General features: G+C 69.3%; 42 protein-coding genes. 27 read left to right on the forward strand and 15 right to left on the reverse strand.

Annotated elements, in window-relative coordinates; all coding sequences use genetic code 11:
- Nucleotides 1-183 precede the first annotated feature (183 nt).
- Complete coding sequence (locus TSO5_RS03605) at nt 184-1,557, forward strand: aspartate aminotransferase family protein (RefSeq protein ID WP_109150291.1); 1,374 nt, start codon at nt 184-186, stop codon at nt 1,555-1,557.
- Between the two features lie 183 nt (nt 1,558-1,740).
- On the forward strand, nt 1,741-3,240 hold the full coding sequence (locus TSO5_RS03610; protein ID WP_109150292.1) for a CoA-acylating methylmalonate-semialdehyde dehydrogenase: 1,500 nt from the start codon (nt 1,741-1,743) through the stop codon (nt 3,238-3,240).
- Between the two features lie 66 nt (nt 3,241-3,306).
- Here TSO5_RS03610 and TSO5_RS03615 read toward each other — a convergent pair whose 3' ends face one another.
- From TSO5_RS03615 to TSO5_RS32585, 11 genes are all read right to left on the reverse strand, one after another.
- Nucleotides 3,307-5,448 (reverse strand): ATP-binding protein, encoded by a 2,142-nt coding sequence (locus TSO5_RS03615; protein WP_109150293.1) that lies wholly within the window; start codon nt 5,446-5,448, stop codon nt 3,307-3,309.
- A complete protein-coding gene (locus tag TSO5_RS03620; RefSeq protein ID WP_109150294.1) occupies nt 5,445-6,944 on the reverse strand; it encodes an ATPase domain-containing protein in 1,500 nt (499 codons plus the stop codon). Before TSO5_RS03620 ends, TSO5_RS03615 begins: the two co-directional genes overlap by 4 nt.
- Nucleotides 6,928-7,278: a hypothetical protein gene (locus TSO5_RS32580; protein WP_158282348.1), complete on the reverse strand. Its 351-nt coding sequence runs from the start codon at nt 7,276-7,278 to the stop codon at nt 6,928-6,930. Before TSO5_RS32580 ends, TSO5_RS03620 begins: the two co-directional genes overlap by 17 nt.
- Before the next feature lie 177 nt (nt 7,279-7,455).
- On the reverse strand, nt 7,456-8,238 hold the full coding sequence (locus tag TSO5_RS03625; RefSeq protein WP_109150295.1) for a TlyA family RNA methyltransferase: 783 nt from the start codon (nt 8,236-8,238) through the stop codon (nt 7,456-7,458).
- 92 nt (nt 8,239-8,330) lie between these two features.
- Nucleotides 8,331-9,356 carry a sensor histidine kinase gene (locus TSO5_RS03630; protein WP_247870574.1) on the reverse strand — a complete coding sequence of 342 codons (1,026 nt, stop codon included), beginning with the start codon at nt 9,354-9,356 and terminating at the stop codon, nt 8,331-8,333.
- A 198-nt stretch (nt 9,357-9,554) separates the two neighbouring features.
- Complete coding sequence (dxs, locus tag TSO5_RS03635; protein WP_109150297.1) at nt 9,555-11,468, reverse strand: 1-deoxy-D-xylulose-5-phosphate synthase; 1,914 nt, start codon at nt 11,466-11,468, stop codon at nt 9,555-9,557.
- A 24-nt stretch (nt 11,469-11,492) separates the two neighbouring features.
- Nucleotides 11,493-12,395 (reverse strand): polyprenyl synthetase family protein, encoded by a 903-nt coding sequence (locus TSO5_RS03640; protein WP_199230796.1) that lies wholly within the window; start codon nt 12,393-12,395, stop codon nt 11,493-11,495.
- 1 nt (nt 12,396) lies between these two features.
- Nucleotides 12,397-12,690, reverse strand: coding sequence for an exodeoxyribonuclease VII small subunit (locus TSO5_RS03645; protein ID WP_247870575.1), 294 nt, complete (start codon nt 12,688-12,690; stop codon nt 12,397-12,399).
- A 175-nt stretch (nt 12,691-12,865) separates the two neighbouring features.
- On the reverse strand, nt 12,866-13,795 hold the full coding sequence (locus TSO5_RS03650) for a histone deacetylase family protein (protein ID WP_109150298.1): 930 nt from the start codon (nt 13,793-13,795) through the stop codon (nt 12,866-12,868).
- A 186-nt stretch (nt 13,796-13,981) separates the two neighbouring features.
- The gene (locus TSO5_RS03655) at nt 13,982-14,209 is read right to left on the reverse strand and encodes a sulfurtransferase TusA family protein (RefSeq protein WP_109150299.1); all 228 of its coding nucleotides are present in this window, start codon (nt 14,207-14,209) and stop codon (nt 13,982-13,984) included.
- Nucleotides 14,210-14,276: 67 nt separating this feature from the next.
- On the reverse strand, nt 14,277-14,414 hold the full coding sequence (locus tag TSO5_RS32585) for a hypothetical protein (protein ID WP_158282349.1): 138 nt from the start codon (nt 14,412-14,414) through the stop codon (nt 14,277-14,279).
- 145 nt (nt 14,415-14,559) lie between these two features.
- Between TSO5_RS32585 and TSO5_RS03660 the strand changes: the two genes are divergently transcribed.
- Nucleotides 14,560-14,937 (forward strand): metalloregulator ArsR/SmtB family transcription factor, encoded by a 378-nt coding sequence (locus TSO5_RS03660; RefSeq protein ID WP_109150300.1) that lies wholly within the window; start codon nt 14,560-14,562, stop codon nt 14,935-14,937.
- A gap of 16 nt (nt 14,938-14,953) precedes the next feature.
- Here the strand turns inward: TSO5_RS03660 and TSO5_RS03665 are convergent, their stop codons facing one another.
- Nucleotides 14,954-15,352 carry a DUF423 domain-containing protein gene (locus TSO5_RS03665; protein WP_247870576.1) on the reverse strand — a complete coding sequence of 133 codons (399 nt, stop codon included), beginning with the start codon at nt 15,350-15,352 and terminating at the stop codon, nt 14,954-14,956.
- A gap of 104 nt (nt 15,353-15,456) precedes the next feature.
- Here TSO5_RS03665 and TSO5_RS03670 point away from each other — a divergent pair, with 104 nt between their 5' ends.
- The gene (locus tag TSO5_RS03670; RefSeq protein ID WP_109150302.1) at nt 15,457-16,209 is read left to right on the forward strand and encodes a glycosyltransferase family 2 protein; all 753 of its coding nucleotides are present in this window, start codon (nt 15,457-15,459) and stop codon (nt 16,207-16,209) included.
- Here TSO5_RS03670 and TSO5_RS03675 read toward each other — a convergent pair.
- Entirely contained in the window at nt 16,200-16,427 is a 228-nt protein-coding gene (locus TSO5_RS03675; protein WP_109150303.1) for a hypothetical protein, read from the reverse strand. The two genes, TSO5_RS03670 and TSO5_RS03675, sit on opposite strands and share 10 nt — an antisense overlap.
- A gap of 278 nt (nt 16,428-16,705) precedes the next feature.
- Between TSO5_RS03675 and TSO5_RS03680 the strand changes: the two genes are divergently transcribed.
- From TSO5_RS03680 to TSO5_RS03720, 9 genes are all read left to right on the forward strand, one after another.
- Nucleotides 16,706-18,328, forward strand: a complete 1,623-nt coding sequence (locus TSO5_RS03680; RefSeq protein ID WP_109150304.1) for an EAL domain-containing protein — start codon at nt 16,706-16,708, stop codon at nt 18,326-18,328.
- 130 nt (nt 18,329-18,458) lie between these two features.
- Entirely contained in the window at nt 18,459-18,815 is a 357-nt protein-coding gene (locus tag TSO5_RS03685; RefSeq protein WP_146203679.1) for a hypothetical protein, read from the forward strand.
- Between the two features lie 172 nt (nt 18,816-18,987).
- Nucleotides 18,988-19,440: a hypothetical protein gene (locus tag TSO5_RS03690; RefSeq protein ID WP_109150306.1), complete on the forward strand. Its 453-nt coding sequence runs from the start codon at nt 18,988-18,990 to the stop codon at nt 19,438-19,440.
- A 118-nt stretch (nt 19,441-19,558) separates the two neighbouring features.
- Complete coding sequence (locus TSO5_RS03695) at nt 19,559-20,746, forward strand: phosphoserine transaminase (RefSeq protein ID WP_109150307.1); 1,188 nt, start codon at nt 19,559-19,561, stop codon at nt 20,744-20,746.
- Between the two features lie 484 nt (nt 20,747-21,230).
- On the forward strand, nt 21,231-22,175 hold the full coding sequence (locus tag TSO5_RS03700) for an SDR family NAD(P)-dependent oxidoreductase (RefSeq protein ID WP_109150308.1): 945 nt from the start codon (nt 21,231-21,233) through the stop codon (nt 22,173-22,175).
- A gap of 57 nt (nt 22,176-22,232) precedes the next feature.
- Nucleotides 22,233-23,006, forward strand: coding sequence for an HNH endonuclease family protein (locus TSO5_RS03705; protein WP_109150309.1), 774 nt, complete (start codon nt 22,233-22,235; stop codon nt 23,004-23,006).
- Nucleotides 23,007-23,101: 95 nt separating this feature from the next.
- Nucleotides 23,102-24,502, forward strand: coding sequence for an amidase (locus TSO5_RS03710; protein ID WP_109150310.1), 1,401 nt, complete (start codon nt 23,102-23,104; stop codon nt 24,500-24,502).
- 73 nt (nt 24,503-24,575) lie between these two features.
- The gene (locus TSO5_RS03715; RefSeq protein ID WP_109150325.1) at nt 24,576-25,547 is read left to right on the forward strand and encodes an EamA family transporter; all 972 of its coding nucleotides are present in this window, start codon (nt 24,576-24,578) and stop codon (nt 25,545-25,547) included.
- Nucleotides 25,548-25,625: 78 nt separating this feature from the next.
- A complete protein-coding gene (locus TSO5_RS03720; protein WP_109150311.1) occupies nt 25,626-27,404 on the forward strand; it encodes an ABC transporter ATP-binding protein/permease in 1,779 nt (592 codons plus the stop codon).
- Between the two features lies 1 nt (nt 27,405).
- Here TSO5_RS03720 and gcvA read toward each other — a convergent pair whose 3' ends face one another.
- Entirely contained in the window at nt 27,406-28,311 is a 906-nt protein-coding gene (gcvA, locus tag TSO5_RS03725) for a transcriptional regulator GcvA (protein ID WP_109150312.1), read from the reverse strand.
- 113 nt (nt 28,312-28,424) lie between these two features.
- Here gcvA and TSO5_RS03730 point away from each other — a divergent pair, with 113 nt between their 5' ends.
- From TSO5_RS03730 to TSO5_RS03795, 14 genes are all read left to right on the forward strand, one after another.
- Entirely contained in the window at nt 28,425-30,083 is a 1,659-nt protein-coding gene (locus TSO5_RS03730; RefSeq protein WP_109150326.1) for a thiamine pyrophosphate-binding protein, read from the forward strand.
- Nucleotides 30,084-30,181: 98 nt separating this feature from the next.
- Nucleotides 30,182-31,678, forward strand: a complete 1,497-nt coding sequence (locus TSO5_RS03735) for an aldehyde dehydrogenase family protein (RefSeq protein ID WP_109150313.1) — start codon at nt 30,182-30,184, stop codon at nt 31,676-31,678.
- 98 nt (nt 31,679-31,776) lie between these two features.
- Nucleotides 31,777-33,033, forward strand: coding sequence for a hypothetical protein (locus tag TSO5_RS03740; protein ID WP_247870577.1), 1,257 nt, complete (start codon nt 31,777-31,779; stop codon nt 33,031-33,033).
- Nucleotides 33,034-33,128: 95 nt separating this feature from the next.
- Nucleotides 33,129-33,968 (forward strand): MotA/TolQ/ExbB proton channel family protein, encoded by an 840-nt coding sequence (locus TSO5_RS03745; protein ID WP_109150315.1) that lies wholly within the window; start codon nt 33,129-33,131, stop codon nt 33,966-33,968.
- Nucleotides 33,955-34,836 carry a flagellar motor protein MotB gene (locus tag TSO5_RS03750; protein WP_109150316.1) on the forward strand — a complete coding sequence of 294 codons (882 nt, stop codon included), beginning with the start codon at nt 33,955-33,957 and terminating at the stop codon, nt 34,834-34,836. Before TSO5_RS03745 ends, TSO5_RS03750 begins: the two co-directional genes overlap by 14 nt.
- A 266-nt stretch (nt 34,837-35,102) precedes the next feature.
- The gene (gene atpD / locus TSO5_RS03755) at nt 35,103-36,581 is read left to right on the forward strand and encodes a F0F1 ATP synthase subunit beta (RefSeq protein ID WP_109150327.1); all 1,479 of its coding nucleotides are present in this window, start codon (nt 35,103-35,105) and stop codon (nt 36,579-36,581) included.
- Nucleotides 36,578-37,048, forward strand: coding sequence for a F0F1 ATP synthase subunit epsilon (locus tag TSO5_RS03760; RefSeq protein WP_109075489.1), 471 nt, complete (start codon nt 36,578-36,580; stop codon nt 37,046-37,048). Before atpD ends, TSO5_RS03760 begins: the two co-directional genes overlap by 4 nt.
- Nucleotides 37,045-37,323 (forward strand): AtpZ/AtpI family protein, encoded by a 279-nt coding sequence (locus tag TSO5_RS03765; RefSeq protein ID WP_109150317.1) that lies wholly within the window; start codon nt 37,045-37,047, stop codon nt 37,321-37,323. The genes TSO5_RS03760 and TSO5_RS03765 overlap by 4 nt, the downstream gene beginning before the upstream one ends.
- 1 nt (nt 37,324) lies before the next feature.
- Nucleotides 37,325-37,615, forward strand: a complete 291-nt coding sequence (locus tag TSO5_RS03770) for an ATP synthase subunit I (RefSeq protein WP_109150318.1) — start codon at nt 37,325-37,327, stop codon at nt 37,613-37,615.
- The gene (locus TSO5_RS03775; protein WP_109150319.1) at nt 37,612-38,286 is read left to right on the forward strand and encodes a F0F1 ATP synthase subunit A; all 675 of its coding nucleotides are present in this window, start codon (nt 37,612-37,614) and stop codon (nt 38,284-38,286) included. The genes TSO5_RS03770 and TSO5_RS03775 overlap by 4 nt, the downstream gene beginning before the upstream one ends.
- A 5-nt stretch (nt 38,287-38,291) precedes the next feature.
- Nucleotides 38,292-38,531: a F0F1 ATP synthase subunit C gene (locus TSO5_RS03780; protein WP_012977203.1), complete on the forward strand. Its 240-nt coding sequence runs from the start codon at nt 38,292-38,294 to the stop codon at nt 38,529-38,531.
- Nucleotides 38,532-38,554: 23 nt separating this feature from the next.
- Nucleotides 38,555-39,328, forward strand: coding sequence for a hypothetical protein (locus tag TSO5_RS03785; RefSeq protein WP_109150320.1), 774 nt, complete (start codon nt 38,555-38,557; stop codon nt 39,326-39,328).
- Nucleotides 39,291-40,820, forward strand: a complete 1,530-nt coding sequence (locus TSO5_RS03790; protein ID WP_109150321.1) for a F0F1 ATP synthase subunit alpha — start codon at nt 39,291-39,293, stop codon at nt 40,818-40,820. Before TSO5_RS03785 ends, TSO5_RS03790 begins: the two co-directional genes overlap by 38 nt.
- Nucleotides 40,817-41,656 carry a FoF1 ATP synthase subunit gamma gene (locus TSO5_RS03795; protein WP_109150322.1) on the forward strand — a complete coding sequence of 280 codons (840 nt, stop codon included), beginning with the start codon at nt 40,817-40,819 and terminating at the stop codon, nt 41,654-41,656. The genes TSO5_RS03790 and TSO5_RS03795 overlap by 4 nt, the downstream gene beginning before the upstream one ends.
- Here the strand turns inward: TSO5_RS03795 and xdhC are convergent.
- The gene (xdhC, locus tag TSO5_RS03800; RefSeq protein ID WP_109150323.1) at nt 41,607-42,464 is read right to left on the reverse strand and encodes a xanthine dehydrogenase accessory protein XdhC; all 858 of its coding nucleotides are present in this window, start codon (nt 42,462-42,464) and stop codon (nt 41,607-41,609) included. The genes TSO5_RS03795 and xdhC overlap by 50 nt on opposite strands.
- Between the last annotated feature and the right edge of the window lie 129 nt (nt 42,465-42,593).

Below are 42,593 nucleotides of genomic sequence, written 5' to 3' on the forward strand. Positions count from 1 at the left end.
GGGTCGGGTGGGGGGGCGGGCGGGGGACCGGGTGGGCTTGCTCATGCTGGAACCGTGAGGGATGTGGGCATGATAGGTAAGCGGACGGTTATGTGAAGTTCTTATAGTTTGGATTTAATCACAACCAGGAACCGCGCACACTCTCCGGCGACAGCGCCCCTAACGGATGCGGGAGAACAGCGGATGGCACCCCTGGACAGCGATCAAACCCAGTCCCTCGGCCAGTCTTTCGACAAGGCCGCCGGACTGACGCGCGAGGAACTTGACGCCCATTGGATGCCGTTCAGCGGCAACCGCCAGTTCAAGAACAACCCCCGCATGATCGTGAAGGCGGAGGGGACCTGGTACTGGGATGCCGAAGGCCGCAAGATTTACGACAGCCTGTCCGGCCTGTGGTGCAGCGGCGCCGGCCACTGCCGCCGCGAGATCTCCGAGGCGGTCGCCCGCCAGATCGCCGAACTGGATTACAGCCCCGCCTTCCAGCACGGCCATCCGGCCGCCTTCAAGCTGGCGCACAAGCTGGCGTCGATGACCCCGGCCGGCCTCGACCATGTCTTCTTCGTCGGTTCCGGCTCCGAAGCGGCCGACACCTCGCTGAAGATGGCGCGGGCCTATTGGCGGATGAAGGGCCAGCCGACCAAGACCAAGCTGATCGGCCGGTCCAAGGGCTATCACGGCGTCAATTTCGGCGGCACCAGCCTGGGCGGCATCGGCGGCAACCGCAAGCTGTTCGGCACCGGCGTCGACGCCGACCATCTGCCCCACACCCTGCTGCCGCAGAACCTGTTCGTGAAGGGCATGCCGGAGGAAGGCGCCTTCCTGGCCGACGCGCTGGAGGAACTGGTGGCGCTGCACGACGCCTCCAACATCGCCGCCGTGATCGTCGAGCCGCTGGCCGGCTCGGCCGGGGTGCTGCCGCCGCCGAAGGGCTACCTGCAGCGGCTGCGCGAAATCTGCGACAAGCATTCCATCCTGCTGATTTTCGACGAGGTCATCACCGGCTTCGGCCGCATGGGCGCCCCCTTCGGCGCCGACGCCTTCGGCGTGGTCCCGGACATCATGAACGTCGCCAAGGGCCTGACCAACGGCGCCGTTCCGATGGGGGCTGTCGTGGCGAAGCACGACATCTACCAGGCCTTCATGGACAATGGCGGGCCGGAATACATGGTGGAGTTCCCGCACGGCTACACCTATTCCGCCCATCCGGTCGCCTGCGCCGCCGGTCTGGCCGCGCTCGACATCTTCGAGCGGGAGAAGCTGTGGGAAAAGGCCGCAGCGCTGGCGCCGCATTTCGAGAACCTGATCCATGGGCTGAAGGGGCTGAAGAACGTCGCCGACATCCGCAACTACGGCCTGACGGGCGCCGTCACCATCGCCCCGCTTCCGGGCGAGCCGGCCCGCCGGCCCTACGAGATCGGCGAGAAGTGCTGGAAAGCCGGCTATTACGTCCGCTTCGGCGGCGACACGCTCCAGTTCGGCCCGCATTTCTACAGCGAACCGGCCGACCTCGACCGCCTGTTCGACGTCGTCGCCGACGCCATCCAGGCAACGGCGTAAGGCCGACACGGGCAAAGCCCCCTCCCTCCCACGGCTCCGCCGCGGGCCCCTCCCTCCCCCGCTTCGCGGGAGAGGGGAAGATTTGCGATATGGCGGCAGTCCCCTCCACCGCTGAAAGCGGGGGACGGTTAGGGAGGGGGCATCCGCAGCACGCAGCGCCAAAACTCTCCATAGGATTCCACCATGACCACCGTTGCCCACCTGATCGGCGGCAAGACTGACGCGCCCGCCGGCACCCGCACCGCCGACATCGTCAATCCCGCCACCGGTGACGTGGCAGGACAGGTCGCCTTGGCATCCCGTGCCACGGTGGAAGAGGCCATCGCCGCCGCCGAGGCCGCCTTCCCGGCCTGGCGTGCCACGCCGCCGGCCAAGCGCGCCCGCGTCATGTACCGCTTCAAGCAGCTGCTGGAAGACAACGCCGAGCGCATCTGCGCCCTCATCACGGCGGAGCACGGCAAGGTCCTGGACGACGCCTTCGGCGAGCTGACCCGCGGCATCGAGAATGTCGAATATGCCTGCGGCGTACCCGAACTGCTGAAGGGCGAGTTCTCCAAGAATGTCGGGCCGGCCATCGACAGCTGGTCGGAATTCCAGCCGCTGGGCGTCGTCGCCGGCATCACGCCGTTCAATTTCCCGGCGATGGTCCCGCTGTGGATGTACCCGATCGCCATCGCCTGCGGGAACACCTTCGTCCTGAAGCCGTCGGAGCGCGACCCCAGCTCCGCCCTCTACATCGCCCAGCTGGCGCTGGAGGCGGGCCTGCCGCCGGGCGTGCTGAACGTCGTCAACGGCGACAAGGAGGCGGTGGACACGCTGCTGACCGACCCGCGGGTGCAGGGCGTCAGCTTCGTCGGCTCCACCCCGATCGCCGAGTATGTCTATTCGACCGCCAGCGCCCATGGAAAGCGGGTGCAGGCACTGGGCGGGGCCAAGAACCACGCCATCGTCATGCCCGACGCCGATCTGGACAACGCCGTCAACGCGCTGATGGGCGCAGCCTATGGCTCCTGCGGCGAGCGCTGCATGGCGATCTCCGTCGTCGTCGCGGTTGGCGACGAGGTGGCCGACCGGCTGAAGGACAAGCTGTCAGTGGCGCTGCGCGACCTGAAGGTCGGCGCCGGCACCTCGGCCGGCTGCGAGATGGGGCCGCTGGTCACCCGGGCGCATTTCGAGAAGGTGAAGGCCTATGTCGACCAGGGCGTCGCAGAGGGCGCGGAGCTGGTGGTGGACGGCCGCGGGCTGGTGGTGCCGGGGCACGAGAACGGCAATTTCCTGGGCGGTTGCTTGTTCGACCGCGTCACCCCGGAGATGACCATCTACCGGGAGGAGATCTTCGGCCCGGTGCTGTGCCTCGTCCGGGTGAAGTCGATGCAGGAGGGCATGGACCTGATCGACGCCCACGAATACGGCAATGGCACCTGCCTGTTCACCCGCGACGGCGAGGCCGCCCGCTATTTCGGCGACATGATCAAGGTCGGCATGGTCGGCATCAACGTGCCGCTGCCGGTCCCGGTCGCCTACCACAGCTTCGGCGGTTGGAAGCGGTCGCTGTTCGGCGATCTGTCGGCCTATGGTCCGGACGGCGTGCGCTTCTACACCCGCCGCAAGACCATCACCCAACGCTGGCCGACCGGCGGGATCCGCGAAGGCGCCCAGTTCGCCTTCCCCTCCATGAAGTAAAAATCGCCCTCCGTCGAGACGCCGGTGCCGAGGAAGGCACCGGCGTCGGCGTGTTTTTGTGTGTCCCTAACGGTGAGTTCCGGTTTGCGGCTCCAGGTGGAGATCGTCACCCGGCTTGGCATGTGCCGAAGTCCTTGCCGTCTCGGCCAACAGCTTGGCTGTCGCCACGGCGAGTTGGTGCTGCGTGTATGGCTTGGCAAGCCGCGGCAGATCGGCGACGACGCCCTCCGGCAGGTCGGCATATCCCGTCGCCAGCAGCACCGGCAGGTCCGGAGCCATGGTACGGGCCGCCTGGGCAAGCTCGACGCCGGTCATGCCGGGCATCGCATAGTCCGTCAGCAGCAGGTCGACCGCCTGCCCGCTGCGCAGAAGCTCCAGTGCCTCGACACCCGATCCCGCTTCAAGGACCGTGTGTCCGAGGTCGGCCAGCATATCGACGGTGCTCATGGCGATCAGCGCGTCATCGTCGACCACCAGAACCACGGCGGGAGACACGTCGGCCGCCGGGGCCGGCGGCAACTCGGCCGCCTGGGCCGGTGTCGTCGCCTTCGGCAGCCACAGCTCAACGAGGGCCCCCTGGCCCGGTACGCTCGACAGCCGGAAGGCACCGCCGGACTGCACCGCCAAGCCGTGGACCATCGACAACCCCAGCCCGGTGCCTTTGCCGATGCCCTTGGTCGAGAAGAACGGCTCGATCGCCCGAGCAAGCGTTCCCTCATCCATCCCTGTGCCGGTGTCCCGCACGCTCACATACGGGTAGGACCCGGGCGGCAGTCCAGACGCGACGGGGACCGGCGCCTCGTCCACCGTCACGGTGAGCGTGCCGCCGTCGGGCATGGCATCGCGGGCATTCACGGCGAGATTCAGGATCGCCAGCTCGAGCTGGTTGGGATCGATCAGCGCCGGCGCCGTCGCAGGACGGGCGTCGATGCGGGTGACGACGCGCGGGCCGACCGAACGCTCCAGCAGTGTTTTCATGCCGTCCAGCAACCCGGCAAGGTCCACCGCCTGCGGCTGCAGATCCTGGCGTCGGGCGAAAGCCAGAAGCCTTTGGGTCAGTATCGCTCCGCGTTGGGCTCCCTGCATGGCGCCGTCGAAAAGGCGCTCCGTCGTCGGGTCGGCGGGAAGGCGTTTGCGCAGAAGCTCCAGATTGCCGAGAACCGCCATCAGCAGATTGTTGAAGTCGTGCGCGACACCGCCGGTAAGCTGGCCGAGGGTCTCCAGCTTCTGCGTCTGGCGCAGTTGCTCTTCGGCGCGTTCGCGGTCGCGGATCTCGTCGCGCAGTTGGTCGAGCGTCGCCGCCAATTCCCGGGTGCGTTCCTGCACCTTGGATTCCAGCGTCTCGGTCAGGCGTTGAAGCGCCTCCTGCGCCGTCTTCTGGTCGGTGATGTCGACAATGACGGCGAGCGCTCCGGCTGCCTTGCCGGTGGAATCCCGCACAGGCAAGCCACTGACACGGGTCCAGACCGGCTGACCGCCGGCGGGACGATGGATGAACTCGATGCCGGTGACGGTCTCGCCGCGCAGCGCACGCGCTCCGGGATAGCAATCGCCTGACAGACGGTGGCCATTCGCGTCGTAGGCGATCCAACTCTCCTCACCTCCCGGCTCCCGGGAGGGAATGACACTGTTCGGAAGAAAGCTCCGGAAGGCCGGGTTGGACAATATGGTCCGGCCGTTCCGGTCCATCAGGTTCACCCCCACCGGCAGGTGCTCCACCAGTGTTTCGAAGCGTGCCCGTTCGTCGGCGAGATCCGCCAGCAGACGCTCGCGCTCTACCAGCCTCGCCCTCGCCTCATACTGCCTGCGCCGGCCGCGCAGGCAGGTCCGTACGACGCTGATCAGGGTGGTCGGGTGGAAGGGGCGCTCCACGAAGGTGACGTTGCCGAGCAGTTCGGTCAGGCGCGCGGCCTCCGGCGTGCGCTCGGCGCCGTCGCCCCGCAGGGTGAGCAGAATGGCGGGAAGGTCCGACCATGGCGGCTGCGCGGCGATCCAGGCGACAAGCCCCTGGAGATCGGCGGTGCGAACCGCCTCCTCCGCCAGGATGAGCAATCCGGCCCCCTCCTCCAGCGCCGTGCAAAGCGCCGGCAGGTCGGGGCAGGCGTGCGCGGCGATCCCGACTTCGCCCAGCAAGGCGGACGCGACGGTGGCATCCCGACCATGCGGCGCCAGGATCAGCGCGCGCTCCGTGGTGACAGCCTCGCTCAAGCCGGATCGTCCTTAAGCAGAGGTCCGCCCTGGCCGATATAGACCGGCACGCCGCGCAGCACCCCCTGGAACGCGTCCAGCGGCGGCCCCATGCTGATGCCCCTCTCGGTGACCCGGTACTCGCGGATGGTGTCCTCATGCGGACCGGCGCGCTTCTTGATCACCGAGATCGCCCGGCGGACGCGGCCCAGCGCCTCGAAATAGCGCAGGAGTACGACGGTATCGGCCAGATAGGTGACGTCGACCGGCGCCTGCATGTCACCGATCAGGCCATGCTGCGCGATGGTGAGGAAGGTCGTCACACCCTGACGGTTCAGGTACAGCAGCAATTCGTGAAGATGCAGAACCAGAAGCTGTTCTTCCGGCATGGCCGCCTGATAACCGTTGAGGCTGTCGATCACCACGGTGCGGATCTGGTGGTCGTCGACGCAGGCACGGACCCGGTGGGTGAACTCGCCGGGCGCCAGTTCCGCCGCATCCACCTGCTCGATGACCAGGCTGCCGCGATCCCGCAAGGCTTCAAGATCGAAGCCCATCTCCCTGGTTCGGGCGAACAGCAGGCCAAGCTCCTCATCGAAGACGAACAACGCGGCCCGCTCTCCCCGTGCGACGGCGGCCACCGTGAACTGAAGCGCCAGCAGCGACTTTCCGGTCCCGGCCGGTCCGATGATCAGGGCGCTCGACCCGCGCTCCATGCCGCCGCCCAGCAGCGTGTCGAGTTCGGCGATGCCGCTGGCCAGCCGTTCTCCGGCGAAGCCGGTCCGATGTTCGGCAGCGACCAGCCGGGGGAACACCTGGAAACCGCCAGTGGTGATCGTACAGTCGTGGTAGCCGCCGCGATATGCCTGCCCACGGTACTTGAGCACACGCAAGCGCCGCCGCTCCGCGCCATAGGCCGGCGTCAGCATCTCCAGGCGGATCACGCCGTGCGCGATGCTGTGGACCGTCTTGTCCATGGTGTCGGTGGTCAGGTCGTCGAGCAGCAGCACGGTGGCGCCGTGCCGGGCGAAATAATGCTTGAGGGCGAGGATCTGGCGCCGGTATCGCAATGAACTCTGGGCCAGCAGCCGGATCTCCGACAGGCTGTCGAGGACGATCCGCATCGGTTTGCTCCGCCCGATCGCCTCGAACATCAGCTTGGTCGTCTCGCCGAGTTCGAGGTCGGACGAATAGAGCAGACTCTGCTGGTGCGCCTCGTCGAGCAGGCTCTCCGGCGGAACCAGTTCGAACACCGTGATCTCGTCGCCAAGCGTCCAGCCATGCGCGGCTGCGGCGTTGCGCAGTTCGCCCTCGGTCTCCGACAGGGTGATGTAGAGTCCGGATTCACCGGCCGCCGCGCCGTCCAGCAGGAACTGCAGGGCAATCGTGGTCTTGCCGGTGCCGGGGCTGCCCTCGAGCAGGAAGACACGATCGCGGGCGAGGCCGCCGGCGAGGATGTCGTCAAGACCGGCAACGCCGGTTCGCGCCTTGTGCAGCTGTTCAGAGGATGCGGCCATGGCGGGCTGGGATATCCGTTGATGGGGTGTCGGGCAACGCATGCGCCGGAGCGCAGTGCGGAATGTCTGAAACAACACGCCGCGCATGCGGAAAGTCATGCACCGTCTGAAAATCCGGCTGGAAATGAGCGGGTAATCCGCAGAGGCGGGGTAGCCGGGCGGCCGTCCCGGGCGTGACGGCGGCGGTGCCTGCAAGCACGCGGCTGGGAGTCCGGCGCGCAATCGCCAAATCCTGAACCGCCAAGTTCTGAACCGCCAAGTTCTGAAGCGCCAAGTCCTGGCCAGCCCCGGCCGCCATCAGCCAAAACTCGGGCAACAGGCGGTTGCGACGCACGGCTCCGGGGTGAGGTGGAGGATCAATGGACGAAGATAATTCTGCACGCAGCGATCCTGACCGTTAAACGCGGTCGTCCAAATCTAATGCGTTGAGTGACAGGGCGCAGCCTGGGCTATCCTCATCGACCCTTCGGCGTAGAACAATCGATCGGGCACAGCCTTCGCCCGAACCCGGTCAACCCGGACGGTCGAGGCCGCCATCGACCGCAGAATCCGGAGACAGATCCTTGACCGCGCCGATCAGGAACTCCTTGTTCCCTTCCGGTCCGGTGATCGGGCTTTCGGTGATGTCCAGCACACGCCAGCCCGGCAGGGCATCCAGCCACGCGCGGATGCGGTCGCAGACTTCCCTATGCAGTTCCGGCTCGCGCACCACGCCACCCTTGCCGACGCGGCCCTTGCCGACCTCGAACTGCGGCTTGATGAGAGCGACCAGCCGCCCGCCCGGCACCACGAGAGCCAGCGCCGCCGGCAGCACGATCTCCAGGCCGATGAAGCTGGCGTCGCACACCACGAGGTCGACCGGATCCGGAATCTCGGCAGTAGTCAGATGGCGGGCGTTGGTCTTCTCCAGAACCACCACGCGGGGGTCGGTGCGCAACTTCCACGCCAGTTGGCCATGGCCGACATCGACGGCATAGACCTTGGCGGCACCGCGGGTCAGCAGCACGTCGGTGAAGCCGCCGGTGGAGGCGCCGACATCGACCGCGGTCAGGCCGGTCGGGTCGATGGCGAAGACGTCGAGCCCCTTCACCAACTTCAGCCCGCCGCGCGACACCCAGGGATGGTCCTGCCCCTTGACCGCCAGCGGGGCCTCCGCCGCGATCAGGTCGCCGGCCTTGTCGATGCGCTTCGTCTCGGAATAGACCAGCCCGGCCAGGATCAGCGCCTGCGCTCTAGCACGGCTTTCCGCCAGCCCGCGCTCCACCAGCGCCACGTCAACCCTCACCCGTGCCATGCCGTCGCCCTTCGCTCGCTCGTGACGGCGCATTCCTGACGCGGAACCGCCGCAAGGGCAAGCCCCGGTTCCAGGCGGCGGCCGGCCAGACGTCAGGCCGGCGGAAAATCCACCGACACGCGGGTGCCATAGGGGCTGCTATCGGCTGTCAGCCGGCCGCGCAGTTGACCGACGAAGGCGCGCACCACCTTCAGCCCCAGCGTCGACGCACGGGCGACGTCCAGGCCCTGTGGCAGGCCAATACCTCGGTCGACAACTTCCAGATGGATGCGGCCACCGTCGCCACGGCCGAGCCGCACGTCGATATCGCCGGGCACTCCGGCGGGAAAGGCGTGGCGTGCCGCGTTGCCGACCAGTTCGCTGACGATCAGGCTGAAGGGAATGACCGATTCCATCGGCATCTCGGTCGTTTCGGCCGTAACCTTGACGCGGTGGGCACCGGGCAGCGTCGCCTCAAGTTCCTGGCACAGTTCGCGCAGATGGACCGCCATGTCGACGGTGCCGGCCCGCAGGGCGCCGTGGGTGCGCTGGTGGGCCTGGGTGACGATGCCGACCCGTCCGCCGGCGCTCTGCAGGGCGCGGCGGACCTCGGGGTCCTTGCTCGACAGGGTCTGCAGGGTCAGCAGGCTGGAGACCAGTTGCAGGGTGTTCTTCAGCCGGTGGCTGACGTCGCGCAGCCGCCAGTCATGTTCGGCCGCCGATTCCGGCGTCTCCTCGGCGGTGACGATCAGGGCGCGGACCACGCTATTGACCCCCAGCATCGGGGTGACCCGCACATCCCAGAACCGCTCGCCATCGGCGGCGCGGTCACTGGCGGCCCGGTTGCGCTGCGGCTGGCCGGTTCGCCGTGCCTCGATCAGCATGGACAGCGACAGGGCCGGAAAACGCTCCGTCAGGTTGGTTCCCGCGACCGCGCCCAGCGCCCGGAAGGCGGCGTTGGCGAAGGCGCAACGGTCGCCCTCCCCCTCCACCAGGGCGGTGGGTGTCGGCGTCTGATCCAGCAGGCTGCGCAACAGCGCCGGATCGTCGATGCCGACGCCCGCAACATCGGTGCCGGCCGCCCGATCCGCCCCCGGATCGGCGCCGAACTCCGCGTTGCGGTATGCCGTGACCGCCATGATGTGCGCCATCGCCCCTGACCTCGTAGCCATCCGCTGCCGCAGGCTCTTCCCCCATTTCCTGGGGGCTACCATTTCAGCCTGGGAAGTGTAAGGCGTCGCTCGCGCTCCACACCAGTCCAACAACCCGAAAGGCCGCTAGACAAATGGCATTACGCCATTTGGATGCCCCCGTCGAATGGGTGGAGGAAGGAGTGGTCAGGCCCGCGCCGCAGCGCTCTCGATCCCCAGCGCCTGCAGCGCGGTGCCGACGATTTGCTGGGCGGTCAGGCCGGCAGTCTCATACTGCTTGGCCGGCGAGTCGTGGTCGAGATAGAGGTCCGGCAGGACCATCGGCCGGATCTTCAGTCCGCCGTCAAGCAGCCCGGCCGTCGCCAGGAATTGCAGCACGAAGCTGCCGAACCCGCCGACCGATCCCTCCTCAATGGTGATCAGTACCTCGTGCTCCAGCGCGAGCCGGCGGACCAGATCCTCGTCCAGCGGCTTGGCGAAGCGGGCGTCGGCCAGGGTGGTCGACAGGCCGCGCGCCGCCAGCTCCGCCGCGGCACGCCGGGCCTCGCCCAGGCGGGTGCCGTAGCTGAGGATGGCGATCTTGGTGCCTTCCTGCAGGATGCGGCCCTTGCCGATCGGCAGCAGGCTGCCGCGTTCCGGCAGTTCCAGCCCCACGCCTTCGCCGCGCGGGTAGCGCAGGGCCGAGGCACGGTCGTCGATGGCGGCCTGCGTCGCCACCATGTGCATCAGCTCCAGCTCGTCCGCCGCCGCCATCAGGACGATGTCGGGCAGGCAGCCGAGATAGGCGGTGTCGAAGGATCCGGCATGGGTCGCCCCGTCCGCACCCACCAGCCCGGCGCGGTCCAGCGCGAAGCGCACCGGCAGATGCTGCAGCACCACGTCATGGATGACCTGATCGTAGGCGCGTTGCAGGAAGGTCGAATAGATGGCGCAGAAGGGCTTGAACCCCTCGGTCGCCATGCCGGCGGCGAAGGTCACCGCATGCTGTTCGGCGATGCCGACGTCGAAGCAGCGGTCGGGGAAGCGCTCCCCGAACAGGTCCAGCCCGGTGCCCGACGGCATGGCGGCGGTGATGCCGACGATGGTCGGGTCGGCCGCCGCCTCGGCGATCAGGCTCTGGGCGAAGACGCGGGTGTAGGTCGGGGCGTTGGACTTCGGCTTGGACTGGGCGCCGGTCACCACGTCGAACTTGGCGACGGCGTGCAGCTTGTCGGCCGACTCCTCCGCCGGGCCATAGCCCTTGCCCTTCTTGGTGACGACGTGGATCAGCACCGGCTTGTCGTCGTCGGCATCGCGGACGTTCTGCAGCACCGGCAGCAGGTGGTCCAGGTTGTGACCGTCGATCGGGCCGATGTAGTAGAAGCCCAGCTCCTCGAACAGGGTGCCGCCGGTGACCATGCCGCGGGCATATTCCTCCGCCCGGCGGGCGGCGTTGCGCAGCGGACGCGGCAACTGGTCGGCGATCTCCTTCGCCAGATGGCGCAGCGACAGGTACGGCTTGGACGAGATCAGCCGCGACAGATAGGCGCTCATCGCACCCACCGGCGGGGCGATGGACATGTCATTGTCGTTGAGGATGACGATCAGCCGCGACTTGGTGGAAGCCGCATTGTTCATCGCCTCGTACGCCATGCCGGCGCTCATGGCGCCGTCGCCGATCACGGCGATGACATTGCGCCGCTCGCCCTTCATCTTGCTGGCGACCGCCATGCCGAGACCGGCGGAGATGGAGGTGGAGCTGTGGCCGGCGCCGAAGGGGTCGTACTCGCTCTCCGACCGCTTGGTGAAGCCGCTCAAGCCCCCGCCCATGCGCAGCGTGCGGATGCGGTCGCGCCGTCCGGTCAGGATTTTGTGCGGATAGCACTGGTGCCCGACGTCCCAGATCAGCCGGTCATAGGGCGTGTCGAAGACGTAATGCAGCGCCACCGTCAGCTCGACCACCCCCAGCCCGGCGCCGAGATGGCCGCCGGTCACCGAGACGGCGTCCACCGTCTCGGTGCGCAACTCGTCTGCGAACTGGCGGAGCTGTTCGGGCTTGAGGGCCCGCAGCTTGGCTGGCGTCGGACAATGGTCGAGCAGCGGGGTCTTGGTGGCGGTCACGTCGTGATGGTCCTCAAGCTCTGGTCAGGCGCGGCGCGCGACGACGAAGTCGGCGACGGCCTTCAACATATCGGCACGCCCATCGAAAATGTCCAAGTGCTGCGATGCCTGATGGGACAGCATTTCCGCCTGGGCGCGGGCACGGTCGCGGCCGAGGATCGACACGAAGGTCGCCTTCCCGGCCTGGGCGTCGCGGCCGACGGTCTTTCCGGTCTCTTCCGCCGTGCCTTCCACGTCCAGCAGGTCGTCGACGATCTGGAAAGCCAGCCCCAGGTCGTGGGCATAGGCGCGCAGCGCCGTGCGCTGCGGCGGGTTGGCCTTGCCCAGAATGCCGCCGGCCTCGCAGGAGAAGGCGATCATCTCGCCGGTCTTCATGCGCTGCAGCCGGGTGGTGGTGCCGAGATCGAAGCTCTCATGCTCCGCGATCAGGTCCAGCATCTGGCCGCCGACCATGCCGTGGCCGCCGGCCGCCTTGGCCAGCGCCGACACCAGTTGGCAGCGGATGTTGGGATCCTCATGAGTCGCCGGGTCCGCCAGCACCTCGAACGCCAGCGTCAGCAGACCGTCGCCGGCCAGGATGGCGGTCGCCTCGTCGAACTGGCGGTGGCAGGTCGGTCGGCCGCGGCGCAGCTCGCCGTCGTCCATCGCCGGCAGGTCGTCATGGACCAGCGAATAGCTGTGGACCATCTCCACCGCGGCGGCGGCCCGGATGGCGCAGTCGGGGTTGACGCCGAACAGCGCCGCCGACTGCATCACCAGGAAGGGGCGCAGCCGCTTGCCGCCGTTCAGGCAGCCATAGCGCATGGCGTCGAACACCCGCGCTTCCGCCAGATCGGTGGTCGGCAGCAGGGCGCCGATCTTCATCTCGACGGCCTGCGCGATCTCCGCCATGGCGGACTTCAATTCGGTCTGGGAAATGGTCTGCACGTCAGTCGATCCGGGCGGGTTCGGTGCCGAGGGAGCCGTCGGCGCTCACGGTGATGCGGTCGATCTTGGCCTGCGCCTCGCGCAGCTTCATCTCGCAATGGCGCTTCAGCGCCGTGCCGCGTTCGTAGGAGGAGATGGCGTCGTCGAGCTTGCCGCGGCCTTCCTCAAGCTGGCGGACGATCCGCTCCAGTTCGGCGAGCGCATCCTCGAAACTGAGGGCGGCGATGTCGGGCGGAATGGGAACGCCAGGATTCGGAATGGAAGCGGCGGAAGGGGGCATGTCGGACTGAACCATCGATGGAACCTCAAGCCCGCGAAGGTATGCCCCGCCCTCGTCCGGCGCAAGGCCCGAGGCACTCCCGTCCCCCGCCCCTTGCGGACTATGTGCCGCCACTGTGCGGCCTATGCGTTCGGGCAGCCCCTCCCCCTTTCGGGAGAAGGGGATTGCCGTCGCGCGGGGAAGGTTTTGGTCAGCAGTACATCAGTTCGCGCACATGGGCCGCACTTGCCGACGCCAATGCCCGAAGGTTGTAGCCGCCTTCCAGCACCGAGACGATCCTTGCGCCGCAATGGGTGCGGGCCAGTTCGCCCAGCTTGCGGGTGGCCCAGACGAAATCATCGTCGATCAGGTGCAGGCCGGCCAGCGGATCGCGCGAATGGGCATCGAACCCGGCGGAGATGATCAGCAGGTCCGGCTTGAAATGGTCGATGGCCGGCAGGATCACATGCGTCATCGCGTGCCGGAACTCCGGCGACCCGGCCATGGCCGGCAGCGGCGCGTTGACGCAGTTGCCGTACTCCCCCTTTTCCCCCGCATCGCCGGTGCCGGGATAGAGCGGCGACTGGTGGGTAGAGCAATAGAGCATGTCGGAATCGAACTGCAGGATGTCCTGCGTGCCGTTGCCGTGATGAACGTCGAAATCCATCACCGCCACCCGCTGCAGCCCATGGGCGGCGCGGGCGTGGAAGGCGCCGACGGCGGCGTTGTTGAACAGGCAGAAGCCCATGGCCTTCTCCCGCTCCGCATGGTGGCCGGGCGGGCGGACGGCGCAGAAGGCGTTGCGGGATTGGCCGGTCGCCACCGCGTCGATCGCGGCGCAGACCGCGCCGGCCGCACGCAGCGCCGCCTCCCCCGATCCGGGGGAGACGACCGTGTCGGCATCGACGCCCGCATGCTCCACGTCGGGGATCAGCGACAGCACGCGGTCGATGTGCGACTGCGGATGCGCCCGCAGAAGCTGTTCAACCGTGGCGCGCGGCGCCTCCTGCCGTTCCAGCATGTGGAACTCCTCCGTCTCCAGCGCGGCGAGCACGGCGCGCAGGCGGTCGGAGCATTCGGGATGACCGAGACCCGTGTCGTGCTCCAGGCACGCCGGGTGGGTGAACAGGGTGGTGAACATCGATTTTTCGGTCGTTATCGTTGGTTTTCGGGCGGCGATTGCAGCGTTTCCAAAAACCATTCTTCCCGGATCGCTAATGAAAGTACAGGCTGAATCCAGGACGATTCGTCACAGCCCACTTTCGGGAACCAGGGCAATCCGTGCCCCCCTGCGATCGGGGTATAACCGGTGCGGAGGATCGCTGGTTCAGGCCACCCGTTCGATGACGAAGCGCAGGATGCCGTCCTCTTCGGTGACGGACAGCAGGCGGTTGCCGGTCGCTTCGCAGAACGCCGGAAAATCCTTGCGGGCGCCGGGGTCGGTCGCCTCCACCGTCAAAGTGTCGCCGACGGCGATGGCCTTGATGGCCTTTCGCGCGCGCAGAACGGGCAGCGGGCACTGCAAGCCCTTGGTATTCAAAGGATGGTCGGTCATGGCGGAATGCTACCCGACCGGCCGGCCGCTGTCACGACGGATGCTGTGGTCCGGCCGTCGCCTGCCATTACAAATGATTATTGTTAACAACCGAAAGCTGATATATCTGTAGCAGCTCTGTTTCGCGGTGCGAGAAAAACGGCGCTCCGCCGATGATGGCGACGCTCAAGCCGCCGCATGCGCCAAGCAGCGGCGCGGTCGCCATGCCGGATTCCCACAGGTGGACAATAGCCACCCGATACGAATATACTACGATACGAGCATTTTTCTTTGCCGGGTCGTACAACGACGGCCTGCGCACAATACGACACGTAAAAACGAATCGGAACGGACAGGGCGACGGTAGAGCGATGAAGATCGAGGATTTGCAGGCCAACGCCCGCCGGGCAAGTGCGCTGTTGAAGGCAATGTGCAACGAGCGGAGGCTGCTCATCCTGTGCCATCTGAGCCAGGGCGAGCGGTCGGTGGGCGAGTTGGAGGATCTGGTCGGGCTCAGCCAGTCGGCGCTGTCCCAACATCTGGCCCGGCTGCGCAACGACAATCTGGTCCGCACGCGGCGCAGCGCCCAGAATATCTACTATTCGCTGAATGGGCACGAGGCGCAGACGATCATGACGACGCTGCACGGCCTCTACTGCACGCCCGCGGCGGAGGACGCCGACAGCGACGGCCGTAGCGGCGACTCGGTCGCCGAGCAGTCCGACCTGCGGGCCGCTACGGCCGGCTGATTGACGGGCGCAAACCTCAGCCGCGCGCCCGCAGAGCCGCGACCGCCAGCGCCAGCCAGCCCAGCATGAAGCTCCATCCGCCGGCCGGCGCCGTCATCGGCACCGGCAGCGGTCCGACGGTGCCCAGCGCGTAGAGCGTGCCGCAGAACAGCAGAATCCCGGCGACGAACAGCCATCCCGCGAGCCGCAGGGCCAGCCCGCCCATCCCGCCGTTCCCGATCCGGCCGCCAAGCGCCACCAGCAGCACCAGCGCCAGCGCATGCGCCATCTGATACTGCCCGGCGATGCGGAACCATTCCTGCGCCTGCGGCTGGGCGGCCAGCGCGTGACTGGCATAGGCCCCGGTGCCGACCGCCATGGCGGCGTTCAGCGCGGCGAAGACGATCCAGATCCGGTCGATCACTCCCACGGGCACTTTTCCCTTCCTTCGCGCCACCGCCGGCCCGTGTTTAGAGCCCGGGGCAGTGTTATGCTGACGCCTGTCTACACGCAGCCCGCCCGTGCGAGCAAGAAACGACCATGACGCCCACGCCCCCCACTTCCCTGGTCAGCATCGTTACCCCCACCTGGCAGCGCGAGGAGTTCCTGCCGCGCCTTCATGCCTGTATCCGGGCACAAACCCATGGCGAGATCGAGTGGCTGGTGTTCGACGACAGCCCGCGCCCATCGGCCTACCTGAAGGCGCTGGCCAATCCGCGGCTGAAATATTTCTATTCGCCCCGCCGCTACGCCATCGGCGAGAAGCGCAACATCCTGGCCGAACATGCCAAGGGATCAGTGATCGTCCACATGGACGACGACGACTTCTATGCGCCGACCTATGTGGAGCGGATGCTGGACTGGCTCGACCGGGGACATGATCTGGTGAAGCTGTCCGGCTGGTTCCTCTACAGCGTGCCGCATCGGCGCTTCGGCTATTGGGACACGGCCCGCGGCGGCTCGCACCACCGCTGGGGCCGGCAGGCCTGCAGCTATGTCGAGGCGCCGGACACCCCGCCCTCTCCCGACAATCTCGACGGTTACGGCTTTTCCTACGCCTACCGGCGTGCGGTGTGGGAGGCGGTGCGCTTCCCGGCGGTGAACGCCTGCGAGGACGCGCCCTTCGTCAAGGCCGCGCGCGAACGCTTCCGCGTCGGCGCCTTCCCGGACACGGAGGGGCTGTGCCTGCACACGCTGCACGCCCGCAGCACCAGCCTGTGCCTGCCGCAGTACGAGTTGCCGCCGCTGCTGATGGATCGACTGTTCGGTCCGGAAGCGGCCGCCTACACCTGAACGTCGAGGAACATGCCGCGGCGATAGTTGCGCGGCAGCGTCAGCACGCCATTGACCACCAGGGCGGCCAGCTCACGCAGGCTCGGAACCCGTTGCCGTCCCTGCTGGACGACGCCTTCGGCACGTGCCCGTGCGCCGCTCGCGGCAACACGACCGCCACCGGAGTCGGGGCGGATCAACTCGTTCGAACGGTCGCCGGTGCGTCTGGTCTCTACCATGGAGGCTGTTTACCATAAATGCCGCACAGGGGGAAGAGGCGCCGACTGTGACAATAACCGTTTGAACCCAAGAGGATAGCGCCAGCAGCCACCTGCCGGCTGCTGCATGCCGTCCGGGCCGCGGATATTTGACCTAACGTAATTTCGATAGTGGTAGGATTTCCTTTACGTTTAGAATGCGAACCTTCGGTAGACATAATATTTCGCCGGGTGCGCAGGGTCACGCCGTTCCACCCCACCGAGATTCCCGCCCCAACCGCGAGCCTTGCCGAGGCATCATGACATCGGACGTCGCACGCTTCCTTGGCTTCGCATTTGCCAATGCGGATGTGCTGATCGAGGTGGACGCCCGCGGAATCATCGGCTTCGCCGCCGGCGCCCTGCAGCATGTCCTGGGCATCACCGATGCCGACCTGATCGGCCAGCCGGTCGACCGGATGCTGGCGGCCGGCGACCGCGGGCTGGTGCGGCGCCTGCTGCGCACCGCCGGGTCCAATCGGCGGCTGGAGCCGCGGACGGTCGCCCTGGCCGGCGGGGCACAGGCCACCCTGTCCGGCTATCGGCTCGGCCGCTCGCCCAACGTGCAGCTGACGCTGACCCGGTCGGAAAGCAAAGGAGCCGACGCGCCGGCCCGCGACGCGGAGACCGGGCTGCTCGACCCCGAGGCCTTCCAGGCGCAGCTGGGCGAGCGCTTCGGCGTCGATGTCGGCCAGTCGCCGCCGAAGCTGACCCTCATCAAGATCGCCGACTTCGGCGAGGTCAAATCGCGGCTGGGCCCGGAACTGACGCTACGCCTGCTGGGAGAGGTCGGGGCGCTGCTGCGCGTCCACGCCGCCGACGACACGCTGGCGACCCGGCTGGGAGAAGACCGTTTCGGTCTCGTCCACGGCAGCGACCTGTCGGCCGGCGCGCTCGCCGACGAAATCGCCGTGACTGGCGCCGGCCTGTCGCCGGACGGCCAGCCTCTGGCTTCGGAAAATCTGACGCTCGACATGTCCGCACCCGGCCTCAGCCGCGAGGATGCCGGACGCGTGCTGATGTTCACGGTGAAGAGCTTCGCCGAGGAGACGGCAAAATTCGACATCTCCACCATGCATGACGCGGTGAAGCTGCTGGTCGACCAGACGGTGACGCGGGTGACCAGCCTGCGCACCACCCTGACCGACGACCGGCTGAAGCTGCAGTTCCAGCCCATCGTCTCGCTCGCCACCCGCGGCCTGCACCATTACGAGGCGCTGGCCCGCTTCCCCAACGGTGCCCCCGGCCCGACCATCGCCTTCGCCGAGCAGATCGGCATGGTCCATGACGTCGATTTGCTGGTCTGCGAAAAGGCGCTGGAAACGCTGAGCGCCGATCCCTCGCTGCAGATCGCCGTGAACATGTCGGCGGCCTCGCTGGGCAGCGACATTTTCGTGGTCGCCTTCCAGCGGTTGGTCGCCCGCGACCCGGCTTTGCGCTCCCGCCTGCTGGTGGAGGTGACCGAATCGACCGGCCTGACCGACCTGCCGCGCGCCGCCCGCGTGCTGGAGGAGTTGCGCCGCGCCGGCCACCGCATCTGCCTGGACGATTTCGGCGCCGGAGCGGCGTCCTTCCCCTACATCCAGGCCCTGCCGGTCGATTTCGTGAAGATCGACGGCAGCTATGTCCGCCGGCTGGGCGGCAGCCCGCGCGACGACGCCATCCTGCGCGCCATGGTCGGGCTGTGCCGGGAGATCCGCGTGCAGGTGATCGCCGAGATGGTGGAGACGCCGGACCAGGCGGCGCAGCTCAACGCCTGGGGATTCGAGCTGGCCCAGGGCTATCATTTCGGCAGACCGGCAGACCGCCCGGCCTACAAGCCGGCCAGCCTGTTCGCCTCGCCGGCGGCCGCCCGTCCCGGCCTGTCGGACGGCTGGGCCTGAGGCCATCACAAATCTATGACCGACGCCATACGACCAAATCTTTTCCTTCCGAGTGGAATGAAAGCCTGAGCGGCGACGTTCATCGGCTCATGAGGGGACAAGATACCCCCGACACCAGGAGGACGCCGGAATGACTGGCCGCTTTGGTTTTGGATTGAAAGCCGTGGTTCTGGGCGCTCTGGTCGCCGGATCGATGCTGGGCGCCACCGTCGGCCCCGCCGCCGCCCACGATGACTGGCGCGGACGGGGGGGCGACCATGGCCGCGAATGGTACGGCCCCGGCCGCGGCGGACCGGACTGGCGCTGGGAGCGCCCCCATCACCGCCATTGGCGCGAGCGCGGCGCCTATTACGCCCCGCCGCCCGTCGTCTACGCCCCGCCCCCGGTCGTTTACGCGCCGCAGCCGCGGGTGATCTATGCCCCGCCGCCCGTCGTCTACGCGCCGCCGGTGGTCCCCGGCTTCGGCCTCAGCGTCAACATTCGTTGACGCACCTGGCGCTGACGCTTCCGGCGCTGACGCAACGGCCCACCCGGCGAAAAGGACGGCTTCCGGCAGAGCGCTCCCCGCATTATGGTGCGCCCCGTTCGGTAAAGCCGCCCCCGCCGGGGCGCAGCAGCCAGGGAGACGGGCTTTGCGGGTTCTTAGTGTGTGCGCCGCGATGGTGGGCAGCCTTTCCATCGCCTTCGGGATCGCCGGCACGGTTGCCGGTTCCGCCGATGCGGCCGAGCCCCGCCTGATGGCGGCGTTGGGCAACACCGTGCTGACGATGACCGACATCGGACCGAAGCACACCCAGGTGTCGGTGAACGACAAGCCCGTGTTCGAGGACAAGGAGAGCGACATGCTGTCCTTCGTCGGCGCCTATTCCCTGAAGGACCGCTGGATCGCCCTGTTCCAGGCCGACACCGGCGCCAAGGACTGCCCCACCCGCTTCCGCATCCTGGAGGTCGGCGGGCCGCAGCCGCTGGTCTCCTATCCCTTCGGGTCCTGCAGCGACGCCGCCCAGGTCACCATCGACAACGATGTCCTGACCATCTCGATGCCGCAGCCCGGCGGCGGGGGCGAGGCCGCCTGGACCTATCGCAACGGCAAGATCGGCCGCACCAAGTGAGCAATCGGCACGGCAGGGTTCCGCGTCCTGCGCCGTGTCCCTAGATTGACGGCGGCAGGCGCAGCTTTTAAGGTCCGGACCTCCGCACATTCCCGTTCCGGGACAGGAAGTTCGCTCCATGACTGCCAGCAGCGCCAGCCGGCCCAGCCGCCGGCCCAACACTCCGCTCTTCTCCTCGGGTCCCTGCGCGAAGCGTCCGGGCTGGTCGCTCGACGCGCTGGACGGCGCGCTGCTCGGCCGCTCCCACCGCTCCAAGCCGGGCAAGGCCAAGCTGAAGGAGGTCATCGACCTCACCCGCGCGGTGCTGGGCATCCCCGGCGACTACCGCATCGGCATCGTCCCCGCCTCCGACACCGGCGCGGTGGAGATGGCGCTGTGGTCGATGCTGGGTGCCCGCGGCGTCGACATGCTGGCCTGGGAAAGCTTCGGCAAGGAATGGGTGACGGATGTCGCCAAGCAGCTGAAGCTGCCGGACGTCCGCAACCTGATCGCCCCCTATGGCGAGCTGCCGGACCTGTCGGCGGTCGATTTCAGCCGCGACGTCGTCTTCACCTGGAACGGCACCACCGCCGGCGTGCGGGTGGCCGACGGCGACTGGATCGCCGACGACCGCGAAGGGCTGACCATCTGCGACGCCACCTCGGCGGCTTTCGCCATGGCACTGCCCTGGCACAAGATCGACGTCGCCACTTGGTCCTGGCAGAAGGTGCTGGGCGGCGAGGCGGCGCACGGCATGCTGGTGCTGAGCCCGCGCGCCGTCGAACGGCTGGAGAGCTTCCAGCCCGACCGGCCGCTGCCGAAGATCTTCCGCCTGACCAAGAACGGCAAGCTGATCGAAGGCATCTTCGAAGGCGACACCATCAACACGCCGTCGATGCTCTGCGTCGAGGACGCCATCGACGGCCTGCGCTGGGCCCTGTCGCTGGGCGGCCTGACCCAGCTGATCCGCCGGTCGGAGCAGAACCTGCGCATCGTCGCCGAATGGGAGGAGACCAGTTCTTGGGCCGGCTTCCTCGCCAAGGATCCGGCGAACCGCTCCTGCACCTCGATCTGCCTGCGCTTCACCGACCCCGACGTGACCGCTTTGACGGAGGAGGCGCAGGCCGCCTTCGCCAAGAAGCTGTCGGCCCTGCTGGAGAAGGAGGAGGCCGCCTTCGACGCCGGTTCCTACCGCGACGCGCCTCCCGGCCTGCGCCTGTGGGGTGGGGCCACGGTGGAGAACGAAGACATGGAGGCGGTGCTGCCCTGGCTCGACTGGGCATTCGCCACCGTGAAGGCGGAGGTTCTCGGTCCCAAGCAGGGCTGAGGTCGAACAAGCGCGAGCCGGGCCTTAATCCACAGCCCTGCTCCACCCTCTTCAAAAAGCCCCACCGTGGCACGACCGCCACGGTGGGGCTTTTTGCATGGGCTGCTCTTGTGCTTTGCAGCAAAGGTTCGGGCCAAGAAACCGTTCGTACACCGCAGCATTTCTGCACCAGTGTGACCGGCCCGACGCGTGTTCCAACCTCGCGAGCTTGACCATGGTTATCCACAGAACCGTGGACAAGGTGGTGGATAAGCCTGTTGAACCATCGGTCCTGCCTGTCCCGAAACCGTCATGGAGGAAACGGGACCGATTCGCCCCTGCGGTCGCCGGACGGGCGGGGGCGGTTCCCCGGTTGAGGCGCCGCCCTATCCCGAAGATGGTCTGGCAGACTGTTGGTTGTGTCCCGACTCTTGGAAGGGATTTCCGGCGGCCCCGCTGCGGTGCGGCAACGCCGGTGCAACGACGGAAGGGCTCGGGAACGACCATGGCGCACTACCTCATCACCGGCGGCTGCGGTTTCATCGGCTCGCATCTGGCCGACCGGCTGCTCGCCGACGGGCACCGGGTGACGATTCTCGACAACATGTCGAGCGGCCGGCTGGAGAACAAGCCAAGCGCCGCGAAGTTGGTGGTGGGCGACGTCGCCGATCCGGACGCGGTGCGCGAGGCGATGGCCGGCGATTCCGGCGACGGCGTGGACGGCGTCTTCCACCTCGCCGCCGTCGCATCGGTGCAGAAATCGCGGGAGCTGTGGGCGGAGACCCACCGCACCAACCTGCTGGGCACAGTCACCGTGTTCGAGGCGGCGCGCGACGCCAAGCGCGGCAGCCCGATCCCGGTGGTCTACGCCTCCTCTGCAGCCGTCTATGGCGACAACACCAACACCCCGCTGAAGGAGGACGAGCTGCCGCGCCCGCTGTCGGCCTATGGCGTCGACAAGCTGGGCTGCGAGATGCACGCCCGCGTTGCCTGGGCGATCCAGGGGGTGCCAACGGTCGGCTTCCGCTTCTTCAACGTCTATGGCCCGCGGCAGGACCCGATGTCGCCCTATTCTGGCGTGATCTCCATCTTCGCCCGCCGGGTCGCCCGCGGCGAGGACGTGGAGATCCACGGCGACGGCCAGCAGGTCCGCGACTTCGTCTTCGTCGGCGACGTGGTGCGCATCCTGGCGCTGACGATGGAGCGGCGATTTGCCGGATCGCAGGTCTACAACCTCTGCACCGGCCGCGCGACCTCGCTGGTGATGCTGCTGGAGGTGCTGCAGGAGCTGTGCAACAGCAAGGTCCGCCGCCGCCACACCGAACCGCGGGCCGGCGACATCCGCGTGTCGATCGGCGACCCGTCACTGATGCGCTCCACCTTCGACACCATGTGCCAGGTCGGTTTGCTCCAGGGCCTGAGCGCCACCCTGACCGGCCGTATGCCTTGAGGGCGGTGCCATAGGCGGGTATGAGGGAGAGGGTGCAGTCGTCAAGGTGAATGAAGCATGGCCCGCCGCCGTTCCCTGCCCCTGCGGGCGCTGTTCGTCATCCTGGCGGTCCTCGCCGTCGTCGCGGTGGCCGAGCGGGTCCACATCATCCCGCCCGGCACGCTCGACCGCCTGCTGGGGCAGGAGACCCACCGCCCCCGCCAGCCGCGCAAGCAGGAGCAGGCCGAACCACCGCCGTCGGTCGTCGCCCAACCCACCGACAAGATCGACTATGCCGATGTCGCTCGGCAGCTCGACGGCATCCGGGTGGAGCCGGAGAAACGACGCGGCTACCAGCGCGAGGACTGGCCGCACTGGCTGGCGCTGGAGGGCGGTTGCCTAAATGCGCGCGAGAAGGTGCTGATCCGCGACTCCCGCCGCCCGGCGACGCTCGACGCCAAGGGCTGCGGCGTGAAGTCCGGCGACTGGCTCGATCCCTACACCGGCGAACGCTACACCGACCCGCAGATGGTCGATATCGACCACCGCGTTCCGCTGGAGGAGGCCTATGCCAGCGGCGGCTACGACTGGAGCCGGGAGAAGCGCGCCGCCTACGCCAACGACACCAGCGACCCGCTGACCCTGCTGGTCTCCAGCCGCGAGGCCAACCGCGCCAAGGGTTCCAAGGGGCCGGAGGACTGGCTGCCGCCGAAGCGCGACGGCATCTGCCTTTATGTCGCCGACTGGATTCTGGTGAAGGCGCGCTGGAACCTCAGCATGGACGAGCGTGAGCGGGTGACGGTCGGCAACATCCTGAACGACTGCCGCGCCTCGGCCGGGCAGCAGCGCTGACGCAGCCCTGCCCTGCCCGGTACTTTGTTGGGCGCACCACCGGTTTCGCGCTACCGTCCGCCCCAAAATCAGATGGCCGGAAATGGGAGGGATGCGTGAACCAGGAACCCAACGCCCTGTGGCGGGAAAGCGCCGCCACCCTGGCCGAACGGCTGGCGAAGCGGGAGCTGTCGGCGCGCGAAGCGGTCGAGGTGCATCTGGCGCGGATCGCCGCGGCCGAACCGGCGCTGTCCGCCTTCATCACCGTCGCCGCCGACACGGCGCTGGCCCGCGCCGACGCGCTGGACGCCCAACCGGCGCCTGTCGGGCCGCTGCACGGGCTGCCGGTGGCGGTGAAGGATCTGACCGACACCGCCGGTATCCGCACCACCTACGGCTCGGCGCTCTATGCCGACCATGTGCCGGCCAGCAGCGACATCGCGGTGGCGCGGATCGAGGCGGCGGGCGGCATCGTCATCGGCAAGACCAACACGCCGGAATTCGGCTTCGGCGCCATCTGCCGGAACCGCCTGTATGGCCCGACCCGCAACCCGGCCGATCCCGTCCTGACCTCCGGCGGGTCGAGCGGCGGGTCGGCGGCGGCGGTCGCAGTCGGCATGGCGCCGCTGGCGCACGGCACCGACTATGGCGGGTCGGTGCGGATCCCGGCCAGCTTCTGCGGGATCGCCTCCATCCGGCCGACGCCGGGGCTGATTCCGGCACCCGGCCGCGCGCTGGGCTGGGACACGCTGGCGACCCATGGCGTGCTGGCGCGCGACACCGCGGACTGCGCGCTGCTGCTGTCGGCGATGGCCGGCAGCGACCTGCGCGACCCGACCTCCCTGTTCGGCGACCGCGACGACGGATCGGAGACGCGACTGGGCGCCACCGCCGATTTCGGCTTCGCCACCGTCTCCCAGGCGGTGCGGGAATGCTTCGCCGAAGCGGTGGAGCGGCTGGAGCGGGCCGCCGGGCCGGTGGCGCGCCGGCATCCCGACTGCAGCGACGCCATGGCGACCTTCCGCACGCTACGCGCCGCCCAGACCCGGCACGCCTTCGGCCCGATGCTGGCCAAGCATGGCGAGGCGCTGACCGACACCATCCGCTGGAACATCGAGGCCGGCGCCGGCATCACCGCCGACTCCTATCTGGAGGCGCAGGCCGCCCGCACGGCGCTCTACCGCCGCTTCGTCGCCCTGTTCGAGGAGATCGACGTGCTGGCCGCCCCGGCCTGCGGCGTGCTGCCCTGGCCGAACGAGGACGGCGAGGTGACGGTGATCGACGGCCGGCCGGTGGAGACCATCCTCGACTATATCGGCGTCACCGCCGTCGTGACGCTGATCGGCTTCCCGGTTCTGACCCTGCCGGTTGGCGGTTCGGATGGGGGGGACGGCCTGCCCTTCGGCATTCAGCTGATCGCCCGGCCGGGCGAGGAACGGCGCCTGATCCGCCTGGGCCGCATGCTGGAGCGGGAGGCCGGGTTCACCCACCGCTGGGCCGCCGGGTGGGCACCCTGACCGGCATCGGGTGACAAGAGGCCGCGCCCAACCTCCATTGCGGCCGGCCACCCCGTAGGCTATGCACCCGCGCATGAGCGCCGACGCCTTTTCCGATTCCGCCCTTCCCACTCCCACCTTGCCCCGGTCGCCCGCCGCCCCGCCTGTCGCGGAGGTCCGGCGCGCCACCGGCATCGGGGCCATCGCCATCCTGCTGTGGTCGACGGCGGCGCTGCTGACCTCAATGTCCAGCGCCATTCCGCCGCTGCAGCTGGTGGCTGTCGCCTTCGGGCTGGCCTTCCTGACCGGCAGCACCGTCGCCGCGTTGCGCGGGCGCAGCGTCATCGGCGCATTGCGCCAGCCCCTGCCTGTCTGGCTGGTCGGTGTCGGCGGGCTGTTCGGCTATCACGCCTGCCTGTTCCTGGCCTTCCATCTGGCGCCGACGGCCGCCGTGGAAGTCAACCTCCTGAACTATCTCTGGCCGCTCTGCATCGTCCTGTTCTCCGCACTGTTGCCGGGGGAGTGGCTGAAGGCCGCCCATGTGGCGGGGGCGCTGTGCGGGCTGGCCGGGACGGCGCTGATCGTGTCGGGTCGCGGCGGCGGGCTGCACCTGGACGCCGGCAGCCTGGGGGGCAATCTGCCCGCCTATGGCGCGGCGCTGGCGGCGGCACTGATCTGGGGCGCCTATTCCGTGCTGTCGCGCTGTTTCGGCTCCGTCCCGACCGAGGCGGTGAGCGGCTTCTGCCTCGTCACCGCCCTGCTCGGCCTGACCGGGCACCTGCTGTTCGAGGAGGCGACCGTCTGGCCGCAGGAGGCGCTGGGCTGGCTGGTCCTGCTGGCTCTCGGCCTCGGACCGGACGGGCTGGCATTCTTCGCCTGGGACCACGGCATGAAGCGTGGCGACATCCGGGCGCTGGGCGTGCTGTCCTACGCCGTACCGCCCGCCTCCACCCTGCTGCTGATCCTGTTCGGGCGGGCTAGCGGCGGCTGGAGCGTCTGGGCCGCCTGTGGGCTGATCGCCGGCGGCGCCCTGATGGCCAGTTGGGACATGATCCGGGGCAAGTGACAGCGAATTCATGCCTCCGGCGCGGCAAAGGGTGGTAATCGGCAGATCATGTGCTGACCGCTTGCGAGTGCCCGACCGATGCCCGCGCGTGCATACACCCCGCCCGCTCCCACCGGACGCCTGTCCGCCGCCCGCCATTTCCTGTCCGACGTCTGGCGCCTGACCAAGCCCTATTGGTCGTCGGAGGAGAAATGGGCGGCGCGCGGCCTGCTGGCAGCGATCGTCGTCCTCAATCTGGCGGCGGTGTTCATGGAGGTCTGGTTCACCCAGATCAACGCCGACATCTTCAACGCGCTGCAGGAGAAGGACCAGAGCGGCTTCATTCATGCCCTGCTGGTGTTCGGCGGGCTGGCGCTGGTCTTCATCGCGGTGGCCGTCTATCGCCTTTATCTGAACCAGATGCTGCAGATCCGTTGGCGGCGCTGGCTGACCGAACGCTATCTCGGCGATTGGCTGGAGAATCAGACCTATTACCGACTGCAATTCGCCAACACCGGCACCGACAACCCCGACCAGCGCATCGCCGAGGATCTGCGCAGCTTCGTCCAGCTGACGCTGAGCCTGTCACTGGGCTTCCTCACCAATCTGATCTCGCTGGTCTCCTTCCTCGCCATCCTGTGGAGCCTGTCCGGGTCGGTCACCATCCCGTGGCTGGGCATCGACCTTCCCGGCTACATGGTCTGGGTGGCGCTGGTCTATGCCGTCGCCGGCACCTGGATCACCCACCGGATCGGCAAGCCGCTGGCCCGGCTCAGCTTCGACCAGCAGCGTTACGAGGCCGACTTCCGCTTCGCCCTGGTCCGCCTGCGCGAGAATGCCGAGAGCGTCGCCCTGCAACAGGGCGAGGCGCAGGAGGCGCGCGGCTTCGGCGACCGCTTCGCCCGCGTCGTCGCCAACTGGTGGTCGCTGATGCGCACGCAGAAGCGGCTGGTCTGGTTCACCTCCGCCTATGGCCAGATCGCCGTCATCTTCCCGCTGCTGGTCGCCGCCCCGCGCTATTTCAGCGGCGCCCTGCCGTTGGGCTCGCTGATGCAGACCTCCCAGGCCTTCGGGCAGGTGCAAGGCGCGCTGTCCTGGTTCATCGACGCTTACGTGAACCTCGCCGACTGGCACGCCACCACCAGCCGTCTGACCGGCTTCCACCATGCGGTACAGGCGGTGCGCGCCGCCGGCCGCGACCATGCGGGGGTGGAGCGCGCGGCGGCCACGGACGGCGCCCTGACGCTTGACGGGCTGGCCCTGACCCTGCCCACCAGCGGAACGCCGCTGGTCCGCGCCGACCTGACGGTGCAGCCGGGCGACACCCTGCTGATCACCGGCCCTTCCGGGTCGGGCAAGAGCACCATCCTGCGCGCCATCGCCGGCATCTGGCCCTTCGGCCGCGGCCGCATCGCCCTGCCTGCCGGCGGCACGGCCACCGTCAACGGCAGCATGATCCTGCCGCAGAAGCCCTATCTGCCCATCGGCACCCTGCGCGCCACCGTCACCTATCCCGCCCCTCCCGACGCCTTCGAGGCGGAGGCGGTGCGCGAGGTGCTGGACGCCGTCGGCATGGCCGGCTTCGCCGATCGGCTGGACGAGGAGGACCACTGGACGCAGCGTCTGTCCGGCGGCGAACAGCAGCGCATCGCCATCGCCCGCGCCCTGCTGCACAAGCCCGACTGGCTCTATCTGGACGAGGCCACCTCCGCCTGCGATCCGGAGACGGAGGAGCGGCTTTACGGCCTGCTGCGTGCACGCCTTCCCGGCACCACCCTGGTCAGCGTCGGCCACCGCCCCAGCCTCGCCGCCTTCCACGACCGCCGGCTGACGGTGCGGCGCGACGGCGACGGGATCGGGGAGCTGGCAGCGGTGTGAACTACGCGGGGGACTGCTCCCCCCGCGCCTCCGCCAGCAGCCACTGCCGGAAGGCGGCGAAGGGCGGGTGGTTGGCCTTGCCGCGGGGGTGGACGAGGTAATAGGCCCGCGCGCTTCGATGCGGCCGGTCGATGGCCGGGACCAGGGTGCCGTCGTCCAGCTCGGCGCGGACCAGCAGGGTCGGCAGCAGGGCGACGCCCAGCCCCGCCTCCGCCGCCTGGGCGGTGGTGGCGAATTGCTCGAACACCATGCCGGCACCGGGGCGCGGCGGCAGCCCCTGGGCCGACAGCCACTCGTTCCAGGCGTCGGCGCGCGTGCTGGTGTGCAGCAGCGGCAAGGACAGCAGGTCGGCAGGCTCCGCCACCGGATGCGCCTTGAGGAAGGCGGGCGAGCAGACCGGCAGCACCTCCTCGTCCAGCATATGGTCGCAGACGGCGTCGGGCCAGTCGCCGAAGCCGTAATGGATGGCGGCGTCCAGGTCATGCAGCCGGAAATCGAAGGGCGCCAGCTTGGTGGTGAAGTGGATCGTCACCTGCGGGTGCGCCGCCTGGAAGGCCGGCAGCCGCGGCACCAGCCAGCGCGTGCCGAAGGTCGGCAGGATGGCAAGGTTCAGCACGCCACCCTTGGGCGCGGCGATGGTCCGCACGGTGGCCGCCGCGATCTGGCGCAGGGCGTCGCGGATCGGATCGGCATAGAGCGCCCCGGTCGGGGTCAGCGTCACCCGCTGGCCCTTGCGGGTGAACAGCGGGGTGCCGATCTGGTCCTCCAACGCCTTGATCTGCCGGCTGACCGCGCCTTGCGTCAGCGACAGCTCGGCCGCTGCGGCGGTGAAGCTGCCGGTGCGGGCCGCCGCCTCGAAGGCGGTCAGCATGCTCATCGAGGGGAGGAGGCGGCGCTGCAGATCCATGCCCCTTCATTACCAAAGCTCATGACCTGTGGAAAGAAAGTCGTTTGCGCCCTGGCGCACGGCACGGCACGCTCGCTATCCTGGAGATCCTGAACAGGCGGGGCGGCATCGCGATGAAGACCGGTGGTCAGTTGGTCGTCGAAGCGCTGGAGGCGCAAGGCGTGCGGCGGGTGTTCGGCGTGCCGGGCGAGAGCTATCTCGCCGTGCTGGACGCCCTGCACGACAGCCCGATCGAGATGGTCGTCGCCCGCCACGAAGGCGGTGCCGCGATGATGGCGGAGGCGCAGGCCAAGCTGACCGGCCGCCCCGGCGTCTGCCTCGTCACCCGCGGTCCCGGCGCCACCAACGCCGCGTCGGGCATCCATGTCGCGCAGCAGGACGAAACCCCGCTTGTCGTGCTGGTCGGCCAGATCGAGCGCGGCATGCGCGGCCGCGACGCCTTCCAGGAAGTGGATTACGGCAAGCTGTTCGGCGGCATGTGCAAATGGGTCGCCGAGATCGACAGCGCCGACCGCGTGCCGGAGATGATCTCCCGCGCCTTCCACACCGCGATGGCCGGCCGCCCCGGCCCGGTGGTGCTGGCCCTGCCGGAAGACACGCTGACCGAGACCGCGGACGTCGCCATCGCCCCGCGGGCGGAACCGGTGGAGTGCGCCCCCACGCCGGCGCAACTGGCGTCCTTCGGCGCGCTGCTGGCCAAGGCGGAACGGCCGCTTCTGGTGGTCGGCGGCTCCCGCTGGACGGCGGAGTCGGTCGCGGCGCTGCAGGGCTTTGCCGAGAAGCTGTCGCTGCCGGTGGCGGTGACCTTCCGCCGCCAGATGCTGTTCGACCATTGCCACCCGCTCTATGCCGGCGACATCGGGCTGGGCATCAACCCGAAGCTGACGGCTCTGGTCAGGGACAGCGACTTGCTGATCCTGCTGGGCGACCGCTTCTCCGAAGTGCCGTCGCAGAGCTACGACCTGCTCGGCATTCCCGATCCGGGGAAGGCCATCGTGCACATCCACCCCGGTGCCGAAGAGATCGGCCGCGTCTATCGCCCCTCGCTGGGCATGGTCGCCACGCCGGCCGCCTTCCTCGACGCGGTGGCGGAACTGAGCCTGAGCGCGAAACCGGACTGGAAGGCCCGCGCAGAGGCCGCGCACGCCGCCTATGAGGCCTGGAGCACCCCACCCGACTCCATCCCCGGCGACGTGCAGATGGGCCGCATCATGGCCTGGCTGGAAGACCGGCTGGAGCATGACGCAATCTTCACCAACGGCGCCGGCAACTACGCCACCTGGATTCACCGTTTCCACCGCTTCCGCCGCTTCGGCACCCAGGCGGCACCGGTGTGCGGATCCATGGGCTACGGCCTGCCGGCCGCCATCGCCGCCAAGCTGCAGCACCGCACCCGCGACGTGCTGTGCTTCGCCGGCGACGGCTGCTTCCAGATGACCGGGCTGGAGTTCGGCACCGCCGTTCAGGAAGGGGCCGCCGTGATCGTGCTGGTCGTCGACAACGGCATGTACGGCACCATCCGCATGCATCAGGAGCGCGAGTATCCCGGCCGTGTGTCCGGCACCCGGCTGCAGAATCCCGACTTCGCCGCCTTCGCCCGCGCCTATGGCGGCCATGGCGAGACGGTGGAGACCACCGACAAGTTCGCCCCGGCCTTCGAGCGTGCCCGCGCGTCGGGCCTGCCGGCGATCATCCACATCAAGCTCGACCCCGAAGCCCTGACCCCGACCCGGACGCTCTCCGAGATCCGCGCGGCGGGGAAGGGGAAGTGATTTAGCCCTTCGACCCGTTAGTCCCCTCTCCCCCCGGGGAGAGGGAGGATCCCGGATCCTCAGTAACGCCTCGCTTTTTGACCCAAGGAGCCACCCCGGTGCAGCACAGCGACATCCTCTCCCGTTTCGGCCTGACCTCCAGCGAAGCCGGTCTCACCGCCCGGTCGCCGGTGGACGGCGCCACGCTCGCCACGGTGGCGGAGACCGCGCCGTCGCAGGTGTCGGACATCGTCGCCAACGCCGCCCGCGCCTTCGAGGCGTGGCGTTCCGTGCCGGCCCCGCGCCGCGGCGAGCTGGTCCGCCTGCTGGGCGAGGAGCTGCGCGCCGCCAAGGAGGATCTCGGCCGTCTGGTTTCGCTGGAAGCCGGCAAGATCTACCAGGAAGGCCTGGGCGAAGTGCAGGAGATGATCGACATCTGCGACTTCGCCGTCGGCCTGTCGCGCCAGCTCTACGGCCTGACCATCGCCTCTGAGCGCCCGGGCCACACCATGCGCGAGACCTGGCACCCGGCCGGCCCTTGCCTCGTCATCTCCGCCTTCAACTTCCCGGTGGCGGTGTGGTCGTGGAACGCGGCGCTGGCGCTGGTCTGCGGCGACCCGGTCGTCTGGAAGCCGTCGGAGAAGACCCCGCTGACCGCCGCCGCCTGTCAGGTGATCTTCGACCGCGCCGTCGCCCGCTTCGGCGACGCGCCGGCCAACCTGTCCCAGGTCGTCCAGGGCGGCCGTGAGATCGGCGAGGCGCTGGTCGCCCACCCCGGCTTCCCCATCGTCTCGGCAACCGGCTCCACCCGCATGGGCCGCGAGGTCGCAAAGGTGGTGGCGGAACGCTTCGGCCGCTCGATCCTGGAGCTGGGCGGCAACAACGCCATGATCGTGGCGCCGTCGGCCGACCTCGACATGGCTCTGCGCGCCATCCTGTTCTCCGCCGTCGGCACCTGCGGCCAGCGCTGCACCACGCTGCGCCGGCTGATCGTCCACCGCTCGGTCAAGGACCAGCTGCTGCCACGCCTGAAGGCGGCCTATGGCTCGGTTTCGATCGGCAGCCCGCTGGAGACCGGCGTGCTGATGGGTCCGCTGGTGGACGCCGACGCCTTCAAGGCGATGCAGCGTGCCCTGGACTCCGCGAAGGCCGAGGGCGGCACGGTGACCGGTGGCGAGCGCACGCTGACCGACCGCTTCCCCAACGCCTATTACGTCACCCCGGCCATCGTCGAGATGCCGGCCCAGACCGAGGTGGTGCGTCACGAGACCTTCGCGCCGATCCTCTACGTCATGACCTACGACACGCTGGAGGAGGCCATCGCGCTGCAGAACGCGGTGCCGCAGGGCCTGTCGTCCTGCATCTTCTCCACCGACATCCGTGAGACGGAGCGCTTCCTGTCGGCCGCCGGGTCCGACTGCGGCATCGCCAACGTCAACATCGGCCCCAGCGGTGCGGAGATCGGCGGCGCCTTCGGCGGCGAGAAGGAGACCGGCGGCGGCCGCGAGTCCGGGTCGGATTCGTGGAAGGCCTACATGCGCCGCCAGACCGCGACGGTGAACTACTCCTCCGCGCTGCCGCTCGCCCAGGGCATCAAGTTCGAGATCATGGGCTGATCGACGGCCGGGTCTCGGCCTCCGCGGCGTCATCGCCCCTTGCGGCCCTGTTCGACCGGCGAGACACTCCGGCAGCGAAGGTGAAATCGAGGGAAGCGATGGCGGACGCGGCAGGTCATTCGGTTCTGGCACGCCTGCAAGCCCTGCGGGCGGCGCCGGAACCGCTGGCGGCCCTGCTGGCCGACCTGCGCGGGATCGAACATGGCGGCGATCCCCGCTTCGCCATGACGCTCGACCATTATCTGCAAAGCTGGCTGGGCAGCCAGCCGCGCGAGGTGTTCCGGCTGGCCGGTCCCCGCCTGCTGATCCTGGCGCCGGCCGATGCCGGGCCGCTGCTCGACGCCGGGGCGAAGGCGCTGGGCCACATGCTGCTGTCCCACGGCTTCGGCACGCTCCACGCCACCCGCTACGACGTGGCGACGGAGATGGAGCGGCTTTTCGCCGACCTGTTCCCCAATGACGCCACCGCCGCCCTGCGCGAGGCGGCGGAGCGCGCGCCCACCGCGGCGCTCGCCCATCTGCTGGAGGTGGAGCGGGTGCTGCACGGTGCCGATGTCGACAGCATCGTCCGCGAACAGCCGATCTGGTCTTTCGCTGCCGAGCGCCCCGCCGTGGTCGCTACCGAACTGGCGGTGTCTCTGGAGGAGCTGGAATCCCGCCTCTCGCTGTCGCTTCGGCGCGATTCCTGGCTGCGGCACGAGGTGGCGGTGCGTCTCGACCGCGGGCTGTTACGCCATATCGCCCGCGACCGCGCCCGCGATCCCCGCCCCTTCACCGTCGATCTGCACACCGCGACGGTGCTGGACGACGACTTCGAAGAGCTGGCCCGCGCCATCCCGACGGAGATGCGGGGGCGAATCACCGCCGAGCTTCCCTGCTGGGAACTCACCCTCGCCCCGTCCCAGGTGGTCGCGGCGGCGGGACGCCTTACCGATGCCGGATTCGCGGTGGCGCTGGACCATATGCCGCTGGCGGCCCTCGACAGTCTCGATCTGGCAGGGCTGGAACCCGTCTTCATCAAGACGCAATGGATCCATGGAGCCGCCGGCGCCGCCGACAAACTCTCCGCCGCGGTCGCCCGCTTCGGTACCGGGCGGCTGGTGCTGTGGCGCTGCGACGAGCCCATGGCCCTCGACACCGGGCGCGCCGCCGGGGTCACACTTTTCCAAGGCCGCGCAGCCGATGCCGCCGCCGCCTCTCCCCACGGCCTGCCCGAGATCCAGCCCCGCCCTGTCGCCGAGGAACCGGAAGAGCCGGAAGAACCGGAAGAGGCCGCCCCTGCCATGGTGGAAATGGTGGAGCCGGCACCCCCGTCCCGCCCTGGCCTGCTCGGCCGGCTACTGGGGCGCGGTTGACGGCCGCACAGCGCAGGCATCCGCTCCCCGCGATTGACAGCCGGTCATTACGGGTTCCTAATAGTTAAAATGCTAACGAACGACGAAGGCGTCGGATGTCCGTCCAAGCGCCCAGCCAAACACCCGCGAAGCCCATCCCCGCCGCGGCGACCTCCCGCTCTCCCCGCCTGCTGAACGCCACCGTTTTCGGGCTTGTCGGGGCCTTCGGGCTGCTGTCCTACATCGGCATCGGCCATGGGATGGAGGCGCTGTGGAACCCGACCGGCGCCGTCATCATCGCCGGCGGCATTACCGTTGCCGCCTTGATGGCCTTCCGGGCCAGCGAGTTGCACGCCGCCCTGGCCTCGCTCCGCGCGATCTTCCGCGACGACGAGTCCATCGCCCCCGACATCGCGGAGCTGGTGGCCTTCGCCCGCCTCTATCAGCGCGGACAGATCCAGCGGGCGGAGGAACAGGGGACCAAGGCCGGCAGTCCCTTTCTGCGGCTGGGGTTGCAGCTGATCGCCGACGGCACGCCGGTCAACGACATCCTCCATGTGATGAACTGGCGCATCCAGAAGCTGATCGAGCGCGAGTCGGTGCAGTCGCGCCTGTACCGCACCCTGGCCGGACTGGCGCCCGCCTTCGGGCTGCTGGCGACTCTGGTCGGGCTGATCGGCATGATGGCGCAACTCGGCACCGCCACCATCTCGCAGGTGGGCGAGCACATGTCGGTGGCGCTGGTGGCGACGCTGTACGGCGTGGTGCTGGCCAACCTCGTCTTCAAGCCGATCGCCATCAAGCTGGAACAGCGCACGGCGCGGCGCGTGGCGATGCTGAACGTGCTGCTGGAGGGCATCATCCTGGTGCGTCTCGGCCGCTCGCCGACGGTCATCGCCGAAGCGCTCGCCGAGTTCGTGCGCGAGCGCGGGGACGAACTCCATGGCACCTCCTGACGATGGGGTGCGGGACCGGGAACTGGCGCCGGACGACGCGCAGGACCTCGCCACCCCCACCTGGGCGACCAATTTCGGATCGAACGGCGGCCTGCTGCCCGCAGCGGCGGATGAGGACCAGGAGATCTGGCTGCTCAGCTACTCCGACCTCGTCACGCTCCTGCTGTCGGTGTTCGTCATGCTGCTGGCGATCACCACGCTGAAGGACCAGCTTCCGACCACGCCACAGCCGGAAACGCCCGCCGTCGCGCTCCACACGACCTCGACGCTCCCGCCCCTGTTCGACGAGCCGGAACCGGCCATGGTTCCCCAGCCGGCTCCGCCAGAGCCCATCCAACCGCCAGACCCACGCCCGCGCCTGGACGACGACGAGGTGGCGGTGACAGCCCCCGATCTGGTCGCGGCACGGTGGCGCGAAGCCCTGGCGAAGCTGGGCGTGCCGCCCAGCGTGGCGGTCGACGTGCAGCAGAACCGCGTCGGCATCGTCATCGGCGACGGCATCCTCTTCGCCCCCGGACAGGCCGACCTGACGCCGGGCGGCGACGGGCTGCTGCGTCGGCTGGCCCCGACGCTGGCGGCGACCCGTGGCGAGGTGGTGGTGGAGGGGCACAGCGACTCCACGCCGATCGCCAACCGCCGCTTCCCCTCCAACTGGGAATTGTCGGGCGGCCGGGCGGCCAGCGTGGTCCGTCGCCTGATCGAACTGGGGCTGCCGCCGGACCGGCTGTCGGCGGTGGGCTTCGCCGATACCCGGCCGCTGTCCGCCGGCAGCGATCCGGCATCGCTGGCACGCAACCGCCGCGTCGCCATCACCATCCAGGCCGACGGCATTCCCGCCGGCCACGAGCCCGTCAGAGCGATTCAATAGGGGCAGGGTTTGATTTGACGCAATGCAGCGACACGGCGGAGGGGGCTATGCTGAGGTCTGGTGGTCGATCTGGTTGACGTATTGTCCTCCACCCCGATGGCGCCGCCCCCGGCGGTTGTTTCCCCGGCGGAAACATCCAAAGGAGGCATCCTGGCGCCCCTTCCCCCGCCCGCCGGGGGAAGGTCGGGGAGGCCTCATCCTGCGGCGCTGCCGTGGCCGCCACCATCCCGCACGGTTCCCGTCCCGCCCAACCGGCCGGAGTGACCATGTCCGTTCAGCCTTCCACGCAACCGTCCGCCGACCAACCTGCCGCCCCTGCCACCGAGATTCCGGCCACCGCGAATCCGGCCACCGGGCAGGTGGTCGCCGTCCGTGGCTCGGTCATCGACCTCCGCTTTCCGGAAGCGGCGCTGCCGCCGCTGTTCGATGCGGTGGAGATCCTGTGGGACGGCCCCGAACGGCTGGTGGCGGAGGTGCAGAGCCATCTCGACGCCGGAACCGCGCGCGCCATCGCTCTGCAGGGCACGTCCGGGCTGCGCCGCGGCACGCCGGCGCGCTCCACGGGCGGCCCGCTGACCGCCCCGGTGGGCGACGCGGTGCTGGGCCGGCTGATCGACGTCATGGGGCTGGCGCGCGACGACGGGCCGGAACTGCCGCCCGACACCCCGCGCGCGCCGATCCACCGCGCCCCGCCGCCGCTCGCCCGCCGCAGTCCGCGCCGCGACCTGTTGGAAACCGGCATCAAGGTGATCGACCTGCTGGCCCCGATGGCCCGTGGCGGCAAGGCCGCCATGTTCGGCGGCGCCGGGGTCGGCAAGACCGTGCTGGTGATGGAGCTGATCCGCAAGATGGTGGAGCGCCACACCGGCATCTCCGTCTTCGCCGGCATCGGCGAACGCTCCCGCGAGGGGCAGGAACTGTGGGAGGAGATGCAGCGCTCCGGCGTGCTCGACCGCACCGCGCTGGTCTTCGGCCAGATGAACGAGCCGCCGGGTGCGCGCTGGCGCGTCGGCCTGACCGCGCTGACCATCGCCGAGCACTTCCGCGACGAGGAACGGCGTGACGTGCTGCTGCTGATGGACAATGTCTTCCGCTTCGTCCAGGCCGGTGCCGAGGTGTCGGGCCTGCTGGGCCGCCTGCCGTCGCGCGTCGGCTATCAGCCGACGCTCGCCAGCGAGATCGCGGAGCTTGAGGAGCGGGTGGCCTCCACCCCCGGCGCGGTGGTGACGGCGATCCAGGCGGTCTATGTCCCGGCCGACGACTTCACCGACCCGGCGGTGGCGGAACTGTTCAGCCATCTCGACAGCTCCATCGTGCTGTCGCGTGCCATGGCGGCGGAGGGGCTGTACCCGGCGGTCGATCCGCTGACCTCCACCTCCAGCCTGCTCGACCCGCTGGTGGTGGGGGAGGCGCATTACCGGCTGGCGGAGGAGGTGCGCAAGACCATTGCCCATTATCGCGAATTGCAGGACGTCATCGCGCTGCTGGGCATGGAGGAGCTGAGCGCCGCCGACCGTCTGGCCGTGCGCCGCGCCCGCCGCCTGCAGCGTTTCCTGACCCAGCCCTTCATGGTGACGGAGGCCTTCACCGGCCATGCCGGCGTCAGCGTGCCGCTGGAGGAAACGCTGAAGGGCTGCCGCGCCATACTGGACGGCGACTGCGACGACTGGGCCGAAAGCGCCTTCTTCATGACCGGCACCCTGGATCAGGTCCGCGAGCGCGACAGCGCCGGGAGGGGAGCATGAGCGACCTCTCCCTCATCATCACCACGCCGACCTCCGTCGCCGCCCAGCTCACCGGCCTCCGCCATCTGCGGGCGGAGGATGCCAGCGGCGCCTTCGGCATCTGGCCCGGCCATGCCGACCTGCTGACCGCCCTGGCGATCTCCGTCATCAGCTGGCGCGGCGCCGACGGGCGGGAGGGGCATTGCGCGGTGCGCGGCGGGGTGCTGACCATCCGCGACGGCGCGAAGATCGCAGTGGCGACGCGCGAGGCGGTGCCGGGCGACGACCTCCGCGCGCTGGAGCGCGACGTGCTGGCCCGCTTCCGCCGCAATGTGGAGGAGGAGGGGGAGGCGCGATCCGGCGCCCGCCGCATGCATCTGGCCGCGATCCGCCACATCCTGGCCTATCTGCGCCCGGACCGCCGCCGTTCGGAGAATCCCGGCGGGCCCTTCGCACCGACCCCCGACGGCGGGGAGGAAGCACCATGACCGACGAGCAGGATCCGCTTTCCGGCAGCGTCCGCCGCCAGCGCGAACGGCGGGAGCATTGGCTGCGCGAGGGCGAACGGCCGATGGGCCGCAATCTCGCCCTGATCGGGGCGCTGGGCTGGCTGGTGATCGTGCCGACGCTGGCCGGCCTGTTCGCCGGGCGCTGGCTCGACGAGCGGGCCGGCGGCGGAATCTTCTGGACGGCAGCGCTGCTGTTCGCGGGCGTGGTGCTCGGCGGATGGCTCGCCTGGAACCGTATCGAACAGGAACGCTGACATGACGACCGTCCCCTTCCTTGTCCCTGTCGTTGCCGGGGCATTGGCCGGTCTGGCGCTCGGCGTCCTGTTCTTCCGCGGGCTGGCCGCGACGGCACGGCTCTATGCGCTGGGCGGGGTCCGCCGGGCGGTGCCGCTCTATTTGCTTCGGCTGGCCGGCGCCACCGCCGGATTCACCATCGCCGCCCTCTGGGGCGGGGCGGAGGCGCTGCTGGCGATGCTTGCCGGCTTCCAATTGGCCCGCGCCGTTGTGGTTCGCCGGGAAAAGCGGGCGCAGGAGGGGACGCCATGACCGAATCGCCTCTGACGACGCCGGTGGTCTTCCTGCTGGGTCCGGTCCCGGTCACGCTGCCGGTCGTCGCCACCTGGGGACTGATGGCGGTGATGGTGCTGGGATCGGCGCTGGCGACCCGGCGGCTGCGGGTGGAGCGGCCCGGCCCGGTCCAGACGGTGCTGGAACTGGTGGTGGAGACGTTGCGCCGCCAGATCGCCGAGACGATGCAGACCGACGCCACCCCCTTCCTGCCGCTGCTGGGCACGCTGTTCCTTTATCTGGCGGTCGCCAACCTGTCGGGGCTGGTGCCGGGCATGAAGGCGCCGACCGCTTTCCTGGAGACCGCGGTGGCGCTGGCGCTGGTCGTGCTGCTGGCATCGCAGGCGCTGGGCATCCGCCGCCGTGGCCTGTGGTCTTACCTGAAGGGCTTCGCCCACCCTACCCCGCTGCTGCTGCCGCTGAACCTGCTGTCGGAGCTGACGCGCGCCTTCTCGCTGTCGATCCGCCTGTTCGGCAACGTGATGAGCGGGGAGTTCGTCATCGCCATCGTGCTGTCGCTGGCCGGCCTGTTCGTGCCGGTGCCGCTGATGGCGCTGGAACTGCTGCTGGGCCTCGTCCAGGCGTACATCTTCACCATTCTTGCCGCGGTCTTCATCGGCGGCGCCGTCGGAACAATCGAGAAGGGCTAAAAACCATGGACGTCCATGCCATCAGCATCCTGGGCGCCGCACTGGCGGTGTCGGTCGGCGCCATCGGTCCGGCATTGGCGGAGGGTCGCGCCGTCGCCGCCGCGATGGAGGCCATCGCCCGCCAGCCGGAAGCCGCCAACACCCTGTCACGCACCCTGTTCGTCGGTCTGGCGATGATCGAGACCATGGCGATCTACTGCCTCGTCGTGGCGCTGCTTCTGCTGTTCGCCAACCCGTTCGCCTGAGTGCCGCAATTCCGAGGTCCGCCATGCACATCGACGGTTGGACGCTTCTGCTCCAGGCGGTCAATTTCCTAATCCTGGTCTGGCTGCTGCGCCGCTTCCTCTACCGCCCGATCCTGGCGGTGATCGCCGAGCGGCAGGCCGCCACCGAGCGGGTTCGCACCGAGGCCGAGGCGGCGCGCCAAGCCGCCGAGACCGCGCGCCAGACCCTGGAGGCGCAGCGCACCGCCCTGCCCGCCGAACGCGACCGCCTGATCGCCGCCGCCCGTGTCGAAGCGGAGGCCGAACGCGCCGCCCTGCTGGAGAAGGCGCGGACCGAGGCCGACCACGCGCTGGAGGAGGCCCGCAGCCGGTTGGCCGACGAGCGGGCGCAGGCGCTGGACGCGCTGCAGCGCCATGCCGCCGATCTCGGCACCCAACTGGCGACCCGGCTGCTGCGCGACGCCCCGTCCGGGACCCTGACCCGCCCGCTGCTGGAAGAGGCCTGCGCCGCAGTGGAGGCTCTAAGCGCCCCCCAACGCCATGCACTGGTTGACGGCATCGATCCGGTGCCGGTGCGCCTTGCCGTCGCCGGATTGCTGCCGACGGAGGACGCCGCCCGGACGCGCGACCGGCTGGCGGCGGCGTTCGGCCGACCGGTGGCCTTGGAGCAGGTCGAGGACCCGTCGCTGATCGCCGGGGTGGAACTGCATTTTGCCCACAGCGTCGTCCGCCGCAGTTGGAAACAGACGCTGTCCGAGGCGAGGGAGGAGATGACCCGTCATGACTCCGCAAGAAGCGATGCCGACGCCCTCGCTTGAGGACGCGCTCGACGCCTGGATGCCGGGCGCGCTGCGCCGGCTGGACGGGCTGGACACGGCTGCGCGGCTGGAATCGGTCGGGCGGGTGGAGTCGGTCGGCGACGGCATCGCCCATGTCTCCGGGCTGCCCGACGTCCGGGTGGACGAGCTTCTGCTGTTCCCCGGCGGCGTCGCCGGGCTGGCCATGGATCTGGACGAGCAGATCGGCTGCGTCCTGCTGGGCGACGCCGCGAAGGTGACGGCCGGCGGTACCGTCCACGGCACCGGGACGGTGCTGCGCGTGCCCGTCGGCGATGGGTTGATGGGGCGGGTGGTCGACCCGCTGGGCAATCCACTGGACGATGGCCCGCCGGTGGAGGCCGAAGGGTGGGAGCCGGTGGAGCGTCCCGCCCCGACCATTGCGGAGCGCGCGGCGGTGTCGGAGCCGCTGCTGACCGGCACCGTGGTCATCGACGCCATGTTTCCGCTCGGCCGCGGCCAGCGCGAGTTGCTGATCGGCGACCGCGCCACCGGCAAGACGGCCATCGCGGTGGACGCCATCCTCAACCAGACCGACGGCGATGTTTTCTGCATCTATGTCGCCGTCGGGCAGAAGGCGTCGGGCGTGCGTGCGGCGATCGAGGCGGTGCGCCAGGGCGGTGCGGCGGCGCGCACGCTGTTCGTCATCGCCGCCGCCGATTCCGCCCCCGGCCTGCAATGGCTGGCGCCCTACGCCGGCTTCACCATGGCCGAGCATTTCCGCGACAGCGGCCGGCACGCCCTGGTCATCGTCGACGATCTGTCGAAGCATGCGGCGGTCCACCGCCAGATCTCCCTCCTGCTGCGCCGCCCGCCGGGGCGGGAGGCCTATCCCGGCGACGTCTTCTACCTGCACAGCCGCCTGCTGGAACGCGCGGCCAAGCTGACGGCCGCCAAGGGCGGCGGCTCGCTGACCGCCTTGCCCATCGCCGAAACCCAGAGCGGCAACCTGTCGGCCTACATTCCGACCAACCTGATCTCCATCACCGACGGGCAGGTCTGCCTGGACGCCAAGCTGTTCTACGAGGGGCAGAAGCCGGCGGTGGACATCGGCCGCAGCGTGTCGCGCGTCGGCGGCAAGGCCCAGCCGCCGGTGCTGCGCAATCTCGCCGAACCGCTGCGGCTCGACTACGCCCAGTTCCTGGAGCTGGAGGTGTTCACCCGCTTCGGCGGACTGGTGGACGAGCGGACGCGCAAGGCGGTGGCGCACGGCCAGCGCATGCGGGCCCTGTTGGCCCAGCGCCACCTGTCGCCCCGGCCGCTGGCGGTCCAGGCGGCGCAGTTGCTGGCGCTGGCCGACGGCACGCTGGATGGCTTGGCCCTGGAGGCGATCCCGCGCTTCCAGGCGGCACTCGCCACCCTTGCCGACGCCCGCCCGCCGAAGATCGGCGAGACGCTGGACGACGCCACCAAGACGGCATTGCGCGACCTGATCGCGCAAGCGGTCGTCGGCCTTGGCGGAGCCACGCCATGACGGAACGGCTGACGGAAGTCGAAGCGCGGCGGGCCAGTGTGCAGGATTTGGGGGCGGTGACCGATGTCATGCGCTCGCTCGCCGCCATGCGGCTGCAGCAGGCGCTCGGCACGCTGGCCGGCACCCGCGCCTATGCCGAGGTGATCGCCGGGGCGCTGGCCCAGGCGGCCACGCTGCTGGACGACGCCCCGATGCAGTGGCCGGCGAACGGACGCGGCCACTCCGCGCTCGTGCTGTTCGCGCCGGAACATGGCTTCGTCGGCGCCTTCGCCGAACGGCTGGTCGAGGCGGCGCTCGCCGCCCCGCCCGGCTGTGCGTTGTGGGTGGTGGGCCAGCGCGGCGCCGCCCTGCTGGACGAGCGCGGCCGTCCGCCCGCCTGGTGCGCGGCGATGGCGACCAACACCGATGCCGTCACCGCCACCGCCCGGCGCATCGCCGACGCGCTCTATCGCGCGGCGGCGGACGGGCGGCTGGGCCGGGTGGAGCTGCTCTACGGCCGCACCAACGCCGGGGCGCCGCCGGAGCTGGTGCGCCGGCCGCTGCTGCCGCTCGGCCTGCCGCGGGACGGTGCCCGGCCGGCGCCGCCGCTCATCAACATGCCGCCGCGCGAGCTGATCGCCCGTCTGGTGGACGAGTATGTCTTCGCCCTGCTGGCCGACGCCGCGATGGAGAGCTTCGCCGCGGAGAATGCCGCCCGCCTCACCACCATGATGACCGCCCGCCACAACATCGAAACCACGCTGGACGAGCTGACCGCCACGGCGCGCCACCTGCGCCAGGAGCAGGTTACGAATGAGCTGATCGAGCTGGTGTCGGGGGCCGAGGCGATGGGGTGAGAGGACGCGCCAACGCCACCAGCAGTTCCGCCGCCGCCAGCGCCGCGATCACCTCCGGCCGCTTGTCGCCGGTCAGCGCGGCACCGATGGGACAGGTCAGCCCCTCCAATACATTGACCTCCCGCCCCCGCGCCCGGAACCAGCGTTCGAACTTCGCGCGTTTCGTCGCCGAACCGATCATGCCAACATAGGCCGCATCGCCCCGGCGCAAGGCCGCCTCGGTGATCTCGAAATCCAGCGCATGGCTGTGGGTCAGCACCAGATAGCCCGCGCCGGCCGGCGCGCTCGTCAGCGGGTCGAGCGGGCTGTCGGTCAGGATGCGCTCCACCCCGGCAGGGATCGTTTCGGGAAACTCCTGCGCCCGGCCGTCGATCCACAGCAGGCGCAGCGGCAGCGGAGCGAAGGCGCTCGCCATCGCACGCCCGACATGGCCGGCACCGAACAGCAGCAGGGTCGGACGCGCCAACAGCGCCAGGCGCTCCCGCTCCCGCAACGCGGCGAGAGTGCCGGCATCGGCCCACTCCAGACGCAGCACGACATGCCCACCGCAGCATTGCCCGGTCGCCGGCCCCAGCGGAAGGTCGAGCGCTTCGGCGGCGGTGCCATCCTCGAGCATCCGCCGCGCGGTGGCGATGGCGGTCCATTCCAGGCGGCCGCCGCCGACGGTGCCAGCGCAGGACTCCCGCCCCACAAGCATGCCGGCCCCCTCCTCGCGCGGGGTGGAGCCGCGCGCCTCGGCGACGGTGACGAGGATGGCAGGGGCGCCCTGGGACAGCCAGTTCGAGAGGGTGGTGGAGAGGGCTGTCATACCAGTTCAGGTGGGAGTGGCGAAGCGCCTTGCCCCCTCCCCGACCCTCCCCCGCTTTCAGCGGGAGAGGGGGCCTTTTGCGAAGCGGCGGCAGTCCCCTCCACCGCCAATGGCGGGGGGGGGGTAGGG

Source organism: Azospirillum sp. TSO5, from assembly GCF_003116065.1.
GTDB lineage: Bacteria > Pseudomonadota > Alphaproteobacteria > Azospirillales > Azospirillaceae > Azospirillum.

Excerpts from the sequence above, each read along its gene's own strand:
- TSO5_RS03605 (WP_109150291.1), top strand. The coding sequence starts at position 184 with ATGGCACCCCTGGACAGCGATCAAACCCAGTCCCTCGGCCAGTCTTTC.
- TSO5_RS03610 (WP_109150292.1), top strand. The coding sequence starts at position 1,741 with ATGACCACCGTTGCCCACCTGATCGGCGGCAAGACTGACGCGCCCGCC.
- TSO5_RS03620 (WP_109150294.1), bottom strand. The coding sequence starts at position 6,944 with ATGGCCGCATCCTCTGAACAGCTGCACAAGGCGCGAACCGGCGTTGCC.
- TSO5_RS03625 (WP_109150295.1), bottom strand. The coding sequence starts at position 8,238 with ATGGCACGGGTGAGGGTTGACGTGGCGCTGGTGGAGCGCGGGCTGGCG.
- TSO5_RS03630 (WP_247870574.1), bottom strand. The coding sequence starts at position 9,356 with ATGGCGGTCACGGCATACCGCAACGCGGAGTTCGGCGCCGATCCGGGG.
- TSO5_RS03645 (WP_247870575.1), bottom strand. The coding sequence starts at position 12,690 with ATGGTTCAGTCCGACATGCCCCCTTCCGCCGCTTCCATTCCGAATCCT.
- TSO5_RS03650 (WP_109150298.1), bottom strand. The coding sequence starts at position 13,795 with ATGTTCACCACCCTGTTCACCCACCCGGCGTGCCTGGAGCACGACACG.
- TSO5_RS03655 (WP_109150299.1), bottom strand. The coding sequence starts at position 14,209 with ATGACCGACCATCCTTTGAATACCAAGGGCTTGCAGTGCCCGCTGCCC.
- TSO5_RS32585 (WP_158282349.1), bottom strand. The coding sequence starts at position 14,414 with ATGGCGACCGCGCCGCTGCTTGGCGCATGCGGCGGCTTGAGCGTCGCC.
- TSO5_RS03660 (WP_109150300.1), top strand. The coding sequence starts at position 14,560 with ATGAAGATCGAGGATTTGCAGGCCAACGCCCGCCGGGCAAGTGCGCTG.
- TSO5_RS03670 (WP_109150302.1), top strand. The coding sequence starts at position 15,457 with ATGACGCCCACGCCCCCCACTTCCCTGGTCAGCATCGTTACCCCCACC.
- TSO5_RS03675 (WP_109150303.1), bottom strand. The coding sequence starts at position 16,427 with ATGGTAGAGACCAGACGCACCGGCGACCGTTCGAACGAGTTGATCCGC.
- TSO5_RS03680 (WP_109150304.1), top strand. The coding sequence starts at position 16,706 with ATGACATCGGACGTCGCACGCTTCCTTGGCTTCGCATTTGCCAATGCG.
- TSO5_RS03685 (WP_146203679.1), top strand. The coding sequence starts at position 18,459 with ATGACTGGCCGCTTTGGTTTTGGATTGAAAGCCGTGGTTCTGGGCGCT.
- TSO5_RS03690 (WP_109150306.1), top strand. The coding sequence starts at position 18,988 with ATGGTGGGCAGCCTTTCCATCGCCTTCGGGATCGCCGGCACGGTTGCC.
- TSO5_RS03695 (WP_109150307.1), top strand. The coding sequence starts at position 19,559 with ATGACTGCCAGCAGCGCCAGCCGGCCCAGCCGCCGGCCCAACACTCCG.
- TSO5_RS03700 (WP_109150308.1), top strand. The coding sequence starts at position 21,231 with ATGGCGCACTACCTCATCACCGGCGGCTGCGGTTTCATCGGCTCGCAT.
- TSO5_RS03705 (WP_109150309.1), top strand. The coding sequence starts at position 22,233 with ATGGCCCGCCGCCGTTCCCTGCCCCTGCGGGCGCTGTTCGTCATCCTG.
- TSO5_RS03715 (WP_109150325.1), top strand. The coding sequence starts at position 24,576 with ATGAGCGCCGACGCCTTTTCCGATTCCGCCCTTCCCACTCCCACCTTG.
- TSO5_RS03720 (WP_109150311.1), top strand. The coding sequence starts at position 25,626 with ATGCCCGCGCGTGCATACACCCCGCCCGCTCCCACCGGACGCCTGTCC.
- gcvA (WP_109150312.1), bottom strand. The coding sequence starts at position 28,311 with ATGGATCTGCAGCGCCGCCTCCTCCCCTCGATGAGCATGCTGACCGCC.
- TSO5_RS03730 (WP_109150326.1), top strand. The coding sequence starts at position 28,425 with ATGAAGACCGGTGGTCAGTTGGTCGTCGAAGCGCTGGAGGCGCAAGGC.
- TSO5_RS03740 (WP_247870577.1), top strand. The coding sequence starts at position 31,777 with ATGGCGGACGCGGCAGGTCATTCGGTTCTGGCACGCCTGCAAGCCCTG.
- TSO5_RS03745 (WP_109150315.1), top strand. The coding sequence starts at position 33,129 with ATGTCCGTCCAAGCGCCCAGCCAAACACCCGCGAAGCCCATCCCCGCC.
- TSO5_RS03750 (WP_109150316.1), top strand. The coding sequence starts at position 33,955 with ATGGCACCTCCTGACGATGGGGTGCGGGACCGGGAACTGGCGCCGGAC.
- atpD (WP_109150327.1), top strand. The coding sequence starts at position 35,103 with ATGTCCGTTCAGCCTTCCACGCAACCGTCCGCCGACCAACCTGCCGCC.
- TSO5_RS03760 (WP_109075489.1), top strand. The coding sequence starts at position 36,578 with ATGAGCGACCTCTCCCTCATCATCACCACGCCGACCTCCGTCGCCGCC.
- TSO5_RS03765 (WP_109150317.1), top strand. The coding sequence starts at position 37,045 with ATGACCGACGAGCAGGATCCGCTTTCCGGCAGCGTCCGCCGCCAGCGC.
- TSO5_RS03770 (WP_109150318.1), top strand. The coding sequence starts at position 37,325 with ATGACGACCGTCCCCTTCCTTGTCCCTGTCGTTGCCGGGGCATTGGCC.
- TSO5_RS03775 (WP_109150319.1), top strand. The coding sequence starts at position 37,612 with ATGACCGAATCGCCTCTGACGACGCCGGTGGTCTTCCTGCTGGGTCCG.
- TSO5_RS03780 (WP_012977203.1), top strand. The coding sequence starts at position 38,292 with ATGGACGTCCATGCCATCAGCATCCTGGGCGCCGCACTGGCGGTGTCG.
- TSO5_RS03785 (WP_109150320.1), top strand. The coding sequence starts at position 38,555 with ATGCACATCGACGGTTGGACGCTTCTGCTCCAGGCGGTCAATTTCCTA.
- TSO5_RS03790 (WP_109150321.1), top strand. The coding sequence starts at position 39,291 with ATGACTCCGCAAGAAGCGATGCCGACGCCCTCGCTTGAGGACGCGCTC.
- TSO5_RS03795 (WP_109150322.1), top strand. The coding sequence starts at position 40,817 with ATGACGGAACGGCTGACGGAAGTCGAAGCGCGGCGGGCCAGTGTGCAG.
- xdhC (WP_109150323.1), bottom strand. The coding sequence starts at position 42,464 with ATGACAGCCCTCTCCACCACCCTCTCGAACTGGCTGTCCCAGGGCGCC.